Below are 51,146 nucleotides of genomic sequence, written 5' to 3'. Positions count from 1 at the left end.
AAGCCGGGCTGTAAGGCATCCGGTGGAGTGATCAGAAGTGAGAATGTTGACATGAGTAGCGACAAAGAGGGTGAGAGACCCTCTCGCCGAAAGTCCAAGGGTTCCTGCTTAAAGCTAATCTGAGCAGGGTAAGCCGGCCCCTAAGGCGAGGCCGAAAGGCGTAGTCGATGGGAACCAGGTTAATATTCCTGGGCCAGGAGGATGTGACGGATCTCGAGGGTAGTTCGTTCTTATCGGATTGAACGGGCTGCTTAGAGGTCCCTGGAAATAACCCTCCATAAGACCGTACCCTAAACCGACACAGGTGGACAGGTAGAGTATACCAAGGCGCTTGAGAGAACCACGTTTAAGGAACTCGGCAAAATGCCTCCGTAAGTTCGCGAGAAGGAGGCCCCATTGGTACGCAAGTATCGGTGGGGGGCACAAACTAGGGGGTGGCGACTGTTTACTTAAAACACAGGGCTGTGCGAAGCCGTAAGGCGACGTATACAGTCTGACGCCTGCCCGGTGCTGGAAGGTTAAAAGGAGGGGTGCAAGCTCCGAATTGAAGCCCCAGTAAACGGCGGCCGTAACTATAACGGTCCTAAGGTAGCGAAATTCCTTGTCGGGTAAGTTCCGACCTGCACGAATGGCGTAACGATCTCCCCGCTGTCTCAAACGTGGACTCAGCGAAATTGAACTGTGTGTCAAGATGCACACTACCCGCGGTTAGACGGAAAGACCCCATGAACCTTTACTCTAGCTTTGCATTGGCATCAGGATTGTGATGTGCAGGATAGGTGGTGGGCTTTGAAGCGGGGACGCCAGTTCCCGTGGAGCCTCCCTTGAGATACCACCCTTCGCACTCTTGATGTCTAACCGCGGCCCGTTATCCGGGTCCGGGACCCTGCATGGTGGGGAGTTTGACTGGGGCGGTCGCCTCCCAAATCGTAACGGAGGCGCGCGAAGGTTGGCTCAGACCGGTCGGAAATCGGTCGTTGAGTGCAATGGCAGAAGCCAGCCTGACTGCAAGTCTGACAAGACGAGCAGAGACGAAAGTCGGCCATAGTGATCCGGTGGTCCCAAGTGGGAGGGCCATCGCTCAACGGATAAAAGGTACTCTGGGGATAACAGGCTGATGATGCCCAAGAGTCCATATCGACGGCATCGTTTGGCACCTCGATGTCGGCTCATCTCATCCTGGGGCTGGAGCAGGTCCCAAGGGTATGGCTGTTCGCCATTTAAAGAGGTACGTGAGCTGGGTTTAGAACGTCGTGAGACAGTTCGGTCCCTATCTGCCGTGGGTGTAGGATACTTGAGAAGAGTTGCCCCTAGTACGAGAGGACCGGGGTGAACGCTCCACTGGTGGACCAGTTATCGTGCCAACGGTAGTGCTGGGTAGCTATGAGCGGACAGGATAAACGCTGAAGGCATCTAAGCGTGAAGCCCCCTTCAAAACTAGGTATCCCTTGAGGGCCGTGGAAGACCACCACGTCGATAGGCCGGAGATGTAAGTGCAGCAATGCATTCAGTTGACCGGTACTAATTGCCCGATTGGCTTGATTTGATCCAGTAGCAGCAAGGCTCACGATCAAAAGCAAGTATACACTGGTTACATACAAGACTTGGACAGGCTTCTTCCTCGGTTTGGTGGTCATAGCGCTGGCTAAACACCCGATCCCATCCCGAACTCGGCCGTTAAGGGCCAACACGCCAATGGTACTGCGTCTCAAGACGTGGGAGAGTAGGTCACCGCCAAACCTAGAAAGAAGCCAATCTCTCAGAACGATAACAAAAAATACCCCGTCAGCCCATAAAGCCCTCGGGGCAATATACACCCGGCGCGGGGTGGAGCAGCCCGGTAGCTCGTCAGGCTCATAACCTGAAGGTCGCAGGTTCAAATCCTGCCCCCGCAACCAGAATATCCAATAGTATCAAAGACTTCAAAGCCGAGCATAACCCTCGGCTTTCGCGATTCCAAATTCTTGTCAACACCTGGTCAACGTTTTGCGAGCCCCCCTTCGAGGGGGCAGACAATCGTGGCCATCGGCGTCACAGCACCAGCTCATAATGCGTGCTGCGGCCGCCACCATCGCCTTTCCGCAGCAGCCCGAGGTCCAGCAGTGCCGCGATGTCACGGTTCGCCGTGTCCTGTGAGCACTTGGCAATCACCGCCCACTTCGATGATGTCATCTTGCCTTCGAACCCGTCGAGAAGGCGGTTCAGTACCTTGATCTGGCGTTCGTTCAGCGCCAGCGCCGCAGCGCGCTCCCAGAACTGTCCCTTGGCGACCACCGCCGCCAGAACGCCATCTGCGCCGTGGATGGCTCTGCCGAGGCAGTCGAGGAACCATAGGATCCACGACGTCACGTCCGTGGCACCCTTCTGGGTGCGCTCAAGCTGGTCGTAATAGGCGTTCCGCTCGGTCCGGATCTGCGCGGACATGCTGTAGAACCGCTGCGAGCTCCCCTCCGACCGGGCAAGTGCCAGGTCGGCGATGGCGCGAGCGATGCGGCCATTGCCGTCCTCGAAGGGGTGGATCGTGACGAACCAAAAATGTGCCAGTGCCGCCTTGACCACCGGATCGGTGGTCAAGGGCGCGTTGAACCAGGCGAGAAAGGCTTCCATCTCCGCCGCGACCCGCGGAGCCGGGGGCGCCGAGTAATGAACCTTCTCTCGGCCGTAGGGCCCAGACACTACCTGCATCGGGCCGGTACTGTCATCGCGCCAGTCCCCGACGATGATCTTCGTCATGCCGCTGCGGCCGGTCGGGAACAACGCCGCATGCCACCCGAAAAGGCGCTCGGCTGTAAGCGCGGCCTGATAGTTCCGCGTCGCGTCCAGCATCACCTCGACGATGCCTTCCACATTGCGATCTGTGGGGGGCAGGGCGCCGATGTCTATGCCAAGCCTTCGCGCGAGGGATGACCGCACCTGTGTGGCGTCCAGCTGCTCGCCCTCGATCTCGCTCGTCTTGACGACATCCTGGGTCAGCGTCTGAAGGACCGCCTCTTCGCGCAGCTTGAAGCCCAGCGCTTCCATCCGGCCGATCAGTCGCCCCTGGTCGTGACGCACGGCAGCTAGGGGCGCGGCGATGCTGCCATCCTGCCAGGTCAGCCTTGGCCAGTCTGGTTGCTCCCAGATGTACATCATATTCTCCGCGCTAGGTGCGGCGATTGTGGGCTGCATTCTCCGCATATGCAAGACTAAGCGACGCAGAACTTGCGGAGAATATGGACGCTAATCTCCGCATGAGCTTGATAAGTCGGGGACCTGACGCCAGGCGCGGCCATTGGCCCGTCGCGCTGCAACGACTTCTCTCGGCCCAAAGCGGACGTTCAGGTAAATAAAACCGCCGGTCGCGCTCAGGCTTGCCCGGCTATGCGAGCAACTCCCTTTGCATGGTCCGGCGTATCGGCACCATCCTTGTTGCGTGGGTCGGCGATGGGAGCACCCAGCGTGACAGATGCGGGCAAGACACCGGCCCAGATCGGCAGATCGTAGTCGTCGGGTTCGTCCGTGGGCGGGCCAGATCGGATCTTGGCGCTGCCTTCGGTGATGGGCAGCGAGAGGATCGTTGTAGCCTTCACCTCCTGCGGCAACATCGGACGCAAGAGCGCGCTGCGGCCCGGCCAGAGGCCCTCGATCATCGCGGTGAGGTGCGCGGCCTTTTCCTCCTCTGGCACCACCTCGGCAATGCCGAACAGCGTGACGGAGCGCGTATTGACCGAATGGTTGAAGCCGGAACGGGCGAGGACGAAGCCGTCGAGGATCGTCACGTTCATACAGACATCCTGCCCCTTCCCTGCGCGCAGGGCGTGGCTGGCGGAAGAGCCGTGCCAGTAGACCCGATCCCCCTCGCGCCATTGCAGCGTCGGGGTGAGGTAGGGCTTGCCGTCGCGGACGTAGGCCACGGTGCAGAGCGGTTGGGCATCGAGGATGGCGTGGATGGTGGCGACGTCGAACCTGCCGAGGTCATGCATACGGCGGAGGCGGCTGCGGTCGGTCAGGGGGAGAGTTTCGGTCATCTTCAGCGCTCCGGTCACAGGCAGCGGGCCAGATCGGCGCAGATGTCGTCGGGGTGTTCCAGCCTGTCAACGGCGGAGTAAAATTGGGCCACGGGGCGGCGCAAAATTGGGCCACTTTGGGTTTGCGCGAGACGCGGCTGATGGGCGGCGGCCAGTCAGCCGCGCTCTCCATATAGCTTGCGGGTGACTGGCCGCCTTGGACCGTCAGGTCCAAGTCTGATACTTTGGATCAGGTGTTGTCGCCGGTCTTGCGCGCGCGACTTTGCGCGAGGCGATAGCTTTCGCCGTTCATCTCGAGGATGTTGACGTGGTGGGTCAACCGGTCGAGGAGCGCGCCGGTCAGCCGCTCGGTGCCGAAGGTCTCGGTCCATTCATCGAAGGGCAGATTGCTGGTGATCAGCGTGGCACCGCGCTCGTAGCGCTGGGAGATCATCTCAAAAAGCAGCTCGGCGCCGGTCTTTGACAGGGGCACGAACCCGAGCTCGTCGATGATCAGCAGCTTGACGGCAGCCATCTGCTTCTGGACGCGCAGCAGCCGACGTTCGTCTCGCGCCTCCATCAGCTCGTTGACCAGCGCGGCGGCGGTGGTGAAGCTGACAGACATGCCCTTCTGGCAGGCCGCCAACCCGAGGCCCAAGGCAATGTGGGTCTTGCCGGTTCCGCTGGGGCCAAGGGCGATCACGTTCTCACGCCGTTCGATCCATTCGCAGCGCGCCAGTTCCAGCACCTGCATCTTGTTCAGCTTCGGGATCGCCTTGAAGTCGAAGCTGTCGAGGCTTTTGGTGGCCGGGAACTTCGCAGCCTTGATGCGGCGCTCGACCATCCGCCGCTCGCGGTCAATGAGTTCCAGTTCAACGAGGCGCGACAGGAATTGGACATGGTCCAACCCTTCGGCGGCGCATTGGCGCGCAACCTTCTCGTGTTCCCGCAGGAAGGTGGGCAGCTTCAGCGTCTTCAGATGGTGGGCAAGCAGGATCTTCGGAGCCTCGCTCATTCCGCCGCCTCCGACATCAAGGCCATGTAGCTGGCCGCACGCGTCGTCTCGACGTTCGCCCGCGGCAGGTAGGGGTAGACATCGAGATCAAGCCTTGGGGGGCGCTTCTCGACCTGGCAAAGCACGAGGTGCTTCACGGCGTCAAAGCCGACCGCGCCCAGCTTCAGGGCCTTCTTCACGGCGGCATGCAGGTCATCCATGCCAAAGGTCTCAAGCAGCCGCAGCACCTGCACATACTCGCGGCGCCCCATCTTGAGCATGCGCGCCTCCATCAGGCGGCGCAAAGTCTGGAACTCTTCGGGCAGGTCCCATTCCGCCAGAGGCGCAGCCTGGTCCAAGGCATTGATCTTGCGCTCGATCAGCGGGAGGTAGTGAACCGGGTCGAAGATCATGTCCTCGCGATCGTAACAGCGCGGGTGTCGGGCGATCACCTCCCCGCGACAGCCGATCACGACCTCATCGACATAGCCGCGGATCCAGACATCCTGATGGCCATAGGCGACCGGGACCGAGTAATCGTTGGTGTCATAGCGCACGAGCGACTGCGAGCTGACCCTGCCGCTCGCTTGGTCGCAGGCGTCGAACGGGGCAGTAGGCAATGGGCGCATCGCCGCCAGATCGCGCTGCAGCCTCTCGCCGATCGTCTCCTTGTGACCCCGAAGAATGCGCGTGAGGCGTGCGCAGCACTGCCCTTCAAGGTCGGCGTTGAAGGCGTCCCAACTGGCAAAGTGGGGGATCGGCACCATGTGGTTGCGGCGGGCGTAGCCGACCATCCCCTCGACAGCGCCCTTGTCGTTCCCCTTCCCGGGCCGACCATAGCGATCCCGAAACAGGTAATGCGACTGCAAGCCGCTGAACAGCGTGGCGCGGATGCGCGTGCCATCTGGCTGGATCTTCGAGACCAGGCAGCGGTCGTTATCGTAGAGCACCGACTGCGGCACCCCGCCGAAGAAGGCAAAGGCGCGGACATGCCCGTCTATCCAGGCCTCCGCCGTCGCCGCCGGATAGGCCCGGACGAAATAGGCATCGCTGTGCGGCAGGTCGATGACAAAGAAATGCGCCTTCTGCTCGACACCGGCGATGACGACGACCGCTTCGCCAAAATCGGCCTGAGCATGGCCCGGCGGATGGGCCAGTGGCACGAACATCTCCCGTGTCCGCCGCTCACGCTCACGCACGTAATCCTTGACGATCGTATAGCCGCCGGTGAAGCCATGCTCGGCCTGAAGCCGTTCCCATATCCGCTTGGCCGTATGACGCTGCTTGCGATGCACCGCCTTGTCGGCTTCAAGCCAGGCGTCAATGAACTCGGTGAACCCGTCCAGCTTCGGCCGCCTGATCGGCTTGTCCCGCCGGTAGCCAGGCGGCACCGAGAAGGCCAACATCTTCTCAACCGTCCCGCGCGAAATGTTGAAATGCTTCGCCGCCGCCCGCGCGCTCATGCCCTCGGCACACGCCAAGCGAACCTTCTTGTAAAGTTCCACGGTATAAATCTCCCCACCCTCCCTGCTGCCGCAAGAAGGGAAAAGTGGCAGGATTTTACTCCGCCCGCAGCGAGACGATCCCGCCGCTACCGTGGCCTAATTTTGCACCGCCGTTTCCACCAGCCCGACCGACAGGCGGAAGATGCCCCGCCCCGTAAGCGCACGGAACCGCGCCTCGGCCTCGGGAGGGTGCTGATAGGTCGATTGCAGGATGTCGTCAGTGCCGATCCAGTAGATCAGGCTGCGGAGATGGCCGAGCGAGACGGCGAAATGCACGTGTTGCAGGTCGCTCACCATCCGGCGGGCGATCTCGGACCCGTCTTGATGCGTCTGGAAGGCAATCATGCCGGAGAAGTTCGCCATCTGCCTGCGGGCAAGGTCGTGCTGGGGGTGCGAGGGCAGGCCGGGGTAGAACACGCGGGACACGGCAGGGTGCAACTCGAGCCATTTTGCGACCACCATTGCGTTGTATTGATGGGCACGCATCCGGATCGGCAATGTCTCGGCTCCGCGCATGATGAGCCAGGCGTTGAAGGGCGACAGGACGCCGCCGAAATGCACCGCAGCTTCGAGGTTCAGCGCATCGAGATCGGCCTTGCGACCCAGCACAGCGCCGCCCATCGCATCACCATGGCCCGAGATGTATTTGGTCAGCGAGTGCACCACGAAATCCGCGCCGAGCGCCAACGGCCGTGTGCCGATGGGCGAGGCGAAGGTGCCATCGACAACCACATCGCGCAGGCCACGCGCATGGGCAAGATCGGCAAGAAGCGCGATATCGGCGAGTTGGAGCGTCGGATTGCAGGGCGTCTCGAGCCAGAGCATGCGGGTCGCGGGGGTGATCGCGGCGGCGACCGCGTCCGCATCGGTCGTGTCCACGAAGCTCGTATTGATGCCGAAGCGCGGCAGGCTGTTGCGGATGAACTCTGCCGTGCCGGAATAGGCGTTTTCCGGGAAGATCGCATGATCGCCCGCGCTGAGACGCCCCATGATCACCGCATGGGTCGCAGCGATACCCGAGGCGAAGCAGCGTGCATCCTCGGCCCCTTCCAGTGCTGCGAGTTTCTCTTCGAGCTGCCGCACCGTCGGATTGCCCGAGCGGGCATAGATGTATCCTGCGCTCTCGTCCTCGTCCAAGGCCGAGAAGCCGGTCAGTTCGCGGGGCAGGAAGGTCGCGGACATGACGAGGTTCGGGGAGGAAGCGCGGGTCGTCGGGTCCACCGCTTCGCCAGCGTGGACAGCCATGGTTTCGATCTTCATGCCCCTTCTCCGATCCTGCCGTAGCGCCGGACGAGCGCTGCCATTTCCGGATGCGCCTCGGCCAGTCCTGCGGCCACCCCCTTGCGATCACCTTCGGGCCGGTTCTGGCTGACCTTCCACTTGCCTTCGAGGCGCTGGATGTCGATCTCGATCCCGACGATGCCCCGCAGCTGCGCCTCGATATAGGTGCGCGGCGCGTCGGAGACGTGCCAGGGCTCGGGCCTGTCGGCCTCGTGCCGGTCGGTCAGCGCGGAAATCTGCGTGTCGAGCCACTCGGTATCCGCCCGCACCCGCGCCGTGCCGCGCGCCTGAACCATCGCATAGTTCCAGGTCGGCACGACCTTCCCAGTCTCGCGTTTTGTCTCGTAGAAGGCGGGCGTCACGTAATTCAGCGGGCCTTGGAAGACGACCAGCACCTCCGCCCCGTCGAGCTCGCGCCACTGCGAGTTGGCGCGGGCAATATGGGCCTGCAACCGGCCGAACGGTCCGATGGAGCGTTGCAGCAGGAACGGCAAGCCATTCGCCTGAAGGCCTTCGCGGTCGTGCGAGATCAACAGGCCGAAGGGGTGGGTTTCGATCAGGTCGTGCTGGACGTCGAGACGGTCCTCGCGGTGCTGTTCGGGTTGATACATCGAGGGCTACTCCGCAGCGGGTTCGTGGACGGTCATTGTGAAGCGCAACGGCTCCTTGCCGGGGTTGGCGTAGGCGTGTGGCCTGTCGGTCAGCGCGATGGCCGATCCTCCCGCCGAGACCAGATGGGTCGCCCCATCCACGGTCAGTGCCAGCGTGCCGTCGGTCACATGGATCAGCTCCCGCGTTCCGGCCCCATGCACGGCCGCCTCGAAGCTCTCGCCGGGCATCAAGACCCAGTCCCAGATCTCGAGCATGTCGGGACCTTGCGTCCCCGCAAGCAGTGTTGCGGTGCCGCCGGATGGGCCCGTCCAGAGTTGCCGAGCATCGTCACGGCCAAGGACTGTCACGGCCTGAGCGGTCGCCTCGGTCGGTGCCACGAGGTCAGCCACCGAAACATCCAGCGCCGCGGCAAGGCGGCAAAGCGTCGAGATGCTCGGATTGCCGCGCTGCTGTTCGATCTGGACCAGCGTGCCTTTGGCGACGCCGGCCTTCTGGGAGAGAGCGTCGAAGGACAGGCTTTTCGCTTTGCGAAGTTCGAAGATACGCGCGGCGACCGTGGCGGCGAGGACCGCTTCCTGTTCGTCTGCGCGGGGGGGGCTGGGTGGGCGTGCTATTTCGGTCATTATGATGTGATACTTCCCTTCAAAGTCCACAGTCAACGACCATCTCGGTTCACTTTGTTGACACGTAGCGCGTCGCATGCGACGAAGTCCCCCGCCCAACGGACCGAGGACCACATGACACTCCACCCCATCATCGACGCCGAGATCTTCGCCCTGCGTCCGGATTTCATGGCCCTCAGCATCCATGTGAGCGGAGGACGCAACGGCCCGAGCGATGCCACCAGCGAGGCCCTGCTGGCCGAGGCGCTGCTGTCCCTCGACGCTTTTCCTTGGGCCGAGGCGCATCTGGACGCATGGCGCGATGCCTACCGCGCCTTCGGGGCGAAACCGAAGAAAACGCCGTGCTCGGCCGAAGCCCTTCGCAAGCGCGCCGTGAAGGATGGCGCGATGCGCCCGCTCAACGCGGTCGTCGATCTCTACAACGCCGTCAGCCTACGCTTCGCTATTCCCGTTGGCGGAGAGGACGCCACCACCTACGCGGGCCTACCGCGCCTATGTCTCGCCAGGGGAAACGAACCCTTCCATACGACGGCCGAAGGCCAGCCCGTGATCGAAGCACCCGAGGCGGCCGAGGTCATCTGGCGCGACGACCTCGGCGTCACCTGCCGTCGTTGGAATTGGCGACAGGGTCCGCGCACACAGATCACCGAAGCGAGCCAGGACATGTGGTTCGTTCTGGAACGGCTCGACCCGATGCCAGTGGAGGCTTTGCTGGATGCGGGCCGGATGCTGGTGGATGGCTTGCGGAGGATTGCACCGGAATTGGCGCTGTCGGTCCAAATGTTCGATGCCGCAAGCCCGCGCGGCGAGCCACTTGCAGGGATGTGACGGCCTGGCATCCGGCAAGAACGAAGTAACATCGACTGTCTGCTATCCGCCCCTACCTGCACGCCAGCGCCTGATCGCGCAACACGGCGTAGTCGCCCAGCATCCTGACGATGACGGCCCCTTCCGGCAGTGCTTCGACCTCGTCGGCCGCCTGTGCTTGATCCGCGGCCGTGTAGTCGACGACAGGCGGACATGGCGCACGGGCATCAGAACCTGCCATCGCGCAGCCGGTCAGCCAGAGCATCACGATTAGCAGGGCGGCGGGCGGCGGCGTCGAGCATCTGGCGGTGGATGGCATCGTTTCTCTCTCGGGCTTCAAGTCGTTCGGCCGCGCGCTCGGCGCGTTCACCGGCGCGGCGCAGGTTCAGGAGGAACAGCAGGATCGCTGCCGCGGTGAGGATCAGGCCCAGCGCCTTCCGCGCCGGGCCATGGGCGAGGAGCCAAAGGGTCACCGCTGGCCCCGTTTCCAGTCGTCGAGCCGGGCGTGGATCGTGACAGCGATGCCAATCAGCGCGATGGCGATCAGTACCCAGCGTAGGGTGTCGAGGTAGGGGACCAGCGGCTGGATCGTGGTCTGCGTTTCGGCAAGAACGTCCTGCAGCACTTCGACCCCGGCCGCGCCGACAGTTGCGGCGCCTGCAGCACCGCCACCGCGCAGGGTGCGGCTGTCCGACAGGACTTCGCGCGCGGGTGGCAGTTCCGGGGCAAACGGCACCGCTCGCGCCGGGAAGGGATCGCCCCAGGACCGGGCAGGGCCAAGATCGATGTGCATGAAGCCCGACCGCGGGTAGTATCCGAACCCCAGGATGTTGATTTCCACCCAGAACTGAGCCGGATCGGCGCGTAATTTCCACTGAGAAGTGAGCCATGTGAACCTTTCCCCAAAGCGGTGAGCGGCGGGGGTAACGGGAGTGATCCACATGGGACTTTTGAACATCATCCGACGCATGCACTTTCGGCAGAAGCTGTCGGTCCGCGAGATCGCGCGGCGCACCGGCCTGTCGCGCAACACGATTACCAAGCACCTGGCGGGGGGCACGATCGAGCCGAAGTTCGCCACGCCGGACCGGCCGAGCAAGCTTGATCCTTTCGCCGAGAAGCTGGCCGGCTGGCTGAAGACAGAAGCCGGCAAGTCGCGCAAGCAGCGGCGGACGCTGAAGCAGATGCATGCCGATCTCGTCAAGCTTGGCTTCACCGGCTCCTACGGCCGGGTTGCAGCGTTTGCGCGGCAATGGCGGACAGATCGCCAGCGCGAACAGCAGACCACGGGACGCGGCACCTTTGTTCCGCTGTCCTTTCGACCGGGCGAAGCGTTCCAGTTCGACTGGAGCGAAGACTACGGGCATCTGGCCGACGATCGCACCAAGCTTCAGATGGCCCACATCAAGCTGTCCCACAGCCGGGCCTTCCTGTTGCGCGCCTACCCGCTCCAGACCCACGAGATGCTGTTCGATGCCCACTGGCATGGCTTCCGTGTGTTCGGCGGCGTGCCCGAGCGCGGCATATACGATAACATGCGCACGGCGGTGGACCGGGTCGGCCGAGGCAAGGAGCGGCAGGTCAACCTCCGCTTTCTGGCCATGACGAACCACTATGTCTTCGAACCGGAGTTCTGCAATCCTGCCGCAGGCTGGGAGAAGGGACAGGTCGAGAAGAACGTTCAGGACTCCCGCCGCCAGATCCTGCAGAAGATGCCGGGCTTTCCCGATCTTGACATGATGAATGCCTGGCTGCAGCAGCGTTGCCTGGAGGTGTGGCAGGAGACCCCGCACGGCACGCTGCCCGGCACGATCCATGACGTCTGGGCTGCGGAGCGGGCCGCACTGATGCCGTTGCCGCCCGCCTTTGACGGCTTCATCGAGCTGAGCAAGCGCGTCTCGCCCACCTGCCTGATCAGCTTCGAGCGCAATCGCTACAGCGTGCCGTCGTCCTTTGCCAATCGCCCCGTCAGCCTGCGGATCTACCCGGACCGGCTGGTTGTCGCGGCCGAGGGCAACATCCTGTGCGAGCATGGTCGCGTGTTCCAGCGCAATCACCAGGTGCCGCCGCGGACGATCTACGACTGGCGGCATTATCTTGCTGTTCTTCAGCGCAAGCCCGGTGCCTTGCGCAATGGCGCGCCCTTTGCCGAGTTCCCGCCTGCCTTCCGGCAACTGCAGGAGCAGATGCTCCGCAAACCCGGCGGAGACCGCGAGATGGTCGACATTCTCGCCCTGGTTCTTCAGCACGACGAACAGGCCGTGCTGACCGCGGTGGAGTTGGCCCTGGCCGAGGGCGTGGCAACCAAGACCCATGTGCTGAACCTGTTGCACCGGCTGGTCGACGGCAAGCTCATTGGCGGGCCGCCGCTCGATACCCCGCAGGCTCTGGTTCTCCATCGCGAGCCCAAGGCCAATGTCGAGCGCTATGACGGCCTGCGCACCCCCGTTGCAGGAGGCCGTCATGCGTCATGATCCTGCCAGTGGCGCCATCGTCATCATGCTCCGCAGCCTGAAGATGCATGGCATGGCACAAGCCGTGACGGACCTGATCGAACAGGCTGCGCCGGCTTTCGAAGCGGCCGTGCCGATCCTGTCCCAACTGCTGAAAGCCGAGATGGCCGAGCGCGAGGTCCGCTCCATCGCCTACCATATGAAAGCGGCGCGCTTCCCGGCCTACAAGGACCTCTCGGGCTTCGACTTCTCGACCAGCGAGATCAACGAAGCCACGGTGCGACAACTGCATCGTTGCGAGTTCATGGACGGAGCACAGAACGTGGTCCTGATCGGCGGACCGGGCACCGGCAAGACCCATGTGGCGACCGCCCTTGGCATCCAGGCCATCGAGCATCACCGCCGCAAGGTCCGCTTCTTCTCCACCATCGAACTGGTCAATGCCCTCGAACAGGAAAAAGCCAAGGGAAAAGCCGGGCAACTTGCCGAAAGCCTGACCCGCCTTGATCTCGTGATCCTGGATGAACTGGGCTATCTACCGTTCAGCGCCTCGGGCGGGGCGCTGCTCTTCCATCTGCTGAGCAAGCTTTACGAACGCACCAGCGTCGTCATCACCACGAACCTCAGCTTCAGCGAATGGGCCACGGTCTTCGGCGATGCCAAGATGACCACCGCGCTCCTCGACCGCCTCACCCACCGCTGCCACATCCTGGAGACCGGAAACGACAGCTTCCGCTTCAAAGCCAGTTCAGCCGCCGCAACGCGCCAAAAGAAGGAGAACAATCACGCCTTGACCACTGAATGACCGGAAATCCATAGTCAGAGGTGGCTCACTTCTCGATGGAAATGCCGGCTCAGTTCTGGGTGGAAATCAACAACGCGCTGGAGGGGTGGGCGGAGTCGCTGGCGGACGAGGTGGCGCCGTTCGGCATCACCACGACCATCGTCGAACCGGGCGCCTTCCGCACGAAGCCGCCGAAAGATCGCGCCCGGAGTGTCTTTCCTGAGAACGTCATCGACGACTATGCAGAAGCGACGAGGGAGAAGGCCGCGGCCGTCAAAGGCTTCAACGGGCATGAGCCGGGTCATCGTGATAAGCTGGCGTCGTCATCACCACCAACCTCAGCTTCGCCGAATGGGCCGCAGTCTTCGGTGATGCGAAAATGACCACCGCGCTGCTCGATCGCCTCACTCATCGCTGCCATATTCTGGAGACCGGAAACGACAGCTTCAGGTTCAGGGCCAGCACCGCAGCCGTCAAACCAAAGAAGGGAGCCGCAAGTGCATTGACCCAAACATGACCCACAGAACATAACTGAAAGGTGGGTCAGTTCTCGGTGACAAACCCGGGTCAGTTCTCAGCAACATTCAACACTCCCTTCCGCACTGTCCTGCCCGCGACGCATATCGACAGAATCCGCGCCGAGCGCGACAACGCATGGAAGTGGACCGTATGAACCCGCAGGTCAGCCCAGATCCGCGTGATCTGCTGCCTCCAGAGTCGCGATTCTGACCTGATGGGTCGACAAACCCCGACACGGCGGGTCTGCACTGCCCATCAGGCCAGTCATCGCGGACCCGCGCGCTGATGCATCCAATCTTTCTCAATCCGTGCATCCTGGGTTCAGCACCAGGACGGTAATCTCACCCATATACAGCTTACCGGACGGTTTCAGATGCTTTGCAAATTGCATGAGATGGAACGCGCAATTGCAGACCCTGGCGGCCAGAAGGGCAAGTAGCTGCATTGAACCTCGCACCCTACCCGTTCTACAGAATAGTTCCCAGGTATCGGTTAAAGTGCCCCCTAAAAATTATGATTCCAAAATCATACAATATCGGCTGACTTGTCGACAGGACCGCTTCTCCCGTCTGTGTCACACATTGCATTGGTCAGTGCAGTCTCGAGCATTCGTCGTTGATCTGCTTCGGGAATACCCGGAAAGTTTGCTGGTCCCATCACCGCACGATGGGTCACAAATCCGCTCAAAAGGCTAAGAGCAAAATGTGCTCGCCCCGGATTTTCAAAGCCGAAAGCCTTGCTCAGAGGGAGAGCAAGCGATGTGTCAATGAATTGCGCAATGATGTCACGCGCTTCGCTGCAGAGACTGGATTGAATCAGCAGATGTAGCGGGCGTACATCTTCCTGTATCCGCGGATCGCGAAGGAAAGCCAGATCACAGAGCCGGGAGATCATGGAGCGGCCATCTGTCGCCACCATGATGTCATCCAAGGGATCAAGCGCCGCCAACGCGTGGCGAAAGATCTCTGCCTTGGAGCCGAAGGATCGATGGACATAGGCCACATCGACCTCTGCGGCGGCCGCAATGTCGCGTAGACTGGTGTCGCAATAAGGCATCCGGGCAAAAAGCAGCATCGCTGCATTCGAAATGCGTTCTTTGCCACTTTGGCGGCCCGAATTGCGGCCGGTGCCGCTGGCTAATGTCGCTGTTCTGGGCATACGTTGTTCGTTTCGTTCGCTGTGCCTGACAAATGCAACTGGTGGTCGTTCCCTGATCGATGACATATTTCGTATCTAGCTCAGATCAGGGTGCTATGCTTAGCTGTTTTATCGACTGATAACAATCGGCAGCTTACTTATGTGTATTTAAAATATAGGATTTCTCCAGCGTCAGCGAGTGTTGACAACTGCAATCTGTAAAGTGAAAACCGCAGAAGAATATACGCAACGTATCTATCAGCACATCATCAGAGGCGGGTCATGGCAAAACCGAGCAGGAACACCATCATTCTGGGCGGCCTCGCCGTTGTAGCTGCACTTGGGTGGTTGACCTGGAACCGGCTGCAGCCTGCGGGTCTGCCGACAGGTTTTACCAGTGCCAATGGTCGGATCGAGGCAACGGAGGTCGATATCGCGGCACTGACCGGCGGGCGGATCGCTGCAATCAATGCAGCTGAGGGTGATCTGGTCAAGGCCGGCGATGTTCTGGTTCAGATGGACGTCGTTCAGCTGAACGCGCAGAAACGCCAGTCCGAGGCGCAGCTTGCCCGGGCCGAGATCGGTGTCGAGACCGCAAAGGCGCTGGTGGCTCAGGCAGAGGCGCAGGAACGCGCGGCGCTGGCAGCGGTTGATCAGGCGGCGTCGGTTGCCGAAGCCGCCGCACTGCGGCTGGCGCGCTCTGAGCAGCTGGTCAGATCCAACGCGATTTCGCAGCAGGTGCTCGATGATGATCGTGCCCGTGACGCCCAGGCCCGTGCAGGGGTGGCTTCGGCAGAAGCAAGCCATGCAGCGGCGCTGGCCGGGGTGAGCAGCGCCGAGGCTCAGGTCGTTGATGCAGGTGCCGCCGTAGATGCGGCAAAGGCTTCGATCGATGCGATCCAGGCCACGCTGGACGATGCCACGCTGAAAGCGCCGCGCTCTGGCCGCATCCAGTATCGTATCGCGCAAGAGGGTGAGATCGTCGGCTCGGGCGGACGTATCCTCAGCCTTGTCGATCTGGGCGATGTCTATATGACGGTCTTCCTGCCGACCTCGCAGGTTGGCAGGGTGCAGGTGGGATCCGAGGTACGCCTCGTGATGGATGCAGCGCAGGAGCTGGTGATCCCGGCCACGGTCTCCTACGTTGCCGATGTGGCGCAGTTCACACCGAAGACGGTCGAGACCGCCGATGAGCGCGAGAAGCTGATGTTCCGCGTTCGTGCCCGCATCGATCCGGAGCTGCTGGCCCGCCATATCGAATATGTCAAAACCGGCCTGCCGGGCATGGCTTATCTGCGGCTTGACCCCAATACCGCCTGGCCCGACTTTCTTGCAAATGTCGTGAAATGACCGGTCCCGCTTCTGGTCCTGTCGCCGGAGTTTCCGGCCTGACACTGCGCTACGGCAAGGTCACGGCGCTGGATGATGTGACGCTGGAAATCCCTTCGGGCCGCATGGTCGGGCTGATCGGTCCGGACGGGGTCGGGAAGTCGAGCCTTTTGTCCCTGCTGGCCGGTGCGCGGGTGATCCAGGACGGCAAGGTCGAGGTTCTGGGCGGCGATATGCGCGATGTGGCGCATCGCAATCGCGTCTGCCCGCGCATCGCCTATATGCCGCAGGGGCTGGGGAAGAACCTTTATCCGACGCTTTCGGTCGAGGAGAACCTTGATTTCTTCGGCTCGCTTTTCGGCCACAACAAGGCCGAGCGCGACCGCCGCATCGCCGATCTTCTGGCCGCGACCGGGATGACGCCCTTTCGCGCCCGGCCGGCGGCAAAGCTGTCGGGCGGCATGAAGCAAAAGCTGGGGCTGTGCTGTGCGCTGATCCATGATCCGGATTTCCTGATCCTTGACGAGCCGACCACCGGCGTTGATCCGCTGTCGCGGCGGCAATTCTGGGATCTGATCGACCGCATCCGTGTGACGCGGCCGCAGATGAGCGTGATTACCGCCACCGCCTATATGGAAGAAGCCGCGCGGTTCGACTGGCTGGTCGCGATGAATGCGGGCCGAGTGCTGGCGACCGGCACCACGGCGGATCTTTTGTCGCGCACCGGCGCGGAGAACCTCGACGCCGCCTTCATCGCGTTGTTGCCCGAAGAGGACCGGGGCGAGGACAGCGCCGTGGTGATCCCGCCGCGCGCGGGCGGTAACAGCGAGATCGCCATCGAGGCCGAGGGGCTGACACAGCGCTTTGGTGATTTCGTTGCGGTCGATAGCGTGTCCTTCCGCATACCGAAGGGCGAGATTTTCGGCTTCCTCGGCTCGAACGGCTGCGGCAAGACAACGACGATGAAAATGCTCACGGGGCTTTTGGAGCCGACCGAGGGCCGTGCGAAGCTTTTCGGCCATGAGGTCGATGCGAGTGACCTTGCCGTGCGTCGTCGGGTCGGTTTCATGTCCCAGGCCTTCTCGCTCTATTCCGAGCTGACGGTGCGGCAGAACCTTGAGCTGCATGCGCGGCTTTTCAATATGCCTGCGGAGAAGATCCCCGGACGCGTGTCCGAGATGATCGCCCGCTTTGATCTGGGCGATGTTATCGACAGCCTGCCCGAGGCGCTGCCCTTGGGCATTCGCCAGCGTCTGTCGCTGGCGGTGGCGATGATCCACGCGCCCGAGATCCTTATCCTTGACGAGCCGACCTCGGGCGTCGACCCGGTGGCGAGGAACGGCTTCTGGCGTATTCTGGCGGAACTGTCGCGCAAGGATGGCGTGACGATCTTCGTCTCGACCCATTTCATGAACGAGGCGGAATGGTGCGACCGCATCAGCCTGATGCATGCGGGCAAGGTGCTGGTCTCGGATACCGCCGAGGGCATCACCAAGACCAAAGGCTGCGCCACGCTGGAGGATGCCTTCATCGCCTATCTGGAAGAGGCGATTGGCGAGACGGCACCCCCGCCTGAGACCCCGGCTGCCCCGCCAGTCGAGGTGGCGCATCCCGCGCCGCAATCCGGCTTCAGCCTGCGGCGGCTGCTCAGCTATTCGCAGCTGGAAAGCCTGCAGCTGCAGCGAGACCCGATCCGGCTGACCATGGCGCTGGTCGGCAGTCTTCTTCTGATGATCGTGATCGGGCTGGGCATCAATATGGATGTCGAGGATCTGAGTTTCGCCGTGCTCGACCGTGACCAGTCCACCACCAGCCGCAGCTATATCGCCGATATCGCGGGCTCGCGCTATTTCATCGAGCAGCCGCCGCTGACGAGCTACGATGAGATCGACGCGAGGATGCGGTCGGGCGAGTTGGCGCTGGCGATAGAGATCCCGCCCGGTTTCGCCGCCGATATTGCGGCAGGCAGGACTGTTCAGGTCGGGGCCTGGTTTGATGGCGCCAACCCCACCCGTGCCAATACGGTGCAGGGCTATGTCCAGGGCATGCATGGCGACTGGATCCTGCGCCAGGCGCGCGAGCTTTACGGCGATGCAGCCACCAGCGGCAGTTTCGAGCTGGTGACGCGCTACCGCTACAACCCCGATGTGCGCAGCCTGAATGCGATGGTGCCCGCAATCATCCCGCTGCTTTTGCTGATGATCCCCGCGATCCTGACGACACTCTCGGTCGCGCGGGAACGCGAACTCGGCTCGATCATCAATTTCTACGTCACCCCGGTGACGCGGCTGGAATTTCTGCTTGGCAAACAGCTGCCCTATATCGCGCTGGCCATGCTGAATTTCTTCCTGATGATGGCCATGGCGGTCACATTCTTCGCAGTGCCCTTCAACGGCAGTTTTCTGGGCTTTACCCTTTCGGCGCTGATCTATGTCACCGCGACCACGGCGCTTGGTTTTCTGGTGTCGGTCTTCATCGCAAGTCAGGTCGCGGCGCTGTTCGCGACCGCCATGCTGACGATGATCCCGGCGGTCAGCTATTCGGGTTTGATCGACCCGGTCTCTTCGCTGTCGGGTTTTGGTCGGGTTCTGGGCGAGATCTACCCCTCGACCTGGTTTATCACCGCCGCGCGGGGGGCTTTCTCCAAGGCCTTCGGAATGGCGGAACTGGCCGGGCCGATGCTGGCCATGGGCATCGCCATTCCGGTGATTATCGGGCTGGCGGCGGCCTTCCTGGAAAAACAGGCGAAGTGAGGGGCGGATGAACCTGCGCAACACCTTCAATCTGGGCGTCAAGGAATTGCGCGGGCTCTGGCGCGATCCGGTGATGCTGGTGCTGATCGTCTATTCCTTTTCGCTCTCGATCTGGACCTCTGCGAACGTCTCGCCCGAGGCGCTGACGAATGCCGCGATCTCGATCGTGGATGAGGATCAGTCGCATCTCTCCGCCCGCATCACCTCGGCCTTTTATCCGCCCTATTTTGTCGAGCCGCAGATGACCACGACGGCCGAGATGGATCGGCGGATGGATCAGGGGCTGGATACTTTTGCGCTGAACATCCCACCGGATTTCGCGCGCGATGTGCTGGCCGGAAAAAACCCGGCGATCCAGCTGAATATCGACGCGACAAGGATGAGCCAGGCCTTCACCGGCGGCGGCTATATCCAGCAGATCGTGTCCTCCGAGGTTTCGGAATATGTGGCGGGCTACCGGGCCGAGACCGCGCTGCCGGTCGATCTGGCGCTCCGCGCGCGGTATAATCCCTCGCTGGATCCGAAGTGGTTCGGCGCGATTTCCGCCGTGATCCGGTCGATCACCATGCTGTCGCTGGTGCTGACCGGCGCGGCGCTGATCCGCGAAAAGGAACATGGCACGGTCGAGCACCTGCTGGTCATGCCCGTCACCCCGACCGAGATCATGTTTTCCAAGATCTGGTCGATGGGGCTGGTGGTGCTGCTGGGGTCGATCTTTTCGCTAAGTGTTGTGGTGCAGGCGCTGATGGCGGTTCCGGTGCAGGGCTCGGTCGTGCTGTTTCTTGCGGGCGCGGTGCTGATGGTTTTCGCCATGACGGGGCTTGGAATTTTCCTTGCCACCATCGCCGGGTCGATGCCGCAATTCGCGCTTCTCCTCATGATGGCACTCTTGCCGCTGCAAGTGCTGTCGGGTGCGATGACACCGCGCGAGTCCATGCCCGAGATCATCCAGACCATCATGCTCGCCGCGCCGAACACGCATTTCATCATCCTCTCGCAAGCCATCCTCTTCCGGGGCGCAGGACTGGATGTGGTCTGGCCGCAATTCACGGTGCTGGCGGCAATCGGAGTGGCGCTGTTCTGGTTGGCGCTGATACGATTCCGCAAATTCCTGCGGTAATACAAGATGCTCAGTCGCCTGCTGCTTACTCTGACTCTCGTGTTGGCTGCCTGCAACACACGCCCGGGGCCCGAGGTTCTGGCTCCCGATGACGGGGCCCTGCCTGCAGGTGCCCGCATCGTGCAGGTGCTGACAGTGACAACTCGTGCACCCGATGCGCAATCGCCCGGTGCCTATGGTGCAACCCGCGCCACCAGCCCGAACTGGCTGGAATATGAGGTCTCGGTGCCGCCAGGCCATAAGCCGGGGCGGATCGAATGGCCCGATGGGGCCAGCGATGCCACGAAGAATTTCACCGTGCGCAAGCAGACCGAGCTCAGCCGCGAGGGTTTTGCCGGGCGACTGCCGCGCTCGGGCGTGGGGCTCTATATCCACGGATTCAACACGCGCTATCAGGAGGCGCTCTATCGGGCCGTGCAGCTTTCGGTTGATGCCCATCTGGAGGGTGCGCCGGTGCTCTTCACCTGGCCCTCGGCAGGTAATGCGGGAGCCTATCTTGCCGACCGCGATGCTTCAGACTTCTCTCGTGCAGCCCTCGCCGATCTGCTCGGGCTCCTGACGAAGAACCGTCGTAGTAGCGAACCTGTACCAGTGCTCGCCCATAGCATGGGTGCGCGGCTGACGATGGAGACGCTGGTGCAGCTGCGCCTCGCCGGGCGAGGCGCCGTTCTTGACCGGATCGAGCTGGTTCTGGCCGCACCAGACATCGATATCGACCTCTTCCGTGCCCAGATGGCGACCTTGGGCCGGATGAAGCATCCGATCACGGTACTCGTCTCATCAGATGACCCGGCACTGAAACTCTCGTCGCGGCTGGCAGCTCGACGGATGCGGCTAGGACTTGCCGACGTGCATGATCCGGCTATCCAGCGTCTCGCGGTAGAGACCGGGATCCGAATTGTGGATATCACCGATATCACAACCAACGATTCTGCCCATAGCCGCTATGTCGGCCTTCTCTCCGGTGAGGCCGGGGCGATGGACAACAATACCCTATTCGGCGGGATGCGTCAGGCAGGGGCCTTCGTTTTCAACCAGGTTGGCGGTGTATTTACTGGGATTGGCGGTGCATTGACGGAATGACATGTCAGACAGACTTGAGCATCAGAAGTCAGGCCATGGCCACATAGCCTCACTCCGTGCTGTTTCGCAAGTAATCGTTCATAATGGCCGACGCCGCGAGCCGGGAATTGGCGATGGCGAGAAAGTGAAAAAAGCCTTGTCTGTTCATCGACGGTCTCGGGGAAGAGGCTAAAACTCTCCTATCATATCCGGGGGGGTGAGGTGCGCGTTTTTTCTCACAGCGTCAGGCATCTGCCGGAGCAGGTTCAGCGGATCCCTTGTCGGACCTGCGGCGGTTATTTCAGTGGCTTGACAGCTCATTTTTCTTTGCCTCCTGGATAAGGACTTGCACACAATGAACGCGCGAAAAACAAACCTCACATTTATTGATCTCGATCAACGCACGTTGATCATCATGTGTTAGCCTCACACAACAAAGTGGAGACGCGGCATGGCACTTCCGCCGAAATCAGACCTACCGGGTGCTTCCCCGGCCCAGGCCGGTGAAAACCTTGGGATTGGGCCTTTCACGCGGTTGATCGCATCCGCGAGGCGCTTTCAGCCCAACTGAGCGGCGGCATCTCGCCGGGCTCGTTGATGCTGGCCTGGTCGGACTGGATCTTTCATCTGGCCCAGGCACCTGGCAAACGGATGGAACTCGGCGTCAAGGCGGGGCGCAAATGGCAGCGTCTGTTGGCGCATCTCATGTCTTCCGCGATGGACCCAGAGGCCGTCCCGGTCATCACGCCTTTGCCCGGGGACCGCCGTTTCGCAGATGAAGCCTGGGCAAAACCGCCATTCAGCTGGATGTCGCAGGCATTTCTGCTGCAACAGCAATGGCTGCATAACGTCACCCATGAGGTACCCGGCGTCACGAAACACCACGAGGATGTGGTGTCCTTTGCCGCGAAGCAGATGCTCGACGTGTTTTCCCCCTCGAACAACCCATTCACCAATCCCGAAGTATTGGCACGGACCTGGTCCACGGGCGGCATGAACCTGGTGAAGGGCTGGCAGAACTGGCTGCAGGACGCGACCCGCCAGATCAGTCAGGAACCGCCCGAAGGGGTCGAAGCTTTTACGCCGGGCCGCGATGTGGCGGTGACGCCGGGCAAGGTGATCTTCCGCAATCATCTGATCGAGCTGATCCAATACGCGCCCGTGACCGAAACCGTGCATCCTGAGCCGGTACTGATCATCCCGGCCTGGATCATGAAATATTACATCCTCGACCTGAGCCCCGAGAATTCCCTGATCCGCTGGCTGGTGGCCCAGGGCCATACGGTTTTTGCGATCTCTTGGCGCAATCCCGGCGCGGAAGACCGTGATCTGACGTTGGAAGATTACCGGCTACAAGGGACGATGGCAGCGCTGGATGAAATCAGCCGCCTGGTGCCCGACCAGAAGATCCATGCCACCGGCTACTGCCTGGGCGGCACGCTCTTGTCGATTGCGGCAGCCGCGATGGCCGGCGAGGGCGATGACCGCCTCGCCTCGCTGACGCTGCTCGCCGCTCAGGTGGATTTCACCGAGCCTGGGGAACTTGCGCTGTTCATCGATCCGAGCCAGCTACATTTCCTTGAAAGCATGATGTGGAACCGGGGTTATCTTTCCGCCGATCAGATGGCCGGGGCGTTTCAACTGTTGCGGTCGAATGACCTCATCTGGTCGCGGATGGTGCATGATTACCTGATGGGCGAGCGGACGGCGATGAATGATCTCATGGCCTGGAACGCCGACAGCACCCGCATGCCTTACCGCATGCATGCCGAGTATCTGCGTAAGCTTTATCTCGAGAACGAGCTTTCCTCAGGCCGTTTCGCTGCGGGGGGCAAGACGGTGCTGCTGCAGAATATCCGCGTACCGGCTTTTGCGGTCGGAACCGAACGCGATCACGTCGCACCGTGGAAATCGGTCTATAAGATCCACCAGTTTACTGATTGCGATGTGACCTTCGCGCTGACATCGGGCGGACATAATGCCGGCATCGTCTCGCCACCCGGCCATCCGCGCCGCCGTTACCGGCTGGCCACCCGAACCCATGGGGATGCACTTTTGCCGCCGGAAACCTGGGCTGACGCCAACTCCACAACGGAGGGCTCCTGGTGGACACCGTGGCAGGCCTGGCTGGCCGCGCATTCCTCTGCACCCGCCGCGCCGCCCGCCATGGGAAAGGCGCTGGAAGATGCACCCGGCACTTACGTCTTTCAAAGGTGATATGATGAACGCCCCTGCCCAGAGCCTCACCAACCACCTGTTTCATCAGATGAAAATCGGCGACCACGCCAGTCTCAGCCGTCATGTCGGCCCCGAGGATATCGAGCTGTTCGCCGCCGTTTCCGGCGATGCGAACCCAGCCCATCTGGATGCCAACTTCGCCGCGCATGGGCCTTTTGGCCATGTGGTGATCCATGGCATGTGGACAGCGGCACTGATCTCGGCGGTGCTGGGCACCCGCCTGCCCGGGCCGGGAACTATCTATCTAGACCAGCAGGTTCGCTTTCAAAAGCCGGTCTCTCCCGGCGACACCGTGACTGCCGAGGTTGAAGTGATCGAGTTGATCGAAGGCAAGAACCGTGTCCGCCTTGCGACCACCGCCCGCAATCAACTGGGCGAGGTGGTGCTTTCGGGCGAGGCGCTGGTGCTGGCACCGCTTGAGCAACTGACCTGGGTACCAGGAAACCTCCCCGAGGCGGTGATCTTGCCGAAAGGGCGCTGGCAGGGCTTTGTCGAAGAGGCCCGCGCGCTGCCGCCGGTCAGGGCGGCGGTGGTGCATCCCTGTTCGAAATCCGCGATCCTGGGGGCGGTTGAGGTCCGCGACGAGGGTTTGCTTGATCCGATCCTGATTGGCCCCGCCGCAAAGATCTGGAAACGGCGGTGCAAAATTAGGCCACGGTAGCGGCGGGATCGTCTCGCTGCGGGCGGAGTAAAATCCTGCCACTTTTCCCTTCTTGCGGCAGCAGGGAGGGTGGGGAGATTTATACCGTGGAACTTTACAAGAAGGTTCGCTTGGCGTGTGCCGAGGGCATGAGCGCGCGGGCGGCGGCGAAGCATTTCAACATTTCGCGCGGGACGGTTGAGAAGATGTTGGCCTTCTCGGTGCCGCCTGGCTACCGGCGGGACAAGCCGATCAGGCGGCCGAAGCTGGACGGGTTCACCGAGTTCATTGACGCCTGGCTTGAAGCCGACAAGGCGGTGCATCGCAAGCAGCGTCATACGGCCAAGCGGATATGGGAACGGCTTCAGGCCGAGCATGGCTTCACCGGCGGCTATACGATCGTCAAGGATTACGTGCGTGAGCGTGAGCGGCGGACACGGGAGATGTTCGTGCCACTGGCCCATCCGCCGGGCCATGCTCAGGCCGATTTTGGCGAAGCGGTCGTCGTCATCGCCGGTGTCGAGCAGAAGGCGCATTTCTTTGTCATCGACCTGCCGCACAGCGATGCCTATTTCGTCCGGGCCTATCCGGCGGCGACGGCGGAGGCCTGGATAGACGGGCATGTCCGCGCCTTTGCCTTCTTCGGCGGGGTGCCGCAGTCGGTGCTCTACGATAACGACCGCTGCCTGGTCTCGAAGATCCAGCCAGATGGCACGCGCATCCGCGCCACGCTGTTCAGCGGCTTGCAGTCGCATTACCTGTTTCGGGATCGCTATGGTCGGCCCGGGAAGGGGAACGACAAGGGCGCTGTCGAGGGGATGGTCGGCTACGCCCGCCGCAACCACATGGTGCCGATCCCCCACTTTGCCAGTTGGGACGCCTTCAACGCCGACCTTGAAGGGCAGTGCTGCGCACGCCTCACGCGCATTCTTCGGGGTCACAAGGAGACGATCGGCGAGAGGCTGCAGCGCGATCTGGCGGCGATGCGCCCATTGCCTACTGCCCCGTTCGACGCCTGCGACCAAGCGAGCGGCAGGGTCAGCTCGCAGTCGCTCGTGCGCTATGACACCAACGATTACTCGGTCCCGGTCGCCTATGGCCATCAGGATGTCTGGATCCGCGGCTATGTCGATGAGGTCGTGATCGGCTGTCGCGGGGAGGTGATCGCCCGACACCCGCGCTGTTACGATCGCGAGGACATGATCTTCGACCCGGTTCACTACCTCCCGCTGATCGAGCGCAAGATCAATGCCTTGGACCAGGCTGCGCCTCTGGCGGAATGGGACCTGCCCGAAGAGTTCCAGACTTTGCGCCGCCTGATGGAGGCGCGCATGCTCAAGATGGGGCGCCGCGAGTATGTGCAGGTGCTGCGGCTGCTTGAGACCTTTGGCATGGATGACCTGCATGCCGCCGTGAAGAAGGCCCTGAAGCTGGGCGCGGTCGGCTTTGACGCCGTGAAGCACCTCGTGCTTTGCCAGGTCGAGAAGCGCCCCCCAAGGCTTGATCTCGATGTCTACCCCTACCTGCCGCGGGCGAACGTCGAGACGACGCGTGCGGCCAGCTACATGGCCTTGATGTCGGAGGCGGCGGAATGAGCGAGGCTCCGAAGATCCTGCTTGCCCACCATCTGAAGACGCTGAAGCTGCCCACCTTCCTGCGGGAACACGAGAAGGTTGCGCGCCAATGCGCCGCCGAAGGGTTGGACCATGTCCAATTCCTGTCGCGCCTCGTTGAACTGGAACTCATTGACCGCGAGCGGCGGATGGTCGAGCGCCGCATCAAGGCTGCGAAGTTCCCGGCCACCAAAAGCCTCGACAGCTTCGACTTCAAGGCGATCCCGAAGCTGAACAAGATGCAGGTGCTGGAACTGGCGCGCTGCGAATGGATCGAACGGCGTGAGAACGTGATCGCCCTTGGCCCCAGCGGAACCGGCAAGACCCACATTGCCTTGGGCCTCGGGTTGGCGGCCTGCCAGAAGGGCATGTCTGTCAGCTTCACCACCGCCGCCGCGCTGGTCAACGAGCTGATGGAGGCGCGAGACGAACGTCGGCTGCTGCGCGTCCAGAAGCAGATGGCTGCCGTCAAGCTGCTGATCATCGACGAGCTCGGGTTCGTGCCCCTGTCAAAGACCGGCGCCGAGCTGCTTTTTGAGATGATCTCCCAGCGCTACGAGCGCGGTGCCACGCTGATCACCAGCAATCTGCCCTTCGATGAATGGACCGAGACCTTCGGCACCGAGCGGCTGACCGGCGCGCTCCTCGACCGGTTGACCCACCACGTCAACATCCTCGAGATGAACGGCGAAAGCTATCGCCTCGCGCAAAGTCGCGCGCGCAAGACCGGCGACAACACCTGATCCAAAGTATCAGACTTGGACCTGACGGTCCAAGGCGGCCAGTCACCCGCAAGCTATATGGAGAGCGCGGCTGACTGGCCGCCGCCCATCAGCCGCGTCTCGCGCAAACCCAAAGTGGCCCAATTTTGCGCCGCCCCGTGGCCCAATTTTACTCCGCCGTTGACACCTACCCCCGCAACCAATATAAATGCCGCCCAAGGGCGGCTTTGCGCATTCAACACACACAAAAGCGAAAACCGCCACACCCGCGCAGGATTGAGCCCGGAGCCGTTTGCCTCTAGAGATCAGGCTCGCCGAGAAAACCAGTTCAGGGGCGCGACAGTGGACGTTCGTTTTGATCAGGGCCCGCAGGGCGCGCAGGCGAGCCTGTTTGCCCGCCCCAATGCGCTGATCGAGGCCCGCACCCTCGATGAGGTCGCGCCGGCGCTCGATGCGCTCGACGCCGCACGCAACAAAGGAAAATGGATCGCGGGCCGCCGTCTCTTGCGCATGGCGCAAGGTGACGTTGCAAAGGCTCGGCCTTGAGCGCGGGCGTTGTCTTGGGGGCTGTTCGGGGAAGGGGCTTGCCGGGGCTAGTCGGAGGGCCGGGTGGTGCGGCGGTCTCTCACGCGCGGTCGGGGGCAAGGGCGGACCGCGGCGGGGTGATCCGGCCTTGGCGGCCGGATCCAGATCGAACCGATCAGGCGATCTTCAGATCGCGGGCGGATTCGCGCCCGTCGCGGCCGGTCTCGAGCTCATAGGTGACGGCTTGGCCGTCATTGAGATGCGAGATGCCTGCGCGTTCGAGGGCCGAGATATGGACGAAGATGTCCTTGCCGCCGCTCTGCGGTTGGATGAAGCCGAAGCCTTTGGTAGCGTTGAACCATTTCACGGTGCCGTTGGCCATCGTGAGATCTCCTTTGATGAATGCCGCCCGCGGAATACGGCGGCCTGGCTTGGTCAGTTCGAAAAGGCAGACTGAAGCCAGAAAAGGAGACAGGTGCAGATAGAAGCAACGTAGCCTCCCCCCTTTACACGATTTCGCCGCGGTTCACAAAGGAAAAGACGCGCGCCTTGCGGAATTCATGGCGGTGGGGCCCGGGCCGTATGTCAGGCGCCCAGGTTCCAGATCTTGCGGATCACATCGAAGCCGAGCTCGATCGCGGGTTCGCCCTTGCGGCTCGCCAGCGTGACGAGGCCGAGCGTCACCTCGAGCGCGGCGTCCTCGACAACGACGAGGCCGTGGATCTGCTTTTCATTCAGCGCGACCGATTCGCGGCACAGGCTGAGCCCGCCGCCCGAGCGCACCATCGCGAGCATCGAGGGCTCCTGATCCACCACGGCGACCTGATTTTGGGTGACGCCGAGGCCGGAAAACAATCTGTTGAGCAGCCGATGATGCACCGAGGCCGGCGGCGTGCCGATCCAGGGCAGCTCGGCGAGCGCTTTCCAATCCCGCCCGGCGGTGCGTTGCTCCCAGCCCGCGGGCGCGATCACCCGATATCGGAACCGGGTGAGGGCGCGGTGGTGGAACTGGGGCGCGGCGCCCGGAGCGGCGGTCTCCTCGTCCAGATCGCCGAGAAAATAGCCCAGATCGATCTCGCCGCGCGCGAGCCGCACCGGCACGTCGCCGCTCATCCCATGGGCGAGCTGGGTTCTGAGCTCCGGCGCCGCCTGCGCCATGGCGCTCAGAAATTGCCCCAGCCGGATGAAATCGGGGTCGATCACCGTGCCCACGCGCAGCGCGCCGCGCACCGTGCCGGTCATCCGATGCGCGGTTTGCCGGAAATCCTCGAGCGCGGCGAGAACCTGCTCGGCCTTGACCAGCAGCGCCGCGCCGTCGCGGGTCAGCTCGACCCCCTTCGAGGTGCGGTGGAAGAGCGTCAGCCCGGTCTCGGTCGCGAGGCGCTTGAGTTGCAGGCTGATCGCGGGCTGGGTGAGGTGCAGCGCTTCGGCCGCGCGTGAGACATTGCTCTCGCGGGCGACGGTGACAAAGGCGTGCAGGCTGCGCAGGTCGATGGGGGTTCGCATATAAGCCGAGCTTATAATGACTCGCATCACAAGTCATTGGAAATCTCGCCCGCCCTGCCGGTATCCCTGTCTCGGGACCATCAGGGAGGACAGGATGCCCGCAGGGAGTGACCAGCATTTCATCGCAAATTCAGCCTGTTCGGGCCGCGGGGCGCCAGGGTCTCGGGGCGCGCGGCGCCTGCGGGGCGCCGCCGGGCGGGCCGTTTGTCGGGGGGGCGTGCGATGACGACTGAGAGCTTTGATTATATCATCATCGGGGCCGGCTCGGCCGGCTGCCTGCTCGCCAACCGTCTGAGCCAGGACCCCGCGACGCGGGTCTTGCTGCTCGAGGCGGGCAAATCCGACCGCTACCCCTGGATCCATATCCCCGTCGGCTATCTCTATTGCATCGGCAATCCGCGCACCGACTGGCTCTATCAGACCGCGCCCGAGGCCGGGCTCAACGGCCGCGCGCTGCGCTATCCGCGCGGCAAGACGCTCGGCGGCTGTTCCTCGATCAACGGCATGATCTACATGCGCGGCCAGGCGCGCGATTATGACGGCTGGGCGCAGGCGGTGGGGGATGAGGCCTGGAGCTGGCAAAATGCGCTGCCCGATTTCATCGCCCATGAGGATCATTACCGCCTCGATGCCGGGGCGCAGGCGGGCGCGGGGGGGCGCTTTGCCGCGCTGCATGGCCATGGCGGCGAGTGGCGCGTCGAGAAGCAGCGGCTGCGCTGGGAGATCCTCGACGATGTTGCCAAGGCGATGGTCGAGGCGGGGATCGCGCCGACGGAGGATTTCAACGCCGGCGACAACAGCGGCGTGGGCTATTTCGAGGTCAATCAGAAAGCGGGCTGGCGCTGGAACACGGCCAAGGCGTTCTTGCGCCCGGTGCGGGGGCGGCGCAATCTGACGGTCTGGACCGAGGCGCAGGTCGAGCGGCTGAGCCTCGAGACCGACCCGGACGGCGCGCGCCGCTGCACCGGGGCGATCGTGCGGCGCGGTGGCGCGCAGCTGAGCCTGCGCGCGGCGCGCGAGGTGATCTTGTCCGCCGGCGCGATCGGCTCGCCGCAGATCCTGCAACTCTCCGGCATCGGCCCGGCCGCGCATCTCAAGGCGCTCGGCATCACGCCCTGTCTCGATGCGCCGGGGGTGGGGGCGAACCTGCAAGACCATTTGCAGATCCGCGCGATCTACAAGGTGCAGGGCGCGCGCACGCTCAACACGCTCGCCAACAGCTGGCTCGGCCGGGCGCGGATCGGGCTGCGCTATGCGCTCAGCCGCAGCGGGCCGATGAGCATGGCGCCAAGCCAGCTGGGCGCCTTCACCCGCTCGGCGCCCGACCGGCCCCATGCCAATCTCGAATATCACGTCCAGCCGCTCAGCCTCGACGCCTTTGGCGAGGGGCTGCACCGCTTCCCCGCGGTCACCGCGAGCGTGTGCAACCTCAACCCGACGAGCCGAGGCCATGTGCGGATCCGCGCGCCGCACGCCGAGCAGCCGCCCGAGATCGCGCCGAACTACCTCTCCACCGAGGAAGACCGCGCGATCGCGGTGCAAAGCCTGCGCCAGGTGCGCGCGATCCTGGCGCAGCCGGCCTTGGCGAAATACCGCCCCGAGGAATGGAAGCCCGGCCCCGAGATCCAGAGCGACGCGGAGCTCGCGCGCCTTGCGGGCGATATCGCGACCACGATCTTTCACCCGGTGGGCACCGCGAAGATGGGCCGGGCGGAGGACCCGCTCGCGGTCGTCGACAGCCATCTGCGGGTGCGCGGGGTGCGCGGGCTGCGCGTGGTCGATGCCTCGATCATGCCCGAGATCACCAGCGGCAACACCAATGCGCCGGTGCTGATGATCGCGGAGAAGGCGGCGCGCTGGATCCGGGGCGGGGTCTGAGCGGGCGCGGCGGGGGCAGGCGGTCAGCCGAGCAGGTAGAGCGTCAGCAGCCCCGCCCCGTAAAGGCCGAGCACGATCGAAAAGCCGCGCCGCCAGAACGGCGCGGCCGCGAGCCCGAGGTAGCGATCGAGGATCACCCGCGCCTTCGCCCAGGCAAGGGCGAGGATCACCGCCCCCGCGCCGGTGGTGGCCGCGTCCGAAAGCCCGCCGCGCGCGACGAGCGCCGCGATCACCGTGGAGCCGAGCGAGAGCGCGATCAGCGCCACCCAGGCGCGCAGGAGCGGGTCAGGGGGCAGGCGCATGTTCACCTCAAGAGATAGAGGACCGGAAAGAGCAGCACCCAGACCAGATCGACCATATGCCAAAACGCCGCGCCCACCTCGAGCGCGCGGGGCTCGGCGCGTGCGCCCACGAGGCCGAGGATCACGATCCCGGCGAGCACATGGGCCGCGTGAAAGCCGGTCAGCAGGTAGTAGAAGGTGAAGAACCCGCCCGAGGTCAGCCCGATCCCGGCGGCGGCATTGTCGCCATATTCGACCGCCTTGATCGCCAGAAACACCGCCCCGAGCGCGGCGGCGCCCGCAAGGCGCGCCCGCGCGGCCCGGGGCCGGGCGGCCTCGGCCAGGCGCACCGCCCGCGCCGCGAGATAGCCCGAGCTGACCAGCACGAGCGTATTCACCCCCGCCAGCGCGCGATGGAGATGGTCTTGCGCCGCGGCAAAGCCCGCCGGGTCGAGCACGCGCATGCCCAGCACCGCCGCGAGCCCCGCCCCGAAGACCAAAAGCTCCGAGACGATCAGCACCCACATCATCAGATCGCCCGGAAGCTGATCGAGCGGGGAGGGCTCCGGGGCGGCGGGCGTGCTCATGCGCCCACCAGATGGCGGTAGATCTCGGGCAGCGCCGCCGTCAGCCGGTCGGCATGGGGGATCACCGAGAACCCGCCGCGCCCGAAGATGCGCGCAAACCACGCCTTGCCCTCGCGGTCGATGGTGATGCCATGCACCGCCGCGCCCGCCCGCCGCGCCTCGAGCACCGCCATCCGGCTGTCCTCGATACCGTGGCGGCCCTCGTAATGGTCGAGGTCGTTGGGCTTGCCATCGGTGATCACGAGTAAGAGCCGCCGTTTGCGCGATTGCTGCGCGAGATCGGCGCTCGCGTGGCGGATGGCGGCGCCGAGGCGGGTGTAGAAGCCCGGTTTGAGCGCCGCGATCCGCGCCTCGACGGTGGCGCTCATCGGCTCGCCGAAGCGCTTGCAGTTGAGCAGATAGACCCGCTCGCGCTTGAGCGAGGAAAAGGCGTTGATCGCAAAATCATCACCGCAGGCCTCGAGCCCCCAGGCGAGCGCGGCGAGCGCCTCCTGTTCGATCTCGATCACCGCCCGCCCGGCGACCGCGCTCTCGGTCGAGCGCGAGACATCGAGCAGGCACGAGACCGCCAGATCGCGTTTCAAGGGCCGGCTCTGGCGCCAGATCCGCTCGCTCGCGGTGCCGCTGGCGCGCAGATCGGCCGCGGCGCGCACCGTCGCCTCGAGGTCGAGCTCCTCGCCGTCGAGATGGCCCGAGGTCGTGACCCGGCCGGGGCGCAGCGCCTCGAACTGGCGGCGCACGGCGCGGATCCGGCGCTGCGCCTGCGGGTCGGTGCGAAACCCCGGCACGGCCGCGCCCGGCGCCACATCGGAGGCCAGCACCACGCAATGCGCCGGCAGATAGACGCCCCCGCGCACGTCCCATTCGGGGTAGGTGAAACGCCCCGAGCGCGCCTCGCGGTCGGCATCCTCGGGCGCGAGGTCGAGATGCAGCTTGAGCCGCGTCGCGGGCGCTTTCGAGACCTGGCCGAGGCCGATCTCCTCCTGATCGTCGGCGGCCTTTTTGGCCGCCTCGGTGTCGTCGTCCTCGATCCGGCGGTTGAGGTTGAGAAACTCCGCCCAGCTCAGGATCGCCTCGAATTTGTGGAGGATGAAGCTGTCCTTGCGCTCGGCCTGATCGGCGCGGTGGCGGCGCGCGCGGTGCATCTCGCGGCCCTTGCCCTCTTCGGGGGGGCCTTCGGTGGTGCGGGTCTCGACCTCGCTCGGCGCCGAAACCCCGGGCGCGCGCAGATCGAGCCAGAGCGCCACCGGCCGCGCCGGGCAATAGCCGCGCGGCGCGCGCAGATCGGCGAAATCGCCCTCAGCCAGACGGCGGGCATAGTCCTTGGCGAGCGCGGGCAGGGGGGCGGGGTCGCCCAGCTCGGCCCGGATCAGCGCCTCGATCGCGGCCTCGACCGCGGGCAGATCGGCGCGCGGGCGCAGCGCGGCGAGCACGGCGCACAGATCGGCGTGAAGGCTGCGCAGCCCCGGCGCCTCGGCCAGCGTCGCGCCCGCCAGCGCACGGGCGCGCGCGATACGGGCGAGATCGGCTTGCAGCGGGTCTTCGGGCAGGTCGGTGGGGGGCGGCGCGGTGGCGGCCTGGGCGGTCAGCCACAGATAGGCCGCGCCATTGGCCTCGCGCGCGGGAAAGAGCGCCAGCGCCCCGGGCAGGCGCAGCGCCGCGCCGTCAAACGAGGCGCGGGGCGCGCGCTCGGCCTCATGGCCGAGCCGGCGCAACAGGCCGAGCCGGTGGCGGCTGACCTCCTCGACGACGGGCCGGATCTCGACCGAGGCCGCGCCGCCGAGCGCGCGAAAAAGGACTGCCAGCCGCCCGCCGACCTCGGAGAGGTCGACACGAGCTCCATCATACGCCGCGGGGGCGTCCAGACGGCTGGCAAGGGCGTGCCACAGTTTCCCGACGCTTTCTTCGGGTTCCCATGGCTCGAAGTCGATCTTCGTCACGGCCGGCCTCACCCGAATATGGCCGTGACGAGATCGCGGAGCCCGCGTTTGACATCTTCATCATCCGACAGCGGCTCGATCATCGCCACCTCGATCGCGCGCGCGACCGGCATCCCCCGCGCGATCAGCGTCGCGGCATAGACGACAAGCCGCGTCGAGACGCCTTCCTCGAGATCCTGGCCCTTGAGCGCACGCAGCTTGCCCGCAAGGCGCACGAGCGGTTGCACCCGGTCCTCGGTGAGGCCGGATTCGCGCGCCACCACATGGATCTCATGGGCGGGGGCGGGGAAATCGAACTCCATCGCGACGAAGCGCTGCCGGGTCGAGGGTTTCAGGGTCTTGAGGATATTCTGATAGCCCGGGTTGTAGGAGGCCACGAGCAGAAAGCCCGGCGCCGCCTCGATCTCCTCGCCGGTGCGGTCGATCGGCAGGATCCGGCGGTCATCGGTGAGCGGGTGCAGCACGACGGTCACGTCCTTGCGCGCCTCGACCACCTCGTCGAGGTAACAGATCGCGCCTTCGCGCACCGCGCGGGTGAGCGGGCCATCGACCCAAGCCGTCTCGCCGCCCTTGAGCAGATAGCGCCCGATCAGATCGGCGGCGCAGAGGTCGTCATGGCAGGCGACGGTATAGAGCGGCCGGCCGAGGCGGGCGGCCATATGGGCGACGAAGCGGGTCTTGCCGACCCCGGTCGGGCCCTTGAGCAGCACCGGCAGATCGGCGCCCGCGGCGGCGGCGAAAATCTCGCATTCATCGCCCTGAGGCAGGTAGAAGGGGGCTGATGCCGCCCCCTCCAGGGTTTTGGGTTGCGCGTTCATGTCCTGATCTCCTGGTCGGGCGGTCATTCGGCCGCGATATGGTCAGGGTCCTGGGCCAGACGGGTCTTTTCCAGCGGCCCGGGGGTGATCACCTCGCTGCGCACGGCGAGAAGCGCATAGATGAAGAGCACCGCCCCGATCACCACCGCCACGCCCGAGCCGAAGCGCATCGCGTAGAAGATCCAGAGCTGATCTTGCACATCCATGAAGTTCATCCCCATCACGCGTTGCAGGTGGGTCTGCACCGTGCCCGCGAAGGTCAGCGTGAAGGTCATGAACACCACGCCCCCCGACATCAGCCAGAACGAGGCCATGTTGAGCACCTGGTTATAGGGGTCACGGCCCTTCAGCATCGGCATCGCATAGGTGAAGATCGCGAGGTTGAGGCAGACATAGGCGCCGTAGAAGGCCAGGTGCCCGTGCGAGGCGGTGATCTGGGTGCCATGGGTGTAGAAGTTCACGCCATGGAGCGTATGGAGAAAGCCCCAGACGCCTGCGCCGAAGAAGGCCAGCGTCGCGCAGCCGAGCGACCACAGGAGCGCCGCCTTGTTGGGGTGATCGCGCCGGCCCTTCCAGACCATCACGAAGGCGAAAGCCATCATCGCGAAGAACGGGATCACCTCGAGCGAGGAGAAGATCGAGCCGATCCACTGCCAATAGGCGGGCATGCCGATCCAGTAGTAATGGTGTCCGGTGCCGAGGATCCCCGAAAAGAGCGACAGCGCCACGATGATGTAGAGCCATTTCTCGACGACCTCACGGTCGACGCCGGTGAGCTTGAGCATCAGATAGGCCAGGATCGAGGCCATGATCAGCTCCCACACGCCCTCCACCCACAGGTGCACGACATACCACCAGTATTCCTTGTCGAGCGCGAGGTTCGAGGGGTTGTAGAAGGCGAAGAGGAAGAGCAGCGCCAGCCCCCAAAGCCCGATCAGCAGGATATTGGTGATCGCGGTCTTGCGGCCTTTGAGCACGGTCAGCGTGACGTTGTAGAGGAAGATCAGCGCCGCGACGACGATGCCGGCCTTCACCCACATCGGCTGTTCGAGGAACTCGCGCCCCTCCTTGCCGAGGAAGAAATTGCCATGGAAGAGGTCGAAGACATAGGTCACGACCACGCCCGCGGTGCCGAGCACGAGGATCGCGAGCTGGATATAGGCCAGCATCGGCGAATGGATCTCGCGTTCGCTTTCCTCGGGCACGAGGAAATAGGCCGCGCCGAAGAAGCCGGTGATCAGCCACACGATCAGCGAATTGGTGTGCAACATCCGCAGCACGTTGAACGGCAGAAGCTCGGAGAGGAAATTCGGCTCGATGTAGATATAGCCGAGGATCAGCCCGACGCTGACCTGCACCGCGAAGAGGATCAGCGCCGTGACCATGTAGATCAGCGCGATTTTCTGGGTCTGGTATTTCATGTCCCTTGCTCCTTGCCCTCAGCCCGCGTCATTGGGCGGCCAGCCCTGCGTATCGATCGTGCCGGTCCACAGCAGGAAATCGGCGAGGGCCTGATATTGCTCGTCGGTGAGGTTGAACTGCGGCATCTGGCGGCGGCCTTCGATGCCCGAGGGCATCGCGTCCATCCAGGCCTTGAGCGTGTCCTTGGCGCCGGCATGGTCCTCGGGCTCGATGCCCCAGCGTTTCATGACATTGCCAAGCTCGGGCGCGTAATAGGCGCCCTCGCCGAGGATCGTGTGGCAATCGATACAGGCGTTTTCCTCCCAGATCTTCTTGCCCTGAACGACCGAGGCGGTGAGCGTGGCCTCGTTGGTCGAGGTGCTCTTGATGTAGAGGTGGCTTTGGGCCGAAAGACCCAGGAAGATGATGATGAAGAACAGCGAGCCACCGTAGAAAATGTTACGGGCCATGCTCTTGGTCATGACTTCGCGCATATGCGCTCTCCTTTTCGGAGCGGTTGATCGTGGGGCTCACTTCGCCGGGATGGGGGGCGAAACGCCTTAACGAAAGTCAACCGTGGGTAAAGTTGTCAGGAATTGCCTCAGGCAAGCGCCACGAGCCGCGCGCCGGGGAAGGCGGCGAGCGCCGCCGCGATCGCGGGGCGGTCCATCACGCAGGCCGCGGTCGAGAGCGCATCGGCAAGGGCCGCGCGCGGCGCGGCCACCGCGGCGAGGCGCCAGCGCGGCGCGCCGCCCTGCGGGTCGAGGATATGGGGCGCGGTGCCCGCCGGGCCGATGCGGGTGCCCATGGGCGCCGAGGTGGCGAGCGCCGTGTCGCGCAGATCCTGCGCGCCGATCGCCTCGCCCGCGGGGCCCGCGATCTGCGCGCGCCACGGCCCGCCGCCCGGGCGCGCGCCCGCCGCCACGATCTCGCCCATGTCGATCAGCACATCGCGAAGCCCCGCGCCGCGCAAGAGCGCCGCGATCCGGTCGGCGGCATGGCCCTGGGCGATGCCGTTGAAGGTCAGCGCCATCCCCGGCCGCGCGAGGCGGATCTCGCGCGCCGAGACCTCGACGCCCGCCCAGCCGAGCGCCGCGCGCGCAGGCCCCGGGTCGCGGCCCTCGGCGATGGCGCGCCAGAGCGGTTGCACGCTCGGGTCGAAGGCGCCGCCCGTCGCGGCATGGACCGCGTCCGCGAGGCTGAAGAGCTCAAGGATCTCGGCGCCCGGCCAGGCGAGGCGGCCATCGCGGTTGAGCCGGGTCAGCGCCGAATCGCGGTGCAGCGAGAAGCGCGCCTCGATCCGGGCGAGCTCGGCGTCGACGCGGGCAAAGATCGGGCGCGCGGCATGATCGTCGAGCCCGCTCAGCGTGAGCGTGGCGACCGAGCCCATCGCCACCCCGCGCCAGCGCGCGACGGGGGGCGCGACGGGGGGCGCGGCGCGGCCGGGCAGGGCGGTTGCGCAGGCGCTCAGCGCGAGGAAACGGCGGCGGGTGAGCATGGTCGTCTACTTTGCGACAGCGGGGCGGCGCGCGCCCGGCGGCGGGCCGACCGGCGCGCGCGCCACCGCGCGCGGCCCGAGCAGCACCGGCCCGAGGGCGGCCAGAAAGAGCGCCATCGCCGCGCACCAGAGCGCCGCGGTGACGAGCGTGAGGGGCTCATGCGCGGCGGGCACCGCCCCGGCGAGCCAGCGCGCCGCCGCCGCCGCCGCGACCAGCCCATAGGCCCAGACCACCGGCCGCGGCGCGACCAGCGCGCGCCCGGTGTGGCCAAGGCTCGCGCGGCTCATCACCGCAAGCGTCATGGTGCCGACCGCGCCGATGCCGAGCAGATGCAGCGCCCCGAACCCGTCGCCGAGGCCAAATTCCGCAAGCCCCGTCGCGAGATAGCCCAGCCCGAGCAGCGCCCAGCCCAGATGCAGCGCCCAGAGGATCGGCTGGCGCAGGGCCCAGCGGCTGCGCCAGCCGACAAGCCGCGCCCCTTGCGCCGCCCCCGCGAGAAGCGCCATCGCCCCCGTCACCGGCGCGGGCAGCGCCAGAAGCGTGGCGGCCGCCACCCCGATCGCGGCGGCAATGCCCGCGGCCTCGAGGGGGCGGCGCGAGACCGGCAGGCCGGTCTCCACCCCCTCGCGCAGCATCGCGTTGCGGGTGAAGGCCGGCGTCACCCGCCCGCCGAGCACCGCGATCATCGCGCAGATCGCGTAAAGCCCGACCCGCAGCCCGCGCCCCGCATCGCCCCAGCCGAGCCCGAGCCACTCGGCCTGAACCAGCGCCTCGCCCCCCGCCATCAGCGCGATCAGCCCCAGAAACATCAGGTTCTGCGGCTTTGGCCGTTTGAGAAGCTGGGCGAGGAGTTTCGCGCCGAGCACCGGCAGGAAGGCGAGACTGGCCGCCGCCACGAGCCCCGGCGGCAGCTCGGCCGAGAGCGCGCTCGCGCCGCGCCCGGCCAGCCAGAGCCCCGCCACCGCCGCGATGAAGAGAGAACGCGCGGCGGGCGCGCCGGTCCAGTTCGGCACCGCGGTGAGGAAAAACCCGCCGATCGCCGCGGCGCCATAGCCGAAGATCATCTCATGGCCATGCAGCGTGATCGGCGCGGCCGCGGTGGGCGGCAGCGGCGCCAGATTGGCCAGCCACAGCCCCCACCAGAGCGCCGCGACGAGCCCGAAGCCCGCCGCGGCGAGAAAGAAGATGCGAAAGCCTTCGCCGAAGAGGCGGTTGAGGAGGGTCATGTCGGGTCTCCGGGGGGCGTGGGAACGGGCGCGCGGGCGCGGCGCTTGAGCACCGTGCAGGTGCCTGGGTCGTTGTAGATCACCTGACAGCGCAGGCAGAGCACGCATTCATTGGGGTTGATCCGCCCGAGCGGGTCGATCGCGCCGACCGTGCAGGCGGGCTCGCAGAGCCGACATTCGCGCCCGCATTGGGGGCGGCGCTTGAGCCAGTCGAAGATCTTCAGCTTCGCCGGGATCGCGAGGCCCGCGCCGAGCGGGCACAGGTAGCGGCAATAGAACCGCTCGATGAAGAGCCCCGCGCCGAGGAGCGCCAGCACGAAGAGCCCGAACGGCCAGGCGCGCGCGAAGCGCAGCGAGATCGCGGTCTTGAAGGGCTCGACCTCGGCCAGCCGCAGCGCGTCCTGCATCGAATAGAAGCCGAGCGCCAGAATCGCGACGAAGAGCGTGTATTTGATCACCCAGAGCCGCTCATGGAGCGCCTGCGGCACCGCGATCTGCTTGACGCCGAGGCGCCGGGCGGCGGCGTTGGTGAGCTCCTGCAGCGCGCCGAAGGGGCACAGCCAGCCGCAATAGACCCCGCGCCCCCAGAACAAGAGCCCCAGCGCCACGAAGGCCCAGAGCAGGAAGATCACCGGCTCGATCAGGAAGGTCTCCCAGCGGAACCCGCTCAGCAGCGATTGCACGAAGGCCATCACCTGCACCACCGAGAGCTGGCCGTTGAGCCCCCAGCCGAGCCCGAAAAGCGTGGTCGCGAGAAAGCCCGCGCGCAGCCGCGCCCAGAGCCGCGGGCGGCGCACGATCCAGTCCTGCGCGAAGAGGATCAGCGTCAGCGCGCCCAGCATCGCGGCGGTGAAGGCGGTCTGGGGGCGCTTTTCGCGCCAGATCTCGCGCCAGAGCGGCTCGGGCTCGGGCGGGGGGGCGAGGCGGAAGGCCGCGGGCAGGGTATAGTCGGCGCCGATCACCATCTCGGCCGGGGCGCCGGTGGCGGCGGCGCGGCGCGCGGTGATCTCGAGGCGGAAGGGCCGGGCGGGGTCCACCGCGCCCGCGGGCAGCCGGAACACCGAGATTTCCTTGGCATAGGGCGCGCCGGCGATGGCGAGTTTCTTGATCAGCAGAAAATCCTCGGCGCGCGGGCTGTGGCGGCGCGCGCCTTGCACCACGGTGATGCGCTCGAAGAGGCCCGTGCGTTTCCACTCGGTGCCGCGCGGCGACTGCACGCCCGCCGAGATCACGATCAGCGCGCTTTCGCCCGGGCCGAGCGCGCCCACCGCCTGGGTAAACATCTGTTGGCCGAGCAGGTTCTGCCCGACGGTGGGGGTGTCGATCAGCCCGGCCCAGAGGTCGAGAAAGGGCCCGGGCCCGGGCGGCACCGGCACCGCCGCGCGGCCGAGCGCGGTGGCGGCCTCGGTCATCGTGACATGGGCCTCGGCGAGCGCGCCCATCGCGAGGAGCCCCGGCCAATCGGTGGGGGTATAGCTCAGCCGGTCGATGCCGCCGCCCGCGCCGATCAGCCCGCGCCCGATCGCCAGCGTGCGCGCGCTGCGCAAAATGCCGTCGCGGATCACCCCGGTCGAGACGGTGGCGCGCGCGATCACATCGGGGGCGCCCGCGGCGGGGTCGAGGAGGGCCTCGCGCGGGGCGGTGAGCTCGAGGCCGGCGAACCCCTGCACGAAGCGCGCGATATCGGCCTCGGAGATGCCGAGCGTCAGCACCGGCTCCGAATGGCGCATCAGCCGCGCGCCGGCGATTTTGGCCTGCGGGGTGATCGCCACCAGCACATCGAGCGGGCGCCCCGAATAGCCGACCGAACCCGCAAGCTCCCAGCTCGAGCCGAGATAGCCCAAAAGCGCGCCGGCGCCGTCGCGCGCGGCCCAGCCCGGCACGCCGTCCTCGAGCCGCTCAAGGCGCACCGGCGCGCTTTGGCCAAAGAGCGCGGCGCCGGTCGCGGGGTCGGGGGCGGCGGGGGCGATGGCTCGGGCCGAGACCACCCCGCCCGCCGAGAAGCTCTCCGCGCGGGCAGGCGCCGCCGGGGAGAGCAGCAGCGCCCCGATCAGCGCCGCAAGCAGCGCCGCGCGCGCCCGCGCGCAGGCCCGGGCCGGGCGCCCGACGCGGGGGCGGGCTGGAGAGGGGGTCGATTGCACCATCGCGGGGGTCCGTCCGGGCCAGCAACCGGCCCGCATCGGACATTCGCCGCCCGGTTGTGTCGTCGCATTAACAAAAGTCAAGAATCGTGCTCACGGAACCGTGCATGCTCCGCCTTGCCTCACCAGCGAACGGAGACTTTCCCCGATGACCACGCTAGCCCCCAAAGCCCGCAGGACGCTTCTCGCGAGCGCCGCGCTCGGCCTTGCCCTTGGCGTTTCGATGGCCTGGGCCGAAGACAAGCCGGCCGGCCATGCCGACGGCCCCGCGGCCGCCTATGAGCCCTCGATGACGACGCTTGCCCAGATCAATGTCGAGATCCCCGGCCGCAAGGCCGATGATCCGGTGATGACCCAAGACGAGTATAACGAAGCGAAAACGATTTATTTCCAACGCTGTGCGGGTTGTCACGGGGTGCTGCGCAAAGGCGCGACGGGCAAGCCGCTGACCCCCGATATCACCCGCGAACACGGCTATGACTACCTGCAGAGCTTCATCACCTATGGCTCGCCGGCGGGGATGCCGAACTGGGGCACCTCGGGCGAGCTGACCGAGGCGCAGGTCGACATGATGGCGCGCTATGTGATGCTCGACCCGCCCGCGCCGCCCGAATTCGGCATGCCCGAGATGAAGGAGAGCTGGAAGGTCATCGTCAAGCCCGAGGACCGCCCGACCAAGAAGATGAACGATCTCGATCTCGACAATCTGATGTCGGTGACGCTGCGCGACGCCGGTCAGGTGGCGCTGATCGACGCCAACAGCTACGAGATCAAGACCGTGATCGACACGGGCTATGCGGTGCATATCAGCCGGATCTCGGCCTCGGGGCGCTATCTCTTCGTGATCGGCCGCGACGCCAAGGTCGACATGATCGACCTGTGGATGGAAGTCCCCGCGACGGTGGCCGAAATCAAGGTCGGCTCGGAAGCGCGCTCGATCGAGACCTCGAAATTCGAGGGCTGGGAAGACAAATACGCGATCGCCGGCAGCTACTGGCCGCCGCAATACGTCATCATGGATGGCGAAACGCTCGAGCCGCTGAAGATCGTCTCGACGCGCGGCAACGTCTATGACGAGCAGACCTACCACCCCGAGCCGCGTGTCGCCTCGATCGTGGCCTCGCATTACCACCCCGAGTTCATCGTCAACGTCAAGGAAACCGGCAAGATCCTGATGGTCGATTATACCGACCTGAAGAACCTCAAGACGACCGAGATCGAGGCGGAGCGGTTCCTCCACGACGGCGGCTTCGACAGCACCAAGCGCTATTTCCTGGTGGCGGCGAATGCGCGCGGCAAGGTCGCGGTGGTCGATACCAAGGAAGACAAGCTCGTCGCGCTGATCGAGACCGGCGGCCAGACCCCGCACCCGGGGCGCGGCGCGAATTTCGTGCACCCGGTCTTCGGGCCGGTCTGGGCGACCTCGCACCTGGGCGACGATTCGGTCGCGCTGATCGGCACCGACCCGGAGGGCCACCCCGATCAGGCCTGGAAGCTGGTCGACAGCTTCTTGGCGCTGGGCGGCGGCTCGCTCTTCATCAAGACCCACCCGAGCTCGACCCATCTCTATGTCGATGCGCCGCTCAACCCGGAGGCCGAGGTTTCCGCCTCGGTCGCGGTCTTCGACATCTCGAAGATGACCGGCGACACCGAGACCGACCCGGAATTCACCACCCTGCCGATCGGCGAATGGGCGGGGATCCCGGAGGGCCAGCCGCGCGTCGTGCAGCCGGAGTTCAACAAGGACGGCTCGGAAGTGTGGTTCTCGGTGTGGAACGCCAAGGACAAGCAAAGCGCGATCGTCGTCGTGGATGACAAGACGCTCGAACTGAAGACGGTGATCAAGGACCCGCGCCTGATCACGCCGACGGGCAAGTTCAACGTGCTCAACACCCGCGCCGATACCTATTGATCGGGGCGATGAGACGCGGAGGGGCCTGCGGGCCCTTCCGATCCAGGACTTTCAGGACGGGCGCGAGACAATGACGACAGGCAAGGTATGGCTGGTGGGGGCGGGCCCGGGCGACCCGGAGCTGCTCACGCTCAAGGCGCTGCGCGCGATCGAGGCGGCCGATGTGGTGGTCTACGACCGGCTGGTTTCGGCCGAGGTGATGGCGCTGGTGCCGGCGGGGCGGCGGCGGGTTTCGGTGGGCAAGGCTGCGGGGTTCCATTCGGTGCCGCAAGAGCGCATCAACCGGCTGCTCGTCGATCTGGCGCGCGAGGGGCTGCGGGTGGTGCGCCTCAAGGGCGGCGATCCGCTGATCTTCGGGCGCGGCTCGGAGGAGGCCGAGGAGCTCGCCGCGGCCGGGATCGCGGTCGAATATATCCCCGGCATCACCGCCGCGCAGGGGGCGGCGAGCACGACCGGCGTGCCGCTCACCCATCGCGGGCTCGCCACCGGCGTGCGTTATGTCACCGGCCACCGCGCCCGCGATGCCGCGCTCGATCTCGATTGGCAGAGCCTCGCCGCGCCCGATACCACGCTGGTGATCTACATGGGCGCGGCCAGCATGGCGGTGATCGCGCGCGAGCTGATCGCGCGGGGCCTGCCCGCGGCCACGCCGGCGCTGGCGGTGGCCGCGGCCACCACCCCGCGCGAGCGCCGCCGCCTCGCGCCGCTCGCGCAGATCGCGGCTGCGGCCGAGGGGCTCGAGGCGCCGGTCCTGTTCATCGTCGGGCGCACCGTGTCGCTCGCGCAGGAGGGCGGGCTGCCCTGCGGCGACTGGCCCGAGAGGTTGGGGGCCGCGGCCCATGCCTAGGGCGATGCTCCTCCTCGCGGCGCTTCTGGCCGCGCCGGCCGCGCCGGCCTTCGCGGGCGAGATCGGCCCGGCGCAGGCCGCGCGGCTCAAGCATCTCGTGGCGCAAGATTGCGGCGCCTGCCACGGCATGACCCGCAAGGGCGGGCTCGGCACGCCGCTGACCCGCGCCGCCCTCGAGGGCCAGGACCGCGAGGGCCTTGCCGCGATCATCCTCGACGGGGTGCCGCAAACCGCGATGCCGCCCTGGCGGCCGCTGATGAGCGAGGCCGAGGCCTATTGGATCGCCGATTATCTGCTGGGCGCCGAAGAGATCGGCGCCGAAGAGATGGGGACGGAAGAGAAATGACCAAGTTTGCCGCGCTTTTGCTGGGCTGTTTCCTCGCGGCCCCCGCGCTTGCCGATGATCTGCGCGCCACCGGCGACCTCGGCGTCGTGATCGAGCGCGCCACCGGCTCGGTGCTGGTCATCGACCAATCCGAGCACGCCGCGATCGCGCGGGTCGAGGGGTTCGGCGATCTCTCCCATGCCTCGCTCGTCTTCTCGAGCGACGAGCGCTACGCCTATATCTTCGGCCGCGACGGCGGGCTGACGAAGCTCGACCTGCTCACCCAGAAGATCGTCAACCGCATCGTGCAGGCCGGCAATTCGATCGGCGGCGCGATTTCCGATGACGGCAAGCTGATCGCGGTGGCCAATTACGAGCCCGGCGGCATCAATATCTTCGACGCAGACACGCTCGAGCCGGTCGCGACGGTGCCCGCGGGCGGCAAGGCGCTCGGGCTCGAGGAGGCGCCGGGGCGGCGCTTCCTGTTCTCGGTCTGGGAGACCGGCGAGACGAAACTCGTCGACATGTCCGGCCCCGCGCCCAAGGTCACCACCTTCGCCGATATCGGCGCCGAGCCCTATGACGCGCTGATCACCGAGGACGGGCGCACCTATATCGCGGGGCTTTTCGGCGAGGACGGGCTGAGCGCGATCGACCTCTGGGCGGCCGAGCCCAAACCGCGCAAGATCCTGCCCGGCTATGGCCGTGGGGCGCAGGAGATGCCGGTCTACAAGATGCCCCATCTCGAGGGCTGGGCGGGGGCGGGCGAGCAGATCGTGCTGCCCGCCGTGCACCATTCCGAGGTGCTCTGGATCGACCGCCGCACGCTCGAGGAAACCGGGCGCACCGCGACCCATGGCCAGCCGGTCTTTGCCATGGCGCGGCCCGGCGGGCGGCAGGTCTGGGTGAATTTCGCCCATCCGCTCAACGATACCGTGCAGGTGATCGACACGATGACCCACGAGGTCACCGCCGAGCTCAAGCCCGGCCCGGCGGTTCTGCACATGGAATTCACCGCGCGCGGCACCGAGGCCTGGGTCTCGGTGCGCGATGCCGACAAGGTGGTGATCTACGACACCGAAACCCTCAAACCGATCGGCGAGATCGCGGCGAAGAGCCCCTCGGGGATCTTCTTCACCGCCCGCGCCCACCGCATGGGATTGTAAAGATGCCTCTGTTGACCGATCTCGACGCCCGTATTCTCGACGACTGGCAACGTCATTTCCCGCTGGTGCCCGAGCCTTTCCGGGCGATGGCCGAGGCGCTTGACGTCGATCAGGGGGTGGTTCTGGCGCGGCTGACGCAGCTGCGCGCGACCGGCACGATGGCGCGCGTCGGTGCGACCTGCCGGCCCAATACGGTCGGCGCCTCGAGCCTTGCGGCGATGGCGGTGCCCGATTGGCGCGTCGAGGAGGTGGCGGCGATCATCAGCGCCGAGCCGGGGGTGAACCATTCCTATCTGCGCGAGAATGACTGGAACATCTGGTTCGTGGTCACCGCGCCCGACCTTGCCGAGCGCGACGCGATCGTGGCGCGGATCGAGGCGGCCTCGGGGCTCGAGGTGCTGATGCTGCCGCTCAAGCGCGCCTTCAACATCGATCTGGGCTTTGCGCTGGGCGGCCCGCGCCATGCGCTCTCGCTCGACCGGCCGGCGGATCTGTCGGTGCTCGAGGCGGGCGACCGGGCGCTCTTGCAGGCGCTGACCGACGGGCTCGATCTGGTGGCGCGGCCCTATGCGGCGCTGGGCGCGCGGCTCGGGCTGAGCGAAGCGGCGGTGATCGAGCGGATCGAGACGCTCACCCGCGCGCGGATCATCACCCGGCTGGGCGTGATCGTGCGCCACCGCGCGCTGGGCTGGCGCTCGAACGCGATGGTCGCCTGGAACCTGCCCGATGAGCGGATCGGCGCGGCGGGGCAGGCGCTGGTGCGCCATCCGGGCGTGACGCTCTGCTATGAGCGCGCGCGCCGCCCGAAATGGGATTATCCGCTGTTTTGCATGATCCATGCGCGCTCGCGGCGCGAGGCCTTCGAGGTGCTCGAGGGGGCCGCCGCGCTGCCCGAGCTCGCCGGGGCGAGCAAACAGGTGCTGTTCTCGATCCGTTGTTTCAAACAGACCGGCGCGCTGCTTGCGGGCCCGGGCGCGGCCAGCGGGCTCGCGGCGGAATGAGCCGCGCGGTCCTGCCCGAGGGCGCGCTCGACGCGATCGACCGCGCCGCGATCAACCTGCTCCAGGACGGGGTGGCGATCGGCCCCGCCCCCTTCGCGGCGCCCGCGGCGGCGCTTGGCATCACGGTGCCCGAGCTCCTCGCCCGCATCGCGCGGCTGCGCGAGATCGGCGCGATCACCCGCTTCGGGCCGTTTTTCGACGCCGCGGCGCTCGGCGGGGCGTTTTGCCTGTGCGCGATGGCGGTGCCCGAGGCGCGTTTCGAGGAGGTCATGACTTTGGTCAATGCCCACCCCGAGGTTGCGCATAATTATCAACGCACTCACCGGCTGAACATGTGGTTCGTGCTGGCCGCGGTAGCTCCGGAAGGTATCGAGCAGGTGGCGGGTGAGATCGAGCGGGAAACGGGGATGTGCGTCCTCCGTTTCCCGAAACTCGAGGAGTTTTTCATCGGCTTTCGGGTGACTGCATGAGCCTCGACCCTCTCGACCGTCAGATCATCGCCGCGACCCAGGCGGGGCTGCCGCTGGTGGCCGAGCCCTATGCCGAGATCGCCCGCCAGCTCGGCCGGCCCGAGGCGGAGGTTCTGGCGCGGATGGCGGCGATGCAGGCCGCGGGCGCGATCCGGCGGGTGGCGCTCGCGCCCAACCATTATGCGCTGGGCCAGGTCGCGAATGGCATGTCGGTCTGGGATGTCGAGGACGGCGCGGCCACCCGGCTCGGCGCCGCGGTCGGCGCGCTCGATTTCGTGTCGCATTGCTATCTGCGCCCGCGCGCCGAGGGCTGGCCCTACAACCTCTTCGCCATGATCCATGGCACGACCCGCGCCGAGGTCGAGGCCAAACGCGCCGAGATCGCGGCGCTGCTCGGCTCCGCCTGCCGGGGCTGCGAGATCCTCTATTCCACGCGCATCCTGAAAAAGACCGGGCTGCGCCTTGCCGAGGGCTGAGAGATGTTCCGATTGAGCCAATACATGCGCGAGCTGGTGCACCCCACGCCGGTGCGCCGCCGCGCGGGCGCGGTGAAACCAGTGGTGATCTGGAACCTCACGCGCAGCTGCAACCTGCGCTGCCGGCATTGCTACACGACCTCGGCGGACCGGCCGTTCCCGGGCGAGCTCAGCCATGAGCAGGCGATGGGCGTGCTTGAGGATCTCAAGGCCTTCGGGATCCCGGCGCTGATCTTGTCGGGCGGCGAGCCGCTCTCGCGGTTCGATTTCTTCGAGCTGGCGGAGCGGGCCAAGGCGCTCGGCTTCCGCCATCTCGCGCTCTCGACCAACGGCACGCTGATTACCGCCGAAAACGCCGAGCGGATCGCGGGGCTCGGGTTTGATTACGTCGGCATCTCGCTCGACGGGATCGGCGCGACGAACGATTGGTTCCGCGGCCTCGATGGCGCCTTCGACGCGGCGCTGGGCGGGGTGCGGGCGCTTTTGGCGCGCGGGGTGAAGGTGGGGCTGCGCTTCACCATCACCGAGGATAACGCCGAACAGCTCCCCGCGATGCTCGATCTGTGCGACCGCGAGGGGGTCGACAAGTTCTACCTGTCGCATCTCGTCTATGCCGGGCGCGGCGACAAGAACCGCGGCGAGGATACCGCCCATACCCGCACCCGCAGCGCCCTCGACGAGCTGATCGACCGCGCCTGGGTGGCGGTGGCCGAGGATGCGCCCCTCGAGATCGTCACCGGCAACAACGATGCCGATGCGGTCTACTTCCTGCGCTGGGTCGAGCGGAATTTCCCCGAGAAGGCGGCCCATGTGCGCGCCCATCTCGAGGCCTGGGGCGGCAATTCCTCGGGGCTGGGTGTGGCCAATATCGACCCCCAGGGCCGCGTGCACCCCGATACCTATTGGTCCGATTATACCGTGGGCTCGGTCAAGGAGACGCCGTTTTCCGCGCTCTGGACCGGCGCCGACCCGATGCTCGCCACGCTGCGCACCCGCCCGCGCCCGCTCAAGGGGCGCTGCGGCGCCTGCGCCTATCAGGCGGTCTGCGGCGGCAATACCCGGATCCGCGCGCTGCAGGTCTCGGGCGACCCCTGGGCCGAAGACCCGGCCTGCTACCTCGGCGCGACTGAGATCGGCCTTGACGCCGAAGCTGCGCGCCTGACTGTCACTCCGTTCCGAGGCAAGAGCCATGATCCCGCACATCGTTTCTTCTGATCTTGCGCCGCGCCTGCGGCCGATGTCGCGCCGTGCGTATTTGGGCCAAGAAGAAACCCCGGCGCTTCTTCTTGGAAAAAATACGCATATTCTGCCGGTCGTGCTGGCGCTGATGCTGGGGATGGGCGGGGGCGCGGCGGCGCAGGGGGCGGCTGAAGGGGCGGCGGGCGCCGATGGCGCGGCGCTCTTTGCCGAGAATTGCGCGTCTTGCCACGCCGAGACGCGGCTGGGCGGCACCGGCCCCGCGCTGATCCCCGAGACGCTCGGGCGGATGATGGGCCCCGCGCTCGAGCAGGTGATCGCTGCGGGCCGGCCGGCCACGCAGATGGCGGGGTTTGGCGGCCAGCTCAGCCCTGAGGAGATCGCCGCGGTGGCGGCCTATATCGCGACGCCGCTCACCGAGACCCCGCGCTGGAGCCTCGAGCAGGCCGCGCAGAGCCGCGAGATGAGTGCCGAGTATCGCCCTGCGCCCGCGCCGGTCTTCACCGGCGATCCGATGAACATCACCCTCGTCGTCGAGGCGGGCGATCACCATATCTCGGTGCTCGATGGGGATAGTTTCGAGGTGCTCGACCGGTTTGCCACGCCTTTTGCCGTGCATGGCGGGCCGAAGTTCTCGCCCGACGGGCGGTTCGTCTTTGTCATGTCGCGCGATGGCTGGGTGCAGAAATACGATATCTGGTCGTTGCAGGTGGTGGGCCAGATCCGCGCCGGGCTGAACAGCCGCAACATCGCGATGAGCGCCGATGGCAAGTGGCTCGCGGTGGCCAATTACCTGCCGCAGACGCTCACGATCCTGTCGACCGAGGATCTGAGCGTGGTCAAGGTGCTCGAGGTGGTGGCGCGCGACGGCCGCCCGAGCCGCGTCTCGGCGGTCTATCAGGCGCCCGAGCGGCAGAGCTTCGTGCTCGCGCTGAAGGATGCGCCGGAGATCTGGGAGGTGACCACCGACCCCGAGGGCGGGCCGTTCCACGACGGCTTCGTGCACAGCTACGAGGCCTCGATGGAGGAGAGCCTCGGCGCCGAAAAGGGGCTCTTCGCGCGCCGGCGGATCGCGATCGACGAGCCGCTCGACGATTTCTTCTTCTCGCCCGATTACCGCGACCTGATCGGCACCAACCGTGAGGGCACCAAGGGCGAGGTGATCAACCTCGATGTCGGGCGCAAGATCGCCGAGCTGCCCTTGCCGGGGATGCCGCATCTGGGTTCGGGGATCTCCTGGATGCGCGACGGGCACCGGGTGATGGCGACGCCGCATCTGAAAGAAGGCGTGATCTCGGTCATCGACATGAGCGACTGGCATCTGGTGCAGACCATCGCGATGGACGGGCCGGGGTTCTTCCTGCGCAGCCACGAGGCCTCGCCCTATGTCTGGGCGGATGTGTTCTTCGGCCCGCACAAGGATGAGATGCAGATCATCGACAAGCAGAGCCTCGAGATCGTGCGCCGTCTGGTGCCCGAGCCCGGCAAGCTCTTTGCCCATGCCGAATTCACCCGCGACGGGCGCTATGTCTTCACCTCGCTGATGGAGGACGAGGGCGCGGTGATCATCTATGACGCGCAGACCTTCGAGGAGGTCAAGCGCCTGCCGATGCGCAAACCGATCGGGAAATACAATGTCTGGAACAAGATCACCTTCGATGACGGCACCAGCCACTGATCTGCCGCGGCTCGGGCGGCTCGCGGCGCTGCTTTACCCGTTTTGCGCGGCGGCGGTGGCGATCAATCTCTTCATGCTCGGGCTGATGGGGCAATGGCTCGGCCTGCCCGCGCTCGCGCCGCTCTGGGCGGTGGCGGTCTCGGTGCCGCTCGGGGTGCCGGCGGCCTGGGCGGCGGCGCGCTGGGTGCGCGGGCTGATCGCCGAGGCCGAGCGCTGAGCGCTCAGCCGCCCGCGACGAGCGCGCGCAGATAGGCCGCCTTGCGCGCAAAGACCTTGCCCGCCTCGAACCGCTCGAGCACATGGGCGCGCGCATTTGCGCGGATCGCGGCCACCTCGGCGGGGTGCTCGAAGACCCAGTCGATCATCTCGGCCACCTCGTCGCTCTCGTCCATGTCGACGAGGATCCCGGTCTGCATGTCCTCGATCACCTCGCGCACCGGCGCGGTATGCGAGCCGATCACCAGACAGCCCGCCGCCATCGCCTCAAGCAGCGACCAGGAGGTCACGAAGGGTTCGGTGAAATAGACATGTGCGCTCGAGGCTTGCAGCACGCGCAGATATTCGGCGCGCGGCTTGAGCCCGTGCATGTGCAGTCGCCCGCGGTCGAGATCGAGCGCCTTGAGCGCGCGCTTGCCCCAGCCGTCGTCCTCGGCGAGCCGCGGCCCGTAGGAGACGCTGTCCTGCGCGACGACCAGGGTCTCGAAATCTGCGCGCCGCTTTTGCAAGAGCGCCACCGCGCGCATGAATTGCGGAAAGCCGCGCAGCGGTTCCAGGCCGCGGGTGGCATAGGTCAAGAGCTTCGTGCGGCCGGGCAGGCGCAGCCAGTCGAAGTCGATCCGCGCCTCCGGGTCGGGGCGGTGGAAGCCGCAATCGACCCCGTCGGGCACGATCTCGAGGCGGGCGCGCAGCGCGGGGGGGAAGCGGCTCGCCTGAAAGCCGGTCGGGCACCAATTGCGGTCGGCGCTGTCGAACTCGGCCGAAATCGGCAGGTTTCTCAGGCGGTTGGTCAGCAAAGCCTCAGGCGTCATCGGGCGTTCGCGCTTGCTGCGGTCCCAGTCGACATCGGTGTAATACCATTCGTGATAGGCGATGTAGCGCGTCGCGGGCCAGATTTGCCGCACGGTCAAGCCGATGCCCCAGCCGACATGGGCGAGCACGAGATCGGGGTGGTAGCCCTCGAGCTCGCGCAGCTGGGTGAAGAGCTGGGTGGCGCCGAGCGCGGTCTGGGCGGCGTAATCGAGCGCATAGCGGTAATCGTCGGCGCGCCGCTCATCGGGCGGGGCGGGGAAGCGCAGCGTGCGGATGCCGTCGGCGTCGGTGGTGTCGGAGGGCGCCGGGCCGACATGGGCGAAGGTCACCTGCCAGCCGTTCTGCGCCAGCCAGCGCGCGAAAAACTCGAATTGCGCGGGCTGGTTGCGGTGCAGAAAGAGGATGCGCAGCGGGGCGGTCATGCGGGGGGCTCCGGGGCGGTCTGCGGGGCGCGGCGCAGCTCTTCGAGCAGCGCGGCGGCGAGGCGGGCGGGGGTGGTGGCCTCCGAGATCGGCAGCGCGCCGAGCGAGAGCCCGAGCCGGCGCTCGACATCGAGGCGCAGCTCCATCGCCATCAGCGAGTCGATGCCGTAGCGGCCGAGCGGGCGTTGCGGGTCGAAATCGGCGGGGGGCAGGCGCAAGATCGCACAGAGGATCTCGGCAAGCTCGGCCTCGACGCGCGCGAGCGCGGCGCGCCAATCGAGCGCGCGGATCTCCTCGGCGAGATCGCCCGCGGGGCGGCGCGCGGCCGCGCCCTCGGCGATCACCTGCGCAAAGCGCGCCTGCGCGAGCGCGGGCAGGAGCGGCGCGAGGCCCGGCCAATCGACCGGGGCGAAGAGGTAATCCGCGGGCGCGGGGTCGGGCGCGGGGTCGGTGGCGGCGGTGGGCGCGCCGAGCGCGGCCATCACCTCGGCCACCGCCTGCGCCACCGGCAGAAGCGTCAGCCCCTCCTGGCGCGCGAGCCGCGCCGCGAGGGCGGCGTTGCGCGCCAGCACCCCCGCGCCGCCGATCGCCCCGAGGCTGAGCACCCGCGCGCGCCGCCCCGCGCTCCGCTGCGCCGCCGCCA

46 protein-coding genes, 1 tRNA gene, 2 rRNA genes and 2 pseudogenes (2 of these 51 only partly in view) are annotated in these 51,146 nt (G+C 65.7%); 28 read left to right on the top strand and 23 right to left on the bottom strand.

Annotation, left to right across the window (positions count from 1 at the left end):
* The 3 genes from LPB142_RS12710 to LPB142_RS12700 form a co-directional block, all read left to right on the top strand.
* Positions 1 to 1,546 (top strand): 23S ribosomal RNA (locus tag LPB142_RS12710) (it extends 1,283 nt beyond the left edge of the window).
* A gap of 79 nt (positions 1,547 to 1,625) precedes the next feature.
* Positions 1,626 to 1,740, top strand: a 5S ribosomal RNA gene (gene rrf / locus LPB142_RS12705).
* An 81-nt stretch (positions 1,741 to 1,821) separates the two neighbouring features.
* Positions 1,822 to 1,898, top strand: a tRNA-Met gene (locus tag LPB142_RS12700).
* Between the two features lie 133 nt (positions 1,899 to 2,031).
* On the opposite strand, the gene LPB142_RS12695 is transcribed toward LPB142_RS12700, so the two are convergent.
* The 7 genes from LPB142_RS12695 to LPB142_RS12665 form a co-directional block, all read right to left on the bottom strand.
* A complete protein-coding gene (locus LPB142_RS12695; RefSeq protein WP_036702666.1) occupies positions 2,032 to 3,129 on the bottom strand; it encodes a Fic family protein in 1,098 nt (365 codons plus the stop codon).
* A 215-nt stretch (positions 3,130 to 3,344) separates the two neighbouring features.
* Complete coding sequence (locus LPB142_RS12690) at positions 3,345 to 4,007, bottom strand: pyridoxamine 5'-phosphate oxidase family protein (RefSeq protein ID WP_155065522.1); 663 nt, start codon at positions 4,005 to 4,007, stop codon at positions 3,345 to 3,347.
* Between the two features lie 229 nt (positions 4,008 to 4,236).
* Positions 4,237 to 5,001, bottom strand: a complete 765-nt coding sequence (gene istB / locus LPB142_RS12685) for an IS21-like element helper ATPase IstB (RefSeq protein ID WP_071165181.1) — start codon at positions 4,999 to 5,001, stop codon at positions 4,237 to 4,239.
* The gene (gene istA, locus LPB142_RS12680) at positions 4,998 to 6,485 is read right to left on the bottom strand and encodes an IS21 family transposase (protein ID WP_071165182.1); all 1,488 of its coding nucleotides are present in this window, start codon (positions 6,483 to 6,485) and stop codon (positions 4,998 to 5,000) included. The genes istB (LPB142_RS12685) and istA (LPB142_RS12680) overlap by 4 nt, the downstream gene beginning before the upstream one ends.
* 96 nt (positions 6,486 to 6,581) lie before the next feature.
* Positions 6,582 to 7,745 carry a trans-sulfuration enzyme family protein gene (locus tag LPB142_RS12675; RefSeq protein ID WP_071166604.1) on the bottom strand — a complete coding sequence of 388 codons (1,164 nt, stop codon included), beginning with the start codon at positions 7,743 to 7,745 and terminating at the stop codon, positions 6,582 to 6,584.
* The gene (locus LPB142_RS12670; RefSeq protein ID WP_071166603.1) at positions 7,742 to 8,377 is read right to left on the bottom strand and encodes an FMN-binding negative transcriptional regulator; all 636 of its coding nucleotides are present in this window, start codon (positions 8,375 to 8,377) and stop codon (positions 7,742 to 7,744) included. The genes LPB142_RS12675 and LPB142_RS12670 overlap by 4 nt, the downstream gene beginning before the upstream one ends.
* A 6-nt stretch (positions 8,378 to 8,383) precedes the next feature.
* A complete protein-coding gene (locus tag LPB142_RS12665) occupies positions 8,384 to 9,001 on the bottom strand; it encodes an XRE family transcriptional regulator (protein ID WP_071166602.1) in 618 nt (205 codons plus the stop codon).
* 114 nt (positions 9,002 to 9,115) lie between these two features.
* Between LPB142_RS12665 and LPB142_RS12660 the strand changes: the two genes are divergently transcribed.
* The gene (locus tag LPB142_RS12660) at positions 9,116 to 9,829 is read left to right on the top strand and encodes a B3/B4 domain-containing protein (RefSeq protein ID WP_071167252.1); all 714 of its coding nucleotides are present in this window, start codon (positions 9,116 to 9,118) and stop codon (positions 9,827 to 9,829) included.
* Positions 9,830 to 10,035: 206 nt separating this feature from the next.
* Here the strand turns inward: LPB142_RS12660 and LPB142_RS12650 are convergent, their stop codons facing one another.
* Entirely contained in the window at positions 10,036 to 10,281 is a 246-nt protein-coding gene (locus LPB142_RS12650; protein ID WP_071166600.1) for a hypothetical protein, read from the bottom strand.
* Positions 10,278 to 10,640: pseudogene (locus LPB142_RS12645) on the bottom strand (YcbK family protein); the annotation flags it as partial. The gene LPB142_RS12650 and the pseudogene LPB142_RS12645, both read right to left, overlap by 4 nt.
* Positions 10,641 to 10,749: 109 nt before the next feature.
* Between LPB142_RS12645 and istA (LPB142_RS12640) the strand changes: the two are divergent.
* The 4 genes and pseudogenes from istA (LPB142_RS12640) to LPB142_RS18515 all read left to right on the top strand — a co-directional run.
* A complete protein-coding gene (gene istA / locus LPB142_RS12640) occupies positions 10,750 to 12,282 on the top strand; it encodes an IS21 family transposase (RefSeq protein WP_071166599.1) in 1,533 nt (510 codons plus the stop codon).
* Positions 12,272 to 13,066 (top strand): IS21-like element helper ATPase IstB, encoded by a 795-nt coding sequence (gene istB / locus LPB142_RS12635; RefSeq protein WP_071166598.1) that lies wholly within the window; start codon positions 12,272 to 12,274, stop codon positions 13,064 to 13,066. The genes istA (LPB142_RS12640) and istB (LPB142_RS12635) overlap by 11 nt, the downstream gene beginning before the upstream one ends.
* A gap of 35 nt (positions 13,067 to 13,101) precedes the next feature.
* Complete coding sequence (locus LPB142_RS12630) at positions 13,102 to 13,428, top strand: Rossmann-fold NAD(P)-binding domain-containing protein (RefSeq protein WP_071166597.1); 327 nt, start codon at positions 13,102 to 13,104, stop codon at positions 13,426 to 13,428.
* Positions 13,365 to 13,562 (top strand): annotated as a pseudogene (locus LPB142_RS18515) (ATP-binding protein); the annotation flags it as partial. The gene LPB142_RS12630 and the pseudogene LPB142_RS18515, both read left to right, overlap by 64 nt.
* 527 nt (positions 13,563 to 14,089) lie before the next feature.
* Here the strand turns inward: LPB142_RS18515 and LPB142_RS18510 are convergent.
* Positions 14,090 to 14,638: a TetR/AcrR family transcriptional regulator gene (locus tag LPB142_RS18510; protein WP_197058938.1), complete on the bottom strand. Its 549-nt coding sequence runs from the start codon at positions 14,636 to 14,638 to the stop codon at positions 14,090 to 14,092.
* A gap of 345 nt (positions 14,639 to 14,983) precedes the next feature.
* On the opposite strand from LPB142_RS18510, the gene LPB142_RS12625 reads away from it, so the two are divergent.
* The 9 genes from LPB142_RS12625 to LPB142_RS19110 all read left to right on the top strand — a co-directional run bounded on the left by LPB142_RS12625 (position 14,984) and on the right by LPB142_RS19110 (position 26,724).
* A complete protein-coding gene (locus tag LPB142_RS12625; RefSeq protein WP_036700979.1) occupies positions 14,984 to 16,051 on the top strand; it encodes an HlyD family secretion protein in 1,068 nt (355 codons plus the stop codon).
* Positions 16,048 to 18,783, top strand: a complete 2,736-nt coding sequence (rbbA, locus tag LPB142_RS12620; protein ID WP_071166596.1) for a ribosome-associated ATPase/putative transporter RbbA — start codon at positions 16,048 to 16,050, stop codon at positions 18,781 to 18,783. The genes LPB142_RS12625 and rbbA overlap by 4 nt, the downstream gene beginning before the upstream one ends.
* A 7-nt stretch (positions 18,784 to 18,790) precedes the next feature.
* Positions 18,791 to 19,903: an ABC transporter permease gene (locus tag LPB142_RS12615; protein WP_071166595.1), complete on the top strand. Its 1,113-nt coding sequence runs from the start codon at positions 18,791 to 18,793 to the stop codon at positions 19,901 to 19,903.
* 120 nt (positions 19,904 to 20,023) lie between these two features.
* Positions 20,024 to 20,986 (top strand): alpha/beta hydrolase, encoded by a 963-nt coding sequence (locus LPB142_RS12610; protein ID WP_198037833.1) that lies wholly within the window; start codon positions 20,024 to 20,026, stop codon positions 20,984 to 20,986.
* 522 nt (positions 20,987 to 21,508) lie between these two features.
* Positions 21,509 to 23,182: a PHA/PHB synthase family protein gene (locus LPB142_RS12605; RefSeq protein WP_036700994.1), complete on the top strand. Its 1,674-nt coding sequence runs from the start codon at positions 21,509 to 21,511 to the stop codon at positions 23,180 to 23,182.
* 4 nt (positions 23,183 to 23,186) lie between these two features.
* Positions 23,187 to 23,864 carry a MaoC/PaaZ C-terminal domain-containing protein gene (locus LPB142_RS12600; RefSeq protein WP_083392774.1) on the top strand — a complete coding sequence of 226 codons (678 nt, stop codon included), beginning with the start codon at positions 23,187 to 23,189 and terminating at the stop codon, positions 23,862 to 23,864.
* A gap of 86 nt (positions 23,865 to 23,950) precedes the next feature.
* Positions 23,951 to 25,438 carry an IS21 family transposase gene (gene istA / locus LPB142_RS12595; RefSeq protein ID WP_071165182.1) on the top strand — a complete coding sequence of 496 codons (1,488 nt, stop codon included), beginning with the start codon at positions 23,951 to 23,953 and terminating at the stop codon, positions 25,436 to 25,438.
* Entirely contained in the window at positions 25,435 to 26,199 is a 765-nt protein-coding gene (gene istB / locus LPB142_RS12590; RefSeq protein ID WP_071165181.1) for an IS21-like element helper ATPase IstB, read from the top strand. The genes istA (LPB142_RS12595) and istB (LPB142_RS12590) overlap by 4 nt, the downstream gene beginning before the upstream one ends.
* Before the next feature lie 15 nt (positions 26,200 to 26,214).
* Entirely contained in the window at positions 26,215 to 26,724 is a 510-nt protein-coding gene (locus LPB142_RS19110) for a hypothetical protein (RefSeq protein ID WP_156894379.1), read from the top strand.
* Positions 26,725 to 26,878: 154 nt separating this feature from the next.
* Here LPB142_RS19110 and LPB142_RS12580 read toward each other — a convergent pair whose 3' ends face one another.
* Positions 26,879 to 27,085, bottom strand: coding sequence for a cold-shock protein (locus LPB142_RS12580; protein ID WP_068765718.1), 207 nt, complete (start codon positions 27,083 to 27,085; stop codon positions 26,879 to 26,881).
* 203 nt (positions 27,086 to 27,288) lie between these two features.
* Positions 27,289 to 28,209, bottom strand: coding sequence for a LysR family transcriptional regulator (locus LPB142_RS12575; RefSeq protein ID WP_068765719.1), 921 nt, complete (start codon positions 28,207 to 28,209; stop codon positions 27,289 to 27,291).
* A 222-nt stretch (positions 28,210 to 28,431) separates the two neighbouring features.
* On the opposite strand from LPB142_RS12575, the gene LPB142_RS12570 reads away from it, so the two are divergent.
* On the top strand, positions 28,432 to 30,087 hold the full coding sequence (locus tag LPB142_RS12570) for a GMC family oxidoreductase (RefSeq protein ID WP_071166591.1): 1,656 nt from the start codon (positions 28,432 to 28,434) through the stop codon (positions 30,085 to 30,087).
* 23 nt (positions 30,088 to 30,110) lie between these two features.
* On the opposite strand, the gene LPB142_RS12565 is transcribed toward LPB142_RS12570, so the two are convergent.
* The 9 genes from LPB142_RS12565 to LPB142_RS12525 all read right to left on the bottom strand — a co-directional run bounded on the left by LPB142_RS12565 (position 30,111) and on the right by LPB142_RS12525 (position 39,983).
* On the bottom strand, positions 30,111 to 30,389 hold the full coding sequence (locus LPB142_RS12565) for a hypothetical protein (RefSeq protein ID WP_071166590.1): 279 nt from the start codon (positions 30,387 to 30,389) through the stop codon (positions 30,111 to 30,113).
* 2 nt (positions 30,390 to 30,391) lie between these two features.
* A complete protein-coding gene (locus tag LPB142_RS12560; RefSeq protein WP_071166589.1) occupies positions 30,392 to 30,955 on the bottom strand; it encodes a cytochrome c oxidase subunit 3 in 564 nt (187 codons plus the stop codon).
* Positions 30,952 to 32,895, bottom strand: coding sequence for a nitric oxide reductase activation protein NorD (locus LPB142_RS12555; protein ID WP_071166588.1), 1,944 nt, complete (start codon positions 32,893 to 32,895; stop codon positions 30,952 to 30,954). The genes LPB142_RS12560 and LPB142_RS12555 overlap by 4 nt, the downstream gene beginning before the upstream one ends.
* An 8-nt stretch (positions 32,896 to 32,903) precedes the next feature.
* Positions 32,904 to 33,713, bottom strand: a complete 810-nt coding sequence (locus LPB142_RS12550) for a CbbQ/NirQ/NorQ/GpvN family protein (protein ID WP_071166587.1) — start codon at positions 33,711 to 33,713, stop codon at positions 32,904 to 32,906.
* Positions 33,714 to 33,736: 23 nt separating this feature from the next.
* The gene (locus tag LPB142_RS12545; RefSeq protein ID WP_068765725.1) at positions 33,737 to 35,134 is read right to left on the bottom strand and encodes a cbb3-type cytochrome c oxidase subunit I; all 1,398 of its coding nucleotides are present in this window, start codon (positions 35,132 to 35,134) and stop codon (positions 33,737 to 33,739) included.
* A gap of 18 nt (positions 35,135 to 35,152) precedes the next feature.
* Positions 35,153 to 35,608, bottom strand: a complete 456-nt coding sequence (locus LPB142_RS12540; protein WP_068765726.1) for a c-type cytochrome — start codon at positions 35,606 to 35,608, stop codon at positions 35,153 to 35,155.
* Positions 35,609 to 35,715: 107 nt separating this feature from the next.
* The gene (locus tag LPB142_RS12535; protein ID WP_071166586.1) at positions 35,716 to 36,612 is read right to left on the bottom strand and encodes an FAD:protein FMN transferase; all 897 of its coding nucleotides are present in this window, start codon (positions 36,610 to 36,612) and stop codon (positions 35,716 to 35,718) included.
* A gap of 6 nt (positions 36,613 to 36,618) precedes the next feature.
* Positions 36,619 to 37,839 carry an NnrS family protein gene (locus LPB142_RS12530; RefSeq protein ID WP_071166585.1) on the bottom strand — a complete coding sequence of 407 codons (1,221 nt, stop codon included), beginning with the start codon at positions 37,837 to 37,839 and terminating at the stop codon, positions 36,619 to 36,621.
* A complete protein-coding gene (locus LPB142_RS12525; protein WP_083392687.1) occupies positions 37,836 to 39,983 on the bottom strand; it encodes a NosR/NirI family protein in 2,148 nt (715 codons plus the stop codon). The genes LPB142_RS12530 and LPB142_RS12525 overlap by 4 nt, the downstream gene beginning before the upstream one ends.
* A gap of 145 nt (positions 39,984 to 40,128) precedes the next feature.
* On the opposite strand from LPB142_RS12525, the gene LPB142_RS12520 reads away from it, so the two are divergent.
* The 10 genes from LPB142_RS12520 to LPB142_RS12475 all read left to right on the top strand — a co-directional run bounded on the left by LPB142_RS12520 (position 40,129) and on the right by LPB142_RS12475 (position 49,269).
* A complete protein-coding gene (locus tag LPB142_RS12520) occupies positions 40,129 to 41,892 on the top strand; it encodes a cytochrome D1 domain-containing protein (RefSeq protein WP_071166584.1) in 1,764 nt (587 codons plus the stop codon).
* Positions 41,893 to 41,962: 70 nt separating this feature from the next.
* Positions 41,963 to 42,739 carry a uroporphyrinogen-III C-methyltransferase gene (gene cobA, locus LPB142_RS12515; protein ID WP_071166583.1) on the top strand — a complete coding sequence of 259 codons (777 nt, stop codon included), beginning with the start codon at positions 41,963 to 41,965 and terminating at the stop codon, positions 42,737 to 42,739.
* 4 nt (positions 42,740 to 42,743) lie between these two features.
* Positions 42,744 to 43,085 carry a c-type cytochrome gene (locus LPB142_RS12510; RefSeq protein ID WP_232230892.1) on the top strand — a complete coding sequence of 114 codons (342 nt, stop codon included), beginning with the start codon at positions 42,744 to 42,746 and terminating at the stop codon, positions 43,083 to 43,085.
* Positions 43,082 to 44,230: a cytochrome D1 domain-containing protein gene (locus LPB142_RS12505; RefSeq protein WP_068765731.1), complete on the top strand. Its 1,149-nt coding sequence runs from the start codon at positions 43,082 to 43,084 to the stop codon at positions 44,228 to 44,230. The genes LPB142_RS12510 and LPB142_RS12505 overlap by 4 nt, the downstream gene beginning before the upstream one ends.
* A 2-nt stretch (positions 44,231 to 44,232) precedes the next feature.
* Positions 44,233 to 45,231: a siroheme decarboxylase subunit beta gene (gene ahbB / locus LPB142_RS12500; RefSeq protein ID WP_071166581.1), complete on the top strand. Its 999-nt coding sequence runs from the start codon at positions 44,233 to 44,235 to the stop codon at positions 45,229 to 45,231.
* Positions 45,228 to 45,701, top strand: coding sequence for an Lrp/AsnC family transcriptional regulator (locus tag LPB142_RS12495; RefSeq protein ID WP_071166580.1), 474 nt, complete (start codon positions 45,228 to 45,230; stop codon positions 45,699 to 45,701). The genes ahbB (LPB142_RS12500) and LPB142_RS12495 overlap by 4 nt, the downstream gene beginning before the upstream one ends.
* On the top strand, positions 45,698 to 46,177 hold the full coding sequence (gene ahbB / locus LPB142_RS12490) for a siroheme decarboxylase subunit beta (RefSeq protein ID WP_068765734.1): 480 nt from the start codon (positions 45,698 to 45,700) through the stop codon (positions 46,175 to 46,177). The genes LPB142_RS12495 and ahbB (LPB142_RS12490) overlap by 4 nt, the downstream gene beginning before the upstream one ends.
* Before the next feature lie 3 nt (positions 46,178 to 46,180).
* Positions 46,181 to 47,392, top strand: coding sequence for a heme d1 biosynthesis radical SAM protein NirJ (nirJ, locus tag LPB142_RS12485; RefSeq protein ID WP_071166579.1), 1,212 nt, complete (start codon positions 46,181 to 46,183; stop codon positions 47,390 to 47,392).
* Positions 47,393 to 47,504: 112 nt separating this feature from the next.
* Positions 47,505 to 49,052, top strand: coding sequence for a nitrite reductase (locus LPB142_RS12480; protein WP_071167250.1), 1,548 nt, complete (start codon positions 47,505 to 47,507; stop codon positions 49,050 to 49,052).
* The gene (locus LPB142_RS12475; RefSeq protein WP_232230891.1) at positions 49,033 to 49,269 is read left to right on the top strand and encodes a hypothetical protein; all 237 of its coding nucleotides are present in this window, start codon (positions 49,033 to 49,035) and stop codon (positions 49,267 to 49,269) included. The genes LPB142_RS12480 and LPB142_RS12475 overlap by 20 nt, the downstream gene beginning before the upstream one ends.
* Positions 49,270 to 49,273: 4 nt before the next feature.
* On the opposite strand, the gene LPB142_RS12470 is transcribed toward LPB142_RS12475, so the two are convergent.
* Positions 49,274 to 50,503, bottom strand: a complete 1,230-nt coding sequence (locus LPB142_RS12470; RefSeq protein ID WP_083392686.1) for a glycosyltransferase — start codon at positions 50,501 to 50,503, stop codon at positions 49,274 to 49,276.
* Positions 50,500 to 51,146, bottom strand: the final stretch of a protein-coding gene (locus tag LPB142_RS12465; RefSeq protein WP_071166577.1) for a type I polyketide synthase. The gene runs 6,340 nt beyond the window's last position; only the last 647 of its 6,987 coding nucleotides appear in the window; its start codon lies off the right edge, out of view; the stop codon is at positions 50,500 to 50,502. Before LPB142_RS12465 ends, LPB142_RS12470 begins: the two co-directional genes overlap by 4 nt.

Origin of the sequence: Rhodobacter xanthinilyticus, assembly GCF_001856665.1 — a bacterium.
GTDB lineage: Bacteria > Pseudomonadota > Alphaproteobacteria > Rhodobacterales > Rhodobacteraceae > Rhodobacter > Rhodobacter xanthinilyticus.
This window is presented reverse-complemented; position numbering and strand designations above follow the sequence as displayed.

Bases quoted from the DNA above. Each gene is read 5' to 3' on its own strand.
- LPB142_RS12695 (WP_036702666.1), bottom strand. From the start codon at position 3,129: ATGTACATCTGGGAGCAACCAGACTGGCCAAGGCTGACCTGGCAGGAT.
- LPB142_RS12690 (WP_155065522.1), bottom strand. From the start codon at position 4,007: ATGACCGAAACTCTCCCCCTGACCGACCGCAGCCGCCTCCGCCGTATG.
- istB (WP_071165181.1), bottom strand. From the start codon at position 5,001: ATGAGCGAGGCTCCGAAGATCCTGCTTGCCCACCATCTGAAGACGCTG.
- LPB142_RS12675 (WP_071166604.1), bottom strand. From the start codon at position 7,745: ATGAAGATCGAAACCATGGCTGTCCACGCTGGCGAAGCGGTGGACCCG.
- LPB142_RS12670 (WP_071166603.1), bottom strand. From the start codon at position 8,377: ATGTATCAACCCGAACAGCACCGCGAGGACCGTCTCGACGTCCAGCAC.
- LPB142_RS12665 (WP_071166602.1), bottom strand. From the start codon at position 9,001: ATGACCGAAATAGCACGCCCACCCAGCCCCCCCCGCGCAGACGAACAG.
- LPB142_RS12660 (WP_071167252.1), top strand. From the start codon at position 9,116: ATGACACTCCACCCCATCATCGACGCCGAGATCTTCGCCCTGCGTCCG.
- istA (WP_071166599.1), top strand. From the start codon at position 10,750: ATGGGACTTTTGAACATCATCCGACGCATGCACTTTCGGCAGAAGCTG.
- istB (WP_071166598.1), top strand. From the start codon at position 12,272: ATGCGTCATGATCCTGCCAGTGGCGCCATCGTCATCATGCTCCGCAGC.
- LPB142_RS12630 (WP_071166597.1), top strand. From the start codon at position 13,102: ATGGAAATGCCGGCTCAGTTCTGGGTGGAAATCAACAACGCGCTGGAG.
- LPB142_RS18510 (WP_197058938.1), bottom strand. From the start codon at position 14,638: ATGCTGCTTTTTGCCCGGATGCCTTATTGCGACACCAGTCTACGCGAC.
- LPB142_RS12625 (WP_036700979.1), top strand. From the start codon at position 14,984: ATGGCAAAACCGAGCAGGAACACCATCATTCTGGGCGGCCTCGCCGTT.
- rbbA (WP_071166596.1), top strand. From the start codon at position 16,048: ATGACCGGTCCCGCTTCTGGTCCTGTCGCCGGAGTTTCCGGCCTGACA.
- LPB142_RS12615 (WP_071166595.1), top strand. From the start codon at position 18,791: ATGAACCTGCGCAACACCTTCAATCTGGGCGTCAAGGAATTGCGCGGG.
- LPB142_RS12600 (WP_083392774.1), top strand. From the start codon at position 23,187: ATGAACGCCCCTGCCCAGAGCCTCACCAACCACCTGTTTCATCAGATG.
- istB (WP_071165181.1), top strand. From the start codon at position 25,435: ATGAGCGAGGCTCCGAAGATCCTGCTTGCCCACCATCTGAAGACGCTG.
- LPB142_RS12580 (WP_068765718.1), bottom strand. From the start codon at position 27,085: ATGGCCAACGGCACCGTGAAATGGTTCAACGCTACCAAAGGCTTCGGC.
- LPB142_RS12575 (WP_068765719.1), bottom strand. From the start codon at position 28,209: ATGCGAACCCCCATCGACCTGCGCAGCCTGCACGCCTTTGTCACCGTC.
- LPB142_RS12570 (WP_071166591.1), top strand. From the start codon at position 28,432: ATGACGACTGAGAGCTTTGATTATATCATCATCGGGGCCGGCTCGGCC.
- LPB142_RS12565 (WP_071166590.1), bottom strand. From the start codon at position 30,389: ATGCGCCTGCCCCCTGACCCGCTCCTGCGCGCCTGGGTGGCGCTGATC.
- LPB142_RS12560 (WP_071166589.1), bottom strand. From the start codon at position 30,955: ATGAGCACGCCCGCCGCCCCGGAGCCCTCCCCGCTCGATCAGCTTCCG.
- LPB142_RS12550 (WP_071166587.1), bottom strand. From the start codon at position 33,713: ATGAACGCGCAACCCAAAACCCTGGAGGGGGCGGCATCAGCCCCCTTC.
- LPB142_RS12545 (WP_068765725.1), bottom strand. From the start codon at position 35,134: ATGAAATACCAGACCCAGAAAATCGCGCTGATCTACATGGTCACGGCG.
- LPB142_RS12540 (WP_068765726.1), bottom strand. From the start codon at position 35,608: ATGCGCGAAGTCATGACCAAGAGCATGGCCCGTAACATTTTCTACGGT.
- LPB142_RS12535 (WP_071166586.1), bottom strand. From the start codon at position 36,612: ATGCTCACCCGCCGCCGTTTCCTCGCGCTGAGCGCCTGCGCAACCGCC.
- LPB142_RS12530 (WP_071166585.1), bottom strand. From the start codon at position 37,839: ATGACCCTCCTCAACCGCCTCTTCGGCGAAGGCTTTCGCATCTTCTTT.
- LPB142_RS12525 (WP_083392687.1), bottom strand. From the start codon at position 39,983: ATGGTGCAATCGACCCCCTCTCCAGCCCGCCCCCGCGTCGGGCGCCCG.
- LPB142_RS12520 (WP_071166584.1), top strand. From the start codon at position 40,129: ATGACCACGCTAGCCCCCAAAGCCCGCAGGACGCTTCTCGCGAGCGCC.
- cobA (WP_071166583.1), top strand. From the start codon at position 41,963: ATGACGACAGGCAAGGTATGGCTGGTGGGGGCGGGCCCGGGCGACCCG.
- LPB142_RS12510 (WP_232230892.1), top strand. From the start codon at position 42,744: ATGCTCCTCCTCGCGGCGCTTCTGGCCGCGCCGGCCGCGCCGGCCTTC.
- LPB142_RS12505 (WP_068765731.1), top strand. From the start codon at position 43,082: ATGACCAAGTTTGCCGCGCTTTTGCTGGGCTGTTTCCTCGCGGCCCCC.
- ahbB (WP_071166581.1), top strand. From the start codon at position 44,233: ATGCCTCTGTTGACCGATCTCGACGCCCGTATTCTCGACGACTGGCAA.
- LPB142_RS12495 (WP_071166580.1), top strand. From the start codon at position 45,228: ATGAGCCGCGCGGTCCTGCCCGAGGGCGCGCTCGACGCGATCGACCGC.
- ahbB (WP_068765734.1), top strand. From the start codon at position 45,698: ATGAGCCTCGACCCTCTCGACCGTCAGATCATCGCCGCGACCCAGGCG.
- nirJ (WP_071166579.1), top strand. From the start codon at position 46,181: ATGTTCCGATTGAGCCAATACATGCGCGAGCTGGTGCACCCCACGCCG.
- LPB142_RS12480 (WP_071167250.1), top strand. From the start codon at position 47,505: ATGCTGGGGATGGGCGGGGGCGCGGCGGCGCAGGGGGCGGCTGAAGGG.
- LPB142_RS12475 (WP_232230891.1), top strand. From the start codon at position 49,033: ATGACGGCACCAGCCACTGATCTGCCGCGGCTCGGGCGGCTCGCGGCG.
- LPB142_RS12470 (WP_083392686.1), bottom strand. From the start codon at position 50,503: ATGACCGCCCCGCTGCGCATCCTCTTTCTGCACCGCAACCAGCCCGCG.